The 55,795-nt window shown below is 70.4% G+C and carries 56 protein-coding genes (2 of these 56 only partly in view); 23 read left to right on the forward strand and 33 right to left on the reverse strand.

All coding sequences use genetic code 11. The features are described from left to right. From ABH941_RS08810 to ABH941_RS08860, 11 genes are all read right to left on the reverse strand, one after another. A protein-coding gene (locus tag ABH941_RS08810; protein WP_370128066.1) for an SRPBCC family protein crosses the window boundary here: on the reverse strand, positions 1-618 show its 5' end (the start). 750 nt of this gene lie to the left of the window's left edge; the window shows 618 of its 1,368 coding nt (coding positions 1-618); its start codon is at positions 616-618; its stop codon lies beyond the left edge, outside the window. A gap of 20 nt (positions 619-638) precedes the next feature. Further along, positions 639-1,484 (reverse strand): SDR family NAD(P)-dependent oxidoreductase, encoded by an 846-nt coding sequence (locus ABH941_RS08815; RefSeq protein WP_370128067.1) that lies wholly within the window; start codon positions 1,482-1,484, stop codon positions 639-641. Positions 1,485-1,492: 8 nt separating this feature from the next. Beyond that, the gene (locus ABH941_RS08820; protein WP_370128068.1) at positions 1,493-3,106 is read right to left on the reverse strand and encodes an SMP-30/gluconolactonase/LRE family protein; all 1,614 of its coding nucleotides are present in this window, start codon (positions 3,104-3,106) and stop codon (positions 1,493-1,495) included. Between the two features lie 993 nt (positions 3,107-4,099). Then, a complete protein-coding gene (locus ABH941_RS08825; RefSeq protein ID WP_370128069.1) occupies positions 4,100-4,945 on the reverse strand; it encodes an alpha/beta hydrolase in 846 nt (281 codons plus the stop codon). A 62-nt stretch (positions 4,946-5,007) separates the two neighbouring features. Beyond that, positions 5,008-6,678 (reverse strand): OB-fold domain-containing protein, encoded by a 1,671-nt coding sequence (locus ABH941_RS08830; RefSeq protein ID WP_370128070.1) that lies wholly within the window; start codon positions 6,676-6,678, stop codon positions 5,008-5,010. 20 nt (positions 6,679-6,698) lie between these two features. Then, on the reverse strand, positions 6,699-8,051 hold the full coding sequence (locus tag ABH941_RS08835; protein ID WP_370128071.1) for a cytochrome P450: 1,353 nt from the start codon (positions 8,049-8,051) through the stop codon (positions 6,699-6,701). Next, positions 8,048-8,260, reverse strand: coding sequence for a ferredoxin (locus ABH941_RS08840; protein ID WP_370128072.1), 213 nt, complete (start codon positions 8,258-8,260; stop codon positions 8,048-8,050). The genes ABH941_RS08835 and ABH941_RS08840 overlap by 4 nt, the downstream gene beginning before the upstream one ends. A 35-nt stretch (positions 8,261-8,295) precedes the next feature. Next, entirely contained in the window at positions 8,296-9,699 is a 1,404-nt protein-coding gene (locus ABH941_RS08845; RefSeq protein ID WP_370128073.1) for an ABC transporter substrate-binding protein, read from the reverse strand. Positions 9,700-9,740: 41 nt separating this feature from the next. Further along, positions 9,741-10,946 carry a CaiB/BaiF CoA transferase family protein gene (locus tag ABH941_RS08850; protein WP_370128074.1) on the reverse strand — a complete coding sequence of 402 codons (1,206 nt, stop codon included), beginning with the start codon at positions 10,944-10,946 and terminating at the stop codon, positions 9,741-9,743. Continuing rightward, complete coding sequence (locus ABH941_RS08855) at positions 10,943-12,400, reverse strand: aldehyde dehydrogenase family protein (RefSeq protein WP_370128075.1); 1,458 nt, start codon at positions 12,398-12,400, stop codon at positions 10,943-10,945. The genes ABH941_RS08850 and ABH941_RS08855 overlap by 4 nt, the downstream gene beginning before the upstream one ends. After that, positions 12,397-13,128 (reverse strand): SDR family oxidoreductase, encoded by a 732-nt coding sequence (locus tag ABH941_RS08860; protein ID WP_370128076.1) that lies wholly within the window; start codon positions 13,126-13,128, stop codon positions 12,397-12,399. Before ABH941_RS08860 ends, ABH941_RS08855 begins: the two co-directional genes overlap by 4 nt. 205 nt (positions 13,129-13,333) lie before the next feature. Here ABH941_RS08860 and ABH941_RS08865 point away from each other — a divergent pair, with 205 nt between their 5' ends. From ABH941_RS08865 to ABH941_RS08895, 7 genes are all read left to right on the forward strand, one after another. Then, the gene (locus ABH941_RS08865; protein WP_370128077.1) at positions 13,334-14,041 is read left to right on the forward strand and encodes an SDR family NAD(P)-dependent oxidoreductase; all 708 of its coding nucleotides are present in this window, start codon (positions 13,334-13,336) and stop codon (positions 14,039-14,041) included. Next, complete coding sequence (locus tag ABH941_RS08870) at positions 14,038-14,571, forward strand: carboxymuconolactone decarboxylase family protein (protein ID WP_370128078.1); 534 nt, start codon at positions 14,038-14,040, stop codon at positions 14,569-14,571. The genes ABH941_RS08865 and ABH941_RS08870 overlap by 4 nt, the downstream gene beginning before the upstream one ends. Before the next feature lie 26 nt (positions 14,572-14,597). Then, entirely contained in the window at positions 14,598-15,863 is a 1,266-nt protein-coding gene (locus ABH941_RS08875) for an SRPBCC family protein (RefSeq protein WP_370128079.1), read from the forward strand. Next, on the forward strand, positions 15,850-16,170 hold the full coding sequence (locus ABH941_RS08880; RefSeq protein ID WP_370128080.1) for a hypothetical protein: 321 nt from the start codon (positions 15,850-15,852) through the stop codon (positions 16,168-16,170). The genes ABH941_RS08875 and ABH941_RS08880 overlap by 14 nt, the downstream gene beginning before the upstream one ends. Positions 16,171-16,173: 3 nt before the next feature. Further along, a complete protein-coding gene (locus tag ABH941_RS08885; protein ID WP_370128081.1) occupies positions 16,174-17,391 on the forward strand; it encodes an amidohydrolase family protein in 1,218 nt (405 codons plus the stop codon). Positions 17,392-17,589: 198 nt separating this feature from the next. Then, positions 17,590-18,846 (forward strand): sensor histidine kinase, encoded by a 1,257-nt coding sequence (locus ABH941_RS08890; RefSeq protein ID WP_370128082.1) that lies wholly within the window; start codon positions 17,590-17,592, stop codon positions 18,844-18,846. Next, the gene (locus tag ABH941_RS08895; RefSeq protein ID WP_370128083.1) at positions 18,843-19,523 is read left to right on the forward strand and encodes a response regulator; all 681 of its coding nucleotides are present in this window, start codon (positions 18,843-18,845) and stop codon (positions 19,521-19,523) included. The genes ABH941_RS08890 and ABH941_RS08895 overlap by 4 nt, the downstream gene beginning before the upstream one ends. On the opposite strand, the gene ABH941_RS08900 is transcribed toward ABH941_RS08895, so the two are convergent. From ABH941_RS08900 to ABH941_RS08935, 8 genes are all read right to left on the reverse strand, one after another. After that, a complete protein-coding gene (locus ABH941_RS08900) occupies positions 19,484-20,179 on the reverse strand; it encodes a response regulator (protein ID WP_370128084.1) in 696 nt (231 codons plus the stop codon). The genes ABH941_RS08895 and ABH941_RS08900 overlap by 40 nt on opposite strands. Further along, on the reverse strand, positions 20,176-21,363 hold the full coding sequence (locus ABH941_RS08905; protein WP_370128154.1) for a sensor histidine kinase: 1,188 nt from the start codon (positions 21,361-21,363) through the stop codon (positions 20,176-20,178). Before ABH941_RS08905 ends, ABH941_RS08900 begins: the two co-directional genes overlap by 4 nt. A 165-nt stretch (positions 21,364-21,528) precedes the next feature. Further along, a complete protein-coding gene (locus ABH941_RS08910) occupies positions 21,529-22,320 on the reverse strand; it encodes an enoyl-CoA hydratase (protein WP_370128085.1) in 792 nt (263 codons plus the stop codon). A 26-nt stretch (positions 22,321-22,346) separates the two neighbouring features. Next, positions 22,347-23,501, reverse strand: coding sequence for an acyl-CoA dehydrogenase family protein (locus tag ABH941_RS08915; protein ID WP_370128086.1), 1,155 nt, complete (start codon positions 23,499-23,501; stop codon positions 22,347-22,349). Further along, positions 23,498-24,349 (reverse strand): acyl-CoA dehydrogenase family protein, encoded by an 852-nt coding sequence (locus ABH941_RS08920; RefSeq protein WP_370128087.1) that lies wholly within the window; start codon positions 24,347-24,349, stop codon positions 23,498-23,500. The genes ABH941_RS08915 and ABH941_RS08920 overlap by 4 nt, the downstream gene beginning before the upstream one ends. Continuing rightward, complete coding sequence (locus ABH941_RS08925; RefSeq protein WP_370128088.1) at positions 24,339-25,280, reverse strand: NADPH:quinone oxidoreductase family protein; 942 nt, start codon at positions 25,278-25,280, stop codon at positions 24,339-24,341. The genes ABH941_RS08920 and ABH941_RS08925 overlap by 11 nt, the downstream gene beginning before the upstream one ends. Next, complete coding sequence (locus tag ABH941_RS08930) at positions 25,277-26,308, reverse strand: phosphotransferase family protein (RefSeq protein WP_370128089.1); 1,032 nt, start codon at positions 26,306-26,308, stop codon at positions 25,277-25,279. Before ABH941_RS08930 ends, ABH941_RS08925 begins: the two co-directional genes overlap by 4 nt. Then, positions 26,305-27,582 (reverse strand): acyl-CoA dehydrogenase family protein, encoded by a 1,278-nt coding sequence (locus ABH941_RS08935; RefSeq protein WP_370128090.1) that lies wholly within the window; start codon positions 27,580-27,582, stop codon positions 26,305-26,307. The genes ABH941_RS08930 and ABH941_RS08935 overlap by 4 nt, the downstream gene beginning before the upstream one ends. A gap of 145 nt (positions 27,583-27,727) precedes the next feature. Here ABH941_RS08935 and ABH941_RS08940 point away from each other — a divergent pair, with 145 nt between their 5' ends. Next, positions 27,728-28,432, forward strand: a complete 705-nt coding sequence (locus tag ABH941_RS08940; protein ID WP_370128091.1) for a TetR/AcrR family transcriptional regulator — start codon at positions 27,728-27,730, stop codon at positions 28,430-28,432. A gap of 63 nt (positions 28,433-28,495) precedes the next feature. Next, a complete protein-coding gene (locus ABH941_RS08945; RefSeq protein ID WP_370128092.1) occupies positions 28,496-29,536 on the forward strand; it encodes a dihydrodipicolinate reductase in 1,041 nt (346 codons plus the stop codon). Between the two features lie 17 nt (positions 29,537-29,553). Here the strand turns inward: ABH941_RS08945 and ABH941_RS08950 are convergent, their stop codons facing one another. The 3 genes from ABH941_RS08950 to ABH941_RS08960 are packed head-to-tail and all read right to left on the reverse strand — an operon-like array spanning position 29,554 to position 32,219. Further along, on the reverse strand, positions 29,554-30,738 hold the full coding sequence (locus tag ABH941_RS08950) for an NAD(P)/FAD-dependent oxidoreductase (protein WP_370128093.1): 1,185 nt from the start codon (positions 30,736-30,738) through the stop codon (positions 29,554-29,556). After that, positions 30,735-30,941, reverse strand: coding sequence for a ferredoxin (locus tag ABH941_RS08955; protein ID WP_134009506.1), 207 nt, complete (start codon positions 30,939-30,941; stop codon positions 30,735-30,737). The genes ABH941_RS08950 and ABH941_RS08955 overlap by 4 nt, the downstream gene beginning before the upstream one ends. Before the next feature lie 36 nt (positions 30,942-30,977). Next, entirely contained in the window at positions 30,978-32,219 is a 1,242-nt protein-coding gene (locus ABH941_RS08960) for a cytochrome P450 (protein ID WP_370128094.1), read from the reverse strand. A gap of 232 nt (positions 32,220-32,451) precedes the next feature. Between ABH941_RS08960 and ABH941_RS08965 the strand changes: the two genes are divergently transcribed. From ABH941_RS08965 to ABH941_RS08975, 3 genes are all read left to right on the forward strand, one after another. Continuing rightward, the gene (locus tag ABH941_RS08965; RefSeq protein ID WP_370128095.1) at positions 32,452-33,618 is read left to right on the forward strand and encodes an acyl-CoA dehydrogenase family protein; all 1,167 of its coding nucleotides are present in this window, start codon (positions 32,452-32,454) and stop codon (positions 33,616-33,618) included. Then, positions 33,618-34,385 carry an SDR family NAD(P)-dependent oxidoreductase gene (locus ABH941_RS08970; RefSeq protein WP_370128096.1) on the forward strand — a complete coding sequence of 256 codons (768 nt, stop codon included), beginning with the start codon at positions 33,618-33,620 and terminating at the stop codon, positions 34,383-34,385. Before ABH941_RS08965 ends, ABH941_RS08970 begins: the two co-directional genes overlap by 1 nt. A gap of 72 nt (positions 34,386-34,457) precedes the next feature. Further along, positions 34,458-35,207, forward strand: a complete 750-nt coding sequence (locus ABH941_RS08975) for a FadR/GntR family transcriptional regulator (RefSeq protein ID WP_370128097.1) — start codon at positions 34,458-34,460, stop codon at positions 35,205-35,207. Between the two features lie 15 nt (positions 35,208-35,222). Here ABH941_RS08975 and ABH941_RS08980 read toward each other — a convergent pair whose 3' ends face one another. Both ABH941_RS08980 and ABH941_RS08985 read right to left on the reverse strand, forming a co-directional pair. Next, entirely contained in the window at positions 35,223-35,684 is a 462-nt protein-coding gene (locus ABH941_RS08980; RefSeq protein ID WP_370128098.1) for a DUF5990 family protein, read from the reverse strand. 13 nt (positions 35,685-35,697) lie between these two features. Continuing rightward, entirely contained in the window at positions 35,698-36,576 is an 879-nt protein-coding gene (locus tag ABH941_RS08985) for an MBL fold metallo-hydrolase (RefSeq protein WP_370128099.1), read from the reverse strand. A 176-nt stretch (positions 36,577-36,752) separates the two neighbouring features. Between ABH941_RS08985 and ABH941_RS08990 the strand changes: the two genes are divergently transcribed. From ABH941_RS08990 to ABH941_RS09030, 9 genes are read left to right on the forward strand one after another with little or no spacing between them, the layout of a single operon-like run. Continuing rightward, complete coding sequence (locus ABH941_RS08990) at positions 36,753-37,571, forward strand: enoyl-CoA hydratase/isomerase family protein (protein WP_370128100.1); 819 nt, start codon at positions 36,753-36,755, stop codon at positions 37,569-37,571. Further along, the gene (locus ABH941_RS08995) at positions 37,561-38,538 is read left to right on the forward strand and encodes an acyl-CoA dehydrogenase family protein (RefSeq protein ID WP_370128101.1); all 978 of its coding nucleotides are present in this window, start codon (positions 37,561-37,563) and stop codon (positions 38,536-38,538) included. Before ABH941_RS08990 ends, ABH941_RS08995 begins: the two co-directional genes overlap by 11 nt. Next, positions 38,535-39,692: an acyl-CoA dehydrogenase family protein gene (locus ABH941_RS09000; RefSeq protein WP_370128102.1), complete on the forward strand. Its 1,158-nt coding sequence runs from the start codon at positions 38,535-38,537 to the stop codon at positions 39,690-39,692. Before ABH941_RS08995 ends, ABH941_RS09000 begins: the two co-directional genes overlap by 4 nt. A gap of 24 nt (positions 39,693-39,716) precedes the next feature. Continuing rightward, positions 39,717-41,312, forward strand: a complete 1,596-nt coding sequence (locus tag ABH941_RS09005) for a FadD3 family acyl-CoA ligase (RefSeq protein ID WP_370128103.1) — start codon at positions 39,717-39,719, stop codon at positions 41,310-41,312. Continuing rightward, positions 41,299-42,507, forward strand: coding sequence for a CaiB/BaiF CoA transferase family protein (locus ABH941_RS09010; RefSeq protein ID WP_370128104.1), 1,209 nt, complete (start codon positions 41,299-41,301; stop codon positions 42,505-42,507). Before ABH941_RS09005 ends, ABH941_RS09010 begins: the two co-directional genes overlap by 14 nt. After that, on the forward strand, positions 42,504-43,322 hold the full coding sequence (locus ABH941_RS09015) for an enoyl-CoA hydratase/isomerase family protein (protein WP_370128105.1): 819 nt from the start codon (positions 42,504-42,506) through the stop codon (positions 43,320-43,322). Before ABH941_RS09010 ends, ABH941_RS09015 begins: the two co-directional genes overlap by 4 nt. Continuing rightward, positions 43,315-44,466, forward strand: a complete 1,152-nt coding sequence (locus tag ABH941_RS09020) for an acetyl-CoA C-acyltransferase (protein WP_370128106.1) — start codon at positions 43,315-43,317, stop codon at positions 44,464-44,466. Before ABH941_RS09015 ends, ABH941_RS09020 begins: the two co-directional genes overlap by 8 nt. A 13-nt stretch (positions 44,467-44,479) precedes the next feature. Beyond that, positions 44,480-45,628: an acyl-CoA dehydrogenase family protein gene (locus tag ABH941_RS09025; RefSeq protein WP_370128107.1), complete on the forward strand. Its 1,149-nt coding sequence runs from the start codon at positions 44,480-44,482 to the stop codon at positions 45,626-45,628. Positions 45,629-45,644: 16 nt separating this feature from the next. Beyond that, positions 45,645-46,415, forward strand: a complete 771-nt coding sequence (locus ABH941_RS09030) for an SDR family NAD(P)-dependent oxidoreductase (protein ID WP_370128108.1) — start codon at positions 45,645-45,647, stop codon at positions 46,413-46,415. A gap of 22 nt (positions 46,416-46,437) precedes the next feature. On the opposite strand, the gene ABH941_RS09035 is transcribed toward ABH941_RS09030, so the two are convergent. Both ABH941_RS09035 and ABH941_RS09040 read right to left on the reverse strand, forming a co-directional pair. Beyond that, positions 46,438-47,130, reverse strand: a complete 693-nt coding sequence (locus tag ABH941_RS09035) for a YbhB/YbcL family Raf kinase inhibitor-like protein (protein ID WP_370128109.1) — start codon at positions 47,128-47,130, stop codon at positions 46,438-46,440. A 132-nt stretch (positions 47,131-47,262) separates the two neighbouring features. Further along, complete coding sequence (locus ABH941_RS09040; protein ID WP_370128110.1) at positions 47,263-48,183, reverse strand: LysR family transcriptional regulator; 921 nt, start codon at positions 48,181-48,183, stop codon at positions 47,263-47,265. A gap of 195 nt (positions 48,184-48,378) precedes the next feature. Here ABH941_RS09040 and ABH941_RS09045 point away from each other — a divergent pair, with 195 nt between their 5' ends. Both ABH941_RS09045 and ABH941_RS09050 read left to right on the forward strand, forming a co-directional pair. Next, complete coding sequence (locus tag ABH941_RS09045; protein ID WP_370128111.1) at positions 48,379-48,966, forward strand: hypothetical protein; 588 nt, start codon at positions 48,379-48,381, stop codon at positions 48,964-48,966. Then, positions 48,959-49,621: an alpha/beta family hydrolase gene (locus ABH941_RS09050; RefSeq protein ID WP_370128112.1), complete on the forward strand. Its 663-nt coding sequence runs from the start codon at positions 48,959-48,961 to the stop codon at positions 49,619-49,621. The genes ABH941_RS09045 and ABH941_RS09050 overlap by 8 nt, the downstream gene beginning before the upstream one ends. An 11-nt stretch (positions 49,622-49,632) precedes the next feature. On the opposite strand, the gene ABH941_RS09055 is transcribed toward ABH941_RS09050, so the two are convergent. The 7 genes in view from ABH941_RS09055 to ABH941_RS09085 are tightly spaced (at most 15 nt apart) and all read right to left on the reverse strand, a layout consistent with a single transcriptional unit that may run on beyond the window. Continuing rightward, positions 49,633-50,358: an enoyl-CoA hydratase-related protein gene (locus ABH941_RS09055; protein ID WP_370128113.1), complete on the reverse strand. Its 726-nt coding sequence runs from the start codon at positions 50,356-50,358 to the stop codon at positions 49,633-49,635. Next, positions 50,355-51,653 carry an amidohydrolase family protein gene (locus ABH941_RS09060; protein WP_370128114.1) on the reverse strand — a complete coding sequence of 433 codons (1,299 nt, stop codon included), beginning with the start codon at positions 51,651-51,653 and terminating at the stop codon, positions 50,355-50,357. Before ABH941_RS09060 ends, ABH941_RS09055 begins: the two co-directional genes overlap by 4 nt. A 15-nt stretch (positions 51,654-51,668) precedes the next feature. After that, a complete protein-coding gene (locus ABH941_RS09065) occupies positions 51,669-51,992 on the reverse strand; it encodes a hypothetical protein (protein ID WP_370128115.1) in 324 nt (107 codons plus the stop codon). After that, positions 51,958-52,398 carry a hypothetical protein gene (locus ABH941_RS09070; RefSeq protein WP_370128116.1) on the reverse strand — a complete coding sequence of 147 codons (441 nt, stop codon included), beginning with the start codon at positions 52,396-52,398 and terminating at the stop codon, positions 51,958-51,960. The genes ABH941_RS09065 and ABH941_RS09070 overlap by 35 nt, the downstream gene beginning before the upstream one ends. Beyond that, a complete protein-coding gene (locus ABH941_RS09075) occupies positions 52,395-53,102 on the reverse strand; it encodes an ABC transporter ATP-binding protein (RefSeq protein WP_370128117.1) in 708 nt (235 codons plus the stop codon). The genes ABH941_RS09070 and ABH941_RS09075 overlap by 4 nt, the downstream gene beginning before the upstream one ends. Then, complete coding sequence (locus ABH941_RS09080) at positions 53,099-53,809, reverse strand: ABC transporter ATP-binding protein (RefSeq protein WP_370128118.1); 711 nt, start codon at positions 53,807-53,809, stop codon at positions 53,099-53,101. Before ABH941_RS09080 ends, ABH941_RS09075 begins: the two co-directional genes overlap by 4 nt. After that, positions 53,790-55,795: the 3' portion of an ABC transporter permease gene (locus ABH941_RS09085; RefSeq protein WP_370128119.1), read on the reverse strand. Its footprint extends 142 nt past the window's final position; the window shows 2,006 of its 2,148 coding nt (coding positions 143-2,148); the start codon falls outside the window, past its right edge — the gene reads right to left on this strand; it ends in the stop codon at positions 53,790-53,792. Before ABH941_RS09085 ends, ABH941_RS09080 begins: the two co-directional genes overlap by 20 nt.

Consider the following 55,795-nt stretch of genomic DNA (forward strand, 5'->3'; position numbering starts at 1 on the left):
CGCTTCCAGGGCGGTCTTCCAGTTGCAGTCGAAGACCAGCCAACGGCGCCACCGGAAGCGCATGTTCTGCAGCTGGAACGGGTCGAGCAGGGTGGCCGCGGGTTCGAGGTAGTCCCGCAGCGGTTCGCACTCCGGGTCCAGGTTGATCCAGATCCAGCCGCCCCAGGTGTCCAGCTTCACCTCGGCCAGCCGGGTGTTCTGCTCGGTCAGCCCGCACGGCCAGTCCTCCCCCAGGGCCACCCGGGTGCACTCGCCCTCCAGGTTGTACCGCCACCCGTGGAACCCGCAGACGAACATCCTGCGGCGGCCCCGGGCGTCCCTCGCCCCCGGCGGGGTGTCGACCAGCGGACGCCCCCGGTGCGAGCAGACGTTGTAGTAGGCGCGGATGGTGTCCGCCGACGTACGCACCACGATGACCGAGTCGTCGAGGATGTCGTAGGTGAGGTAGTCACCGACCCTGGGGAGCTCCTCCACCCGGCCGACCTGCTGCCACACCTTGGCCCACAGCTTGTCCCGCTCGGCCCGGGCGTACTCCTCGGAGATGTACGCCTCGACGCCGATCGTGAGCGGCTCGGACAGCGGTTCCGACAGTGGCTCTGTTGATTCCTGAGTACTCATCACATTCTCCAACCCGCGCGTCAGTGCGTTATGGCGGCGCGGAACGACTCGTCCTTGAGGAACAGGGAGGTGTTGTCGGCGGCCAGGTGGGTCCATTTGAGGTTGAGACCGCCGTCGACCAGGACGGTCTGCCCGGTGATGTAGCTCGACAGGTCGGACAGCAGGAAGAGCACCGCACCCGCCTGCTCCTCGGGGCGGCCACGCCGCCCCATGGCGATGGCGCGGCGGTCGCGTTCGGCGTCCTGGTCGACGTAGGTGCCCGAGGCCGGGGTCTCGGTCACGCCGGGCGCGACGGCGTTCACCCGGATGTTGTCCCCGGCCAGTTCGACGGCCATGGTGCGCGTCGTCGCCACCAGCGCGGCCTTCGCCGTGCCGTAACCGATGTGCAGCGGCGCCGAGTTCATGCCGCTGATCGACGAGATCGAGACGATCGACCCTGGCCGGCCCTGCGACTTCAGCTCCGTGGCGACCGCCTGGCTCATGAAGAACATCGTCTCCAGGTTCTGGGCGAACAGGGCGCGCCAGTCCTCCCTGGTCACCCGAATCGACGGCATCCAGGTCGCGGGCGCGGCGCCGCCAGCCACGTTGACCAGCCCGTACAGCTCGCCGTCGGTCCGTCCGACCTGTTCCATCACCGCCGCGATGCCCTCGTCGGTGGAGGCGTCGGCGGCGACCGGGACGACGGAGAGGCCCTCCGCCGCCAGCGGCCCGATGTGCTGGTCTAGGTTCTCCTTGGAGCGGCTCACCGCGATCACGGTCGCCCCGGCGCGGGCGGCCATACTCGTCACCGTGGTGCCGATACCACCGCCGCCGGCGCCGGAGACGATGACGATGCGTCCGTCGAGACGGAGCAGGTCCTTACTCATTCCCGGCCTCAACTCTCCTGCAGGCGAAGGGCCATGACGCTGCCTTCGGCGTCGGCGGAGAGGTAGAGCGTGCCGTCGGGTCCGGCGGCGATGCCGGAGAAGGGTCCCTGCGGCCCGGAGAACGGCGGCAGTCCTCGGAGCGGCTTGGGGGTCACCCCGGGCGGTGCGCCCACCGGCAGCTCGCGGGCGATGGTCTGCCGGACCTTGGTCGCGAGATCGACGGCGACCAGGGTCTTGGCGCCGGCGTCGACGATGTACAACTGCCCGTCCCGAACCAGGATGCCCTGGGGCTTGTCCAGTCCGTCCACCACCGTGTCGACGCCGACGCCGACGCCGGTGAGCGCGACGATCCTTCCGGCACCGGATTCCGAGACCAGGCATGCGCCGTCCGGGGCGAAGGCCACACCGAGCGGCTGGTTCAGTCCGGAGGCCAGCACCTCGACCCGGCCGGAGCCGACGGAGAGAACCCGTCCGGTGCCGAACTCCGCCGCCACCACGGCCCCGCCCGGGGCGACCGCCACGCCGTAAAGCTGGTCGAGACCGTCGACGAGCACCTCGCTCTCGCAGCTCGCCGGCCGGTAGCGCGAGACCTGACCGCCCGAGGTGGTGACGATGAACTCGCCCCCGCCGACGGCGGTGACCCCGCGTAGGAAGCCCGGGTAGCCGGGGGTGAAGAGCATCCCCAGGGTCTGCAGGCCGCCCTCGCCCCCGGGGCGGATCCGGTAGAAGTAGGTCCCGTCGGCGACATAGAGGTTCCCGTCGTCGCCCACGGTCATGTCCAGCGGCCAGTTGAAGCCGCCCGGCAGGGTGGTCCGGGTCTCTCCCCCGCCCAGGATCTCGGTGATCTCACCGGTGAAGTTGGAGACGAACAGCCGGTCGCCGACGAAGGTGCAGTTGTCGAGACCGGGAGTCAGCGCGGCCAGCACGGTCCGGTCGCCGTTGCGGGGATTGATGCGCAGCACCTCGCCGCTGGCCACCTGGGTGGAGACGATGAAGCCCTCGGAGTCGAACTTCACCGAGTCGGGGACGCCGAGATCCCCCGCGACCCGCTCCGGCTCGCCGCCGTCCGGATGGATCCGCCAGATGTCGTTGGTGCCCATCACCGGGTAGTACAGCATCCCGTCGGGACCGACCTCCATGGCGTTGGGCATCGCCATGTTCTCCAGCAGGATGCGCGGCGCGCCGCCGTTCGGGTCGAGCTCCATCAGCCGGCCGCCGACCCGGCATTCGTTGATGAACAGCCGGTCCTGATGCACGGTGATGCCGTTGGCGCTGGGGAGGTCGTCGCGCAGCAGCCGGGTGCGGCCGTCGGCGCCGCGCATGCTCACGCGTCCGTCCATGACCTCGGTGGCGTAGAGGTTGCCCCGGGAGTCGAAGGCCACGTCGTCGGGCGCGATGATCTCGCCACCCTTGGCGCTGATGGTCTCCAGCCGACCAGTCACCACGTCGAGTGCGCTGATCTGACTGCCGGTCACCTGCGCGACGTAGATGCGGCCGTCGGGCCCGGTGCGCAGACCGTTCGCGCCGAAGAGCCGGCTCGGCGGGGTGAGCCGTTCCAGGCTCCAGCCTTCGGCGAGGGTGATCGAGGTGCCACTGATGTATCGCGCGCCCTGCATCAACATGGCGACGCACTTCCCGCCAGGCCCAGAGGATTCATCGGTATGCGTGTTCCTCTCAACTCATGCGCCTGCGGCCGGCGCTGGAGCGGCTCGGGCCGGACGGTGGCGAAGCATCACACCGCACGGCGAGCGCCGAAGCAGGCCCAGTCCCGACCGGGCCTGCTCGGAGAATACTGTTCTGATCTTTCAGAACACAATACTCATGCTCGAAAACCTAATTCTCGCAGGATTCGTTCCCCGATGAACGAAAGGATCATCAGGTGGTACGCCAGACAGGTCACCCCGGCGCGGCCAACCTCCGCATCAGCGACGTGCCCACCCGCCTCCACGGGCCGCAGGCCAAGGCGGTGGCCGCAGGGACGCTCCACGCTTGCAACGGCAGCGTTGGGTGCAGCGCGTGACCCGCCGTCTCCCGGGCTCCGCCCGGAAAGAAGCGGCTCCGCCGCGCGACAACGGCCGGGGACGGCCCGGTCCGGCGCGGAACGTGCGGCGGGGGCGCGGGGCAGGGGCGCGGGGCAGGGCGAGTTCACCGTTTTTGGGTCACTCGACCTACTTTGGGTCACTCTTTCGACGCCATATCGGACATAGCGGGCAGAATCCGTGGGACGAGTGACCCCAAAGTAGGTCGAGTGACCCAAAAACCGGATGACCCCGGTTCAGCCGAAGCTGCCGAAGCCGCCCCGCAGGAACGTTTCGCCAACCTCACCCGTCTGAAAGGGCGCCGACCCGCCGCCCGGCAACGCACGCCCCACCGACCGCCCCCGCTCCTCGTGGTTGCCGCGAGGCGGAGCCGAGCCACCCCAGCCCCGCACGGACCGGCGTGCCCCACGGAGGCGACGGACGGTCAGCGGGAGCGAGCGCGCACCGGTCAGCCGGCCGCTGGAAGGGGGCTCGGTCGCAAGAGGGTGGCCGGGCCCGCGTCGGCGTCCGCGTCCGGGCCGCGCCCGCGTCGGCGCTGCCATGCCCCAGTACTCGCCTGTAGCGATCGACTGCCGGTCAGCCCTGCCTCCTGAAGAGCGTCTCGCTGTGCAGGATGCACTCCTCCACGAACGAAAGGATCTTCAGGTGGTACGCCAGGGAGGTCAGCCCGATGCTCAGGTTGTGGCCGCCCTCGGCCTGTTCCTCGACCACCACCCGGGGAGAGGAGGTGAACAGGGCGGCGATGTCCGCCAGCGCCGCGGGGCCGGAACGCCAGACCCGCTCGTACTCGCCGAGGGTGAAGTGCACCGGGATGCGCACCCGGGCCGCGACGTCGGGGAACTGCTGCGCCCAGTGCTCCGCCACATAGCCCTCGTACGGTGGACCTGCGGAGATGATGCGGGCGGCGCCGACGACCTCGTCCGGATAGAGGCGGGTGGGCTCCCAGATCAGGTCGCGTACGCCCCGGCCGGACCGCCTCGGCCACGACCTGTCCTGCTTCCACCCTTCCATGATCTCCACCGCGCCCTCGTGGTGGCGCGTCCCGGTGCCGGAGAGCTCCACGCCCAGCAGCTCCTTGCCGCGGTCGTCGGCCGCGACCCGGGCCGCCAGCTCGCAGCCGATCGAGTGCGCCAGCACGAACACGCCGGCCCCGCGCGGACGCGAGTCCAGCAGCCGGTCCAGCGCCGCGTAGACGAGGTCGACTCTGCGCGCGGGGTCGTCCATCTCGTCCCCGCGCTCGTAGGAACTGCCGTAGCCCGGACGGTCGAGGGCGATGACGGTGTAGCCAAGGGCGGCACCGGTCCGTAGCAGCGACTGCCGTGGCCGGTCCGGGTAGTCGAAGTAGCGCGAGGTCACCGCACCGCCGTGCAGGGCGAGGATCACCGCCTGTGGCTGCTCCACCTCCAGCTGCAGGGCTGACATGGGAATGCCGTCGACATCGACGACACGGTGCACCGGATCGGACGGCGATGAACTACTGTCGGTCAACTGTCCGCCCTGAGTAGGACCACGCCGCTGGTGGCGAGGCCGCCGGTGCTGACGACGGCGACCCGCGCGCCGTCCACCTGCCTCGGCCCGCCCTCCCCGCGCAGCTGGACCACTGCTTCCTCGAACAGCCCCAGACCATGGGTGCGGCCGTGCGAGAGCTGGCCGCCATGGGTGTTCAGCGGGAGCACGCCGTCCCTCGCGATGTTCTTGCCGCCGTCGAGGAAGTCCTTGCCCTCGCCGATCCCGCAGAAGCCCAACGCCTCGATCCAGGAAAGGCAGTTGAAGGTGAATCCGTCGTACAGCTCCGCCACGTCCACATCGGACGGGCGCAGCGAGGTGCGCGACCAGAGGTGCGCGGCCTGGCCGAGCACCTGCGGTTCATGGGTCAGCGTGCTCTGGTCCCATTCGAGCCGCTCCAGGATCTGGGTGCCGACGGCCTCCACCAGCACCGGCGGCCTGGCCAGGTCACGGGCCAGGTCCCGGGCCGCGTCCACAGCCGAGACGATCACGGCGACGGCCCCGTCGCAGGGCACGTCGCAGTCGTAGAGCCCGAACGGGGTGGTGACCGTCCTGGCCTGCAGGTAGTCGTCCATGGTCAGCGGGTCGCGGTAGACCGCCGTGGGGTTGAGCGCGGCGTTCGCCCGCTGGTTCAGCGCGATCCAGCCCAGCGTCTCGCGGGTGGTCCCGTACTGGTGGAAGTGCCGCTGGGCGTTCTGGGCCAGGGTGTGCGCGGCCGATACCGCGCCGAACGGCTTCAGCCAGCCCGCGTCCCCCGAGCCGACAGCACCCCCCTCGCCGCGGCGCAGCAGCTCGCTGTAGGTGGCCTCCCAGACGGTCCGGAAGCACAGCACATGCCGGGCCAGGCCGCCGGCGACGGCCAGCATCGCCGCGATCAACGAGCCGCCCGGACCAAAGGTCTCACCGCCGCCGTTGTACCAGCTCGGCTGGATGCCCAGGGCGGACTCCAGCGCCGTCACGCCCCCTTCGGCGAAGCCGCCGAAGGCCCCGGCGCCCGGATAGGTGGCCAGACCGTCGATGTCGTCGATGGTGAGGCCGGCGTCCGCGATCGCGCGCTCGCAGGCTGTCACCGTCAGCGACAGCGGGGGGACCATCAGTCGGCGTCCGATCTCGGAGCTGCCGATGCCGCTGATGGCGACCTTGTCCTCGAACTTCTCGGTGGTGGCCATCGGCCGTACCCGGCTGCCGAACTGATCCGGCGCCACCTCGTCTGAGGGCAACGGCGCCAACTCCCCCTCCCCGGCCGCCGGACGGAACAGCGGCAGCCACACCTCGCCGTCCTGCTGGAAGACGACCTCCATCCGCATGCCCAGTTCGAGCTGCTCGGGGTCGCACTCTACGGCGTTGGTGGTCAGCCTGACCCGGGTGTCCTCCTCGATCGCGACCTGGGCCACGACATAGGGGGCCGGCATCCCCGGCAGGCTGAACCGGTGGTTGACGGTGAACCCGATCAGCGTCGCGAAGCCGGAGACGACCCGTACCCCGCTGTCACGCCCCCGGCAGTACCGGCAGACCGGTTGCGGTGGATGGATCAGGGCCGCGCACGACCCGCACTCCTGGAACCGCAACCGGCCGTCCGCCCCGGACGTCCAGTAGAACCTGTTCGCCTCCGTCAGTTGAGGCAGTGGGCGTCCTGAGGCTTCCGACACATCGTCTCCCAGCTCAGTGCTCAGTTGTCGATCTTCGCCACGGCCCTACGGACCGTGACCGGCTCGGCGAGCCGCTGTTCGTCGCAGACCTTCTGGAGGGCGTCCAGGGTCTCGTCGAGCCCGGCCCCGAGCCTGCGGCCGGGTGTGAAGGTCGCCGGAAGGTGTCGCATGCCCTGGATCACGCCGATGGTCTCGTAGTGCTCGGCACCCTCCGGGTCGCAGGCGAAGTCCGGCATCCGGTCGAGCACCTGGGTGACCATCCGCTTGAACACCATCCGCGCCACGTTGGAGCCGATGCAGCGGTGGATGCCGAGACCGAAGCTGCTGTGCCGGTTGCCCTTGCGCTCCAGGTCGACCTGGTTGGGCTCCGGGAACACCGAGGGGTCCCGGTTGGCCATGGCCCAGGACAGCCAGAGCCGTTCGCCCTCCTTGAACCGCGTGCCGACGATCTCGCAGTCGGCGGAGAAGGTGCGTCCGTCGCCGGGCGCGGGGGCGAAGTAGCGCAGGAACTCCTCCGTGGCGGAATCCAGCAGGACGTCCCGCCCCCGGCTGAGGCGCTCCCGCTCCTGCGGGTTCTCCGAGAGCCACTCCAGCGCGTGCGCGGTGAGCGCCGTGGTGGTGTCGAAGCCGCCGCCGATGAGCAATGCCAGCACCCCGAGCAACTCGTCGTCGGGCGGGGTCTTGCCGTTGATGTCGGCCCGGACCAGCGCGTCGACCAGACCCGGGCGCGGATTCTCCCGGATCTCCACGATCGAGGCGTACAGGTCGCGTCCCATCGCCCGCTGCATCTCGGTGATCCGGGCCTGGTCGGGCGAGTTCGGCGGGGTGTAGACCGAGGCGTGGGCCGGCTCGTTGTAGACGGTCCACTTCCTGAGCGGGATGCCCATCATGGCCATCGTCAGGACGGCTGGCACCACGTTGGCGAGATCGTCGACGAAGTCGATCCGACCTTCCTCGATCCTCTCGTCGATGCTGGCCCGCACCACCTCGTCGACCAGCGGGATCCAGCGGCTGACCGCGGCCGGCGAGAGGTACGGGTTGAGCGTCTGGCGGTAGTAGCGCTGCTCGGGCGGGTCCATCTCCAGGAACCCGCCCCGGGACGACTTCGCCCGGGGCGGCGCCGGGATGCTGATGCCCTCGTACCCGCGCCGCTCGCCCTTGACGTCGTGGTCGTTCGACAGCACGTCGGCGGACCGGGCGATCTCGAAGACCTCATGGTGGCCGCTGGCCACCCAGTGGCCGTCGTAGGTCTCCGACCAGGCGATCGGACACTTGCCCTGCAGTTCCTGGGTGACCGCTTCGAACTGCTTGCGGTACTCGGGAGTGTGCCGGTCGAACCGGATCCGGTCCTTCTTGCGGTCGTCCTCGGTCATGATGGCGTCCCCGCTTTGGCCACGATGGAGATGGCCCGTTCCGGGCAGGACATGACCGCTTCGTTGACCTGGTCCTCCTGATCGGCCGGAACGTCCTCGTCGATGACCGAGGCATGGCCGTCGATCTCGCTGAGCTCGAAGATCTCCGGAGCCCGCATGGCACACAGGGTGTGCCCCTGGCAGCGATCCGGGTCGACCCGCACCTTCACGATGATTCCTCCTGCTTCACTTCAGATCGATCGGCCTACTTGACGTCTGCCATCGTCTTGCCGACGTCCGCCAGGGTGAGCGGCTTGCCGTAGGTGCCGGTGAACTTGTACGCGACGCTGTCGCAGCGGTACGCGCCGGTGTTGGGCTTGAAGTCGGCGGGGACCCAGCCCGTCGCCGTCGCCTTCTCCGCGTTGAAGCACGCCGGGGCCTTGGCGGTGGTGGTCAGGTCGACCGGTGCCTGCAGGCCTCCGCCGGTCCACGCGGTCTGCTTCATCGCGTTCTGGTACACGCAGGTACGGGTCAGCGTGGTGCAGTCCGACGCCGCGGTGGCGAAGAGCAGCCAGGTGGAGAAGGCACGCAGCGCGGGCAGGGTGAGCTGGGCTCCGGGGTCGTACTTGCTGTAGAGGTCGACGACCTGCTGGGTGGCCGGGTTGGACGCGGCCTTCTCCGGCGGGTAGACGCCGCTGATGTCGGCGAAGTTGTTCTGGGCGGAGAGTGCCGCGGAGCCGGCCAGCTTGATGAAGGCGGGGCCGTAGGCGTTGTTGTTGGTGTCGATCCAGTCGAGCTTGTAGCCGATGTTGGTGAGCACCTGCTCCAGCTTGGCCAGGCTGGCGAAGTCGCCGTTGAAGACCAGGCCCTTGACCTTCTTGCTCTTCAGGGACTGTGCGTAGGGGGTCCAGTCGGACACCCCGGTCGCCGGGTACAGGTCCGAGTAGCTGAGCTTGCCGCCCAGCGCGGGGATCTGCTCCGCCAGCTGCGCGGCGATGACCTTGGTGATCGGTGAGTCGCCGGAGATCACGCCGACCGCGTCGGCCGAGTCCGGGTATGCCTCCTTGATCAGCCAGGAGTAGAAGTCCGCGTAGGGCGCGTAGCCGACGGAGGCGCCGCCGGCGATCACCTGGAGGTCCGCTCCGGTGGACAGGATCTGGCCGGGCTGGGCCGGGAACTCGGGGAGCAGGCAGCTCAGCCGGTTCTTGACGCCCAGGTCGTCCAGGGCCGCGCTGCCGCCGACGTCGGCGAAGTCCGACTGGCAGGAGGCCAGCACCTGCTGCGCGTCCGCGAAGTACGCGGCGTCCCGGGTGACCGGCACGATCTTGCGTCCGTCGATGCCGCCGGCCGCGTTGCACCAGGCGGCGAACACCTTGGCCGCGTCCACGAGTTCGGGGTTCTTGGTGAAGCCCATGTCGGTGAAGACGCCGAGCTTGATCTCGGTCGCGGTAACGCCCTGCGAGGTCGAACTCGTGGGCGTACCGGGCTTGCAGACGTTCTTCAGAGTGCCGAAGTCCGCCTGGGAGGCGGCAGCGGACGAAGCGCCGGCGGCGGTCGCGGTGGCACTGTTGCTTGCTGTGGTGTTGGAGCGGGAGGCACAGCCGGCCATCGCCAGCGTGGTGACAAGCACCCCGACGGACAGACATCTCAGGCGTCTCATACGGCTCATGCGGACTCTCCTAGATAATTTGCTCTCGGAATTCACGGTGATCACGTGACTGCGCCCGCCGCCTTGAGCGCGATGATGCGGTCCCAGTCCAGGCCGAGCTCCTGGAGGATCTCCTCGGTCTGGGCGGCGAATTCGGGGGCCGGGCCCAGTTGCGGGGCGCTGACGTCGAACTGCACCGGGCTGGCGGCCAGTTCGAGCTCTCCGGCCTGCAGCACGTACTCGTTGGCCCGTACCTGCGCGTCACCGGCCACCTGCAGCGAGTCCTGGACCGGGGCCCAGGGCCCGGACAGGGTGGCGAAGCGCTCGCTCCACTGCGCCAGGGTGCGGGTGGCGATGACCTCCCGAAGGATCTTGACGGCCTCTTCGGTGTTGGCGCCGATCAGTTCGACGGTCGCGAAGCGCGGGTCCTCGGCCAGCTCGGGACGGTCGATGTGGCGGCAGAACTCGGCCCAGAACTTGCCCGGTTGGAGCAGGGCCAGGGTGAGGTGGTAGCCGTCGGAGGTGGTGTAGATGCCGGACAGCGGATTGGTCGGCGAACCGTGGCCGCCCAGCACCGCGGCGACGAACGGCTTGTCGAGGTGGAGCGAGAGGGCGATCCCGTGGCCCATGGCCCACACCCCGCTGCCGAGCAGGGAGACGTCCACGATCGACGGCTCCCCGGTGCGCTCGCGCTTGAGCAGCGCGGCGGCGATCCCGCCGGCGAGGTTGGTGCCGGAGATGGTGTCCCCGAACGCGGGCACCGGCGGATTGACCACACCGTCCGTGCCCTTGGGAGTGAGGCTGGCGGCGATGCCGGCGCGGGCCCAGAAGGCGGTGCTGTCGTAGCCGCCCTTCTCCGACTCCGCTCCGCGCGGACCGAGCGCGCTTCCCCTGGCGTAGATGATCCGGGGGTTCACCGCACGGACGTCGTCGACGTCGAAGCCCAGCTTGCGCCGGCCCTGGGGCAGGAAGCTGGTCAGGAACACGTCCGCCTGGCGGATCAGGTCGTGCAGCACCTCCCTGCCCTCGGGCTTGGACATGTCCAGGCCGATGCTGCGCTTGCCGCGGTTGGCGTGCTCGACATTGGGGTTGGGGTCACCCTCGACCTTGAAGGTGCCGGTCTGCCGCAGCCCGCGCTGCGGGTCGCCGGTGACGGCGTGCTCGACCTTGATGACGTCCGCGCCCCAGTCGGCGAGCACCGCGCCCGCCGACGGGACGAAGCCGTACATCGCGACCTCCAGGACGCGGATGCCTTCCAGCGGCCTCATGACGAGGCCGCCTCTGCGGCCGGGAGCACCGTCGCGAAGGACTTGTACTCCAGGAACTCCTCCAGCCCGGCCACGCCGCTCTCGCGGCCGATGCCCGACTGCTTGTAGCCGCCGAAGGGCACGTCGGCCGCGAAGTAGTTGCCGCCGTTGATGCTGAAGGTGCCGGTGCGGATCCGGCGGGCCAGCCCGACGGCCCGCTCCTCGTCGCGGCTCTGGATCCCGCCGGACAGGCCGAAGATCGAGTTGTTGGCGATGCGCACGGCATCGTCGTCGTCGTCGAAGGGGATCACCGCGAGCACCGGTCCGAAGACCTCGTCCTGCGCGATCTCGCTGTCCGGGTCCACGTTGCCGAGCAGGGTCGGGGTGTAGAAGAAACCGGGGTCGACCTTCTCGCCTCCGGTGACCAGTGTGGCGCCGGCCTCGACGGCCCGCTTGACCATGCTGTCGACCCTGTCCCGCTGCCGCTCGCTGATCAGCGGGCCGGCGAAGGTCTTGATGTCGGTGGGGTCGCCGAGGGTGACCCGGCCGAGGTTGGCCGCCACCTTCGCCACGATCTCGTCGTGGTGTTGCCTGGGCACCAGCAGCCGGGAGGTGAGCGCGCAGCCCTGCCCCGAGTGGGAGCAGATGGTGAAGGCCGAGAACATGGTGGCGGTGTCGAAGTCGGCGTCATCGAGGATGATCATGGCGGACTTGCCGCCGAGCTCCAGGAAGAGCTTCTTGATGGTGGTGCTGGCCGCGGCCATGATCCGGCGGCCGGTGGCGGTGGAGCCGGTGAAGCTCACCATGTCGACGTCGGGGTGGGTGGTGAGCAGCTCGCCGACCTCGACCGCGGAGGAGGTCAGCACGTTCACCACGCCGGGCGGGATGTCGGTGTGCTCGGCGATCAGCTCGCCGAGGAACAGCGTGGTCAACGGGGTGTCAGGGGCGCCCTTGAGGACCACCGTGCAGCCGGCCGCCAGCGAGGGGGCGAGCTTGGCGAGAGCGAGCTGGTTGGGGTAGTTGTACGCGGTGATCCCCGCGACGACCCCGACCGCCTCCTTCTCCACCCAGCGGCGGTGGCGCTGGCCGCGGATCTCCCGCTCGCCGAGCTCCTCGGTCAGCGGGTACTTGCGCAGCAGGTCGGCGTAGTAGCGAACCAGCTTGACCGGGTCCTCCAGCTGGGGGCCGTAGGTGAGCATCCGCGGCGCTCCGACCTCGGCGATGGTCAGCTCGCGCAGCTCCTCCAGATGGTCCGTCAGCGCCTGGTGCAGCTGGTCCAGGCAGCGGATGCGCAGCTGTACGTCGGTGGCCCAGGCGGTGGTGTCGAAGGCCCGGCGGGCGGCCTCGACGGCGGCCTCGGCGTGGGCGAGCGTGGCGTCCGGGGCCTGGTCGAGCACCTCGCCGGTGGCGGGGTTGAGCGAGGGGAAGGACTTCTCGGTCGCGACGAGCCTGCCGTCGATGAGCAGACGCTTCACAGCCGCACCAACTGTCCGCCGTCCACGCTCACGACCTGCCCGGTCAGCCAGCTCGCGGCGTCCGAGAGCAGGAACAGCACGGTGTTCGCCATGTCCTCCGGCGTGCCCATCCGCTTCAGGGCCAGGCCCTGGACCATCTGGGTCCGGTACGCCTCCGGCACGATGCTGCGGGTGGCGTCGGTGTCGGTGGGGCCCGGCGCGATCCCGTTCACCCGGATGTTGCGGCCGCCCAGCTCCATGGCGAGCGAGGCGGTCAGGTGGTTGATCCCGGCCTTGGCCAGCCCGTAGTAGCCGCTCGCCATCCAGGCGGCGGTGGACGACTGGTTGACGATCGCCCCGCCGTCGGTCATGTGCGGGGCGACGGCGCGGGTGACGTACAGCGCGCCCATCAGGTTCACCTGGAGGAACCGGGTGAGGTAGTCGAGCGGGACCGTCAGGAGCCCGTCCCGCCGCATGCTGTGGAAGATCGCCGCGTTGTTCACCAGGTAGTCGATGCGGCCGAACTCCGCGGTCACCGCGGCGGCCAGTGCCTCGGCGGATTCGGGGTCGGCCACGTCCACCTTGACGTAGAGCGCCCCGTCGATCTCCTTGGCCACGCGCTGGCCCTGCTCCTCGTTCAGCTCGGCCACCACCACCCGGGCGCCCTCGGCGGCCAGCGCCCGGGCGTAGCCCTCGCCGATCCCCTGCCCAGCGCCGGTGACGATGGCTACCTTGTCCTGGAACCGCATCCTGCCTCCTTGCTCGGATATTGCGGAAACTACATTCTCTCCACGCGCAAAGCAACCGTCTGGCAACGAGAATGTAATCTACGCTGGTAGCGCCGCCGGACGCGCCCAAGCAGCCGGACGCGGCCACCCGAGGAACCGTCACCAAAGGGCTTTCGGAAGTTATCAACGGGAGAATAATGTTCTCTGATATGGAAGGGAGCTTTTCATGATCAAGACTGCAGTGGTAACCGGAGGCGGCTCGGGCATCGGTCGCGCCATCGCGGAGCGCCTGCGGGCCGACGGCTACCAGGTCGCCGCGCTCGACCTGAACCCGCTGGACGGCACCGACGACCTGGCCGCCGACGTCACCGACCGGGACCAGGTGGACGCCGCGCTGGCCGACGTCAGGAAGCGTCTGGGCCCGGTCACCATCCTGGTCAACGCCGCCGGCATGGACGGCTTCAAGCGCTTCGCCGACCTCTCCTTCGCCAACTGGCAGCGGCTGATCGACGTCAACCTCAACGGCGTCTTCCACTGCATCCAGGCCGCGCTCCCGGACATGGTGGAGGCCGGCTGGGGACGCATCGTCAACATCTCCTCCTCCAGCGCCCAGTCGGGCCAGCCGTTCATGACGCACTATGTGGCGTCCAAGGCGGCGGTCAACGGGCTGACCAAGGCGCTGGCCCTGGAGCTGGGCCCGGCCGGCATCACCGTCAACGCGGTGCCGCCCGGCTTCATCGACACCCCGATGCTGCGCCGGGCCGAGTCGCGCGAGCTGATCGGCGGAACGGTGGAGGACCACATCCAGCGGACGCCGGTGCGCCGGGTCGGCCGCCCCGAGGACATCGCCGCCGCCTGCTCGTTCCTAGTCTCGGAGGAGGCCGGGTACATCACCGGGCAGATCCTCGGCGTGAACGGCGGGCGCAACACATGAGCCGGCTGCCCCCGGTCCCGCACGACGAGTGGGACGACGACGCCTTCGCGGCCATGTCGAGGGGGCAGAAACTCCCGCCGTCCAACGCGCTCGGGCTGCTGGCCCACCACCCCGATCTGGCCAAGGCGTTCCTCACTTTCAACATGCACCTGCTGGGCACGTCGACGCTGCCGAAGCGCACCCGCGAGCTGGCCATCCTGCGGGTGGCCTGGCGGCGGCGCTGCCAGTACGAGTGGGCGCAGCACCTGCTGATCGCCAAGCGGGCCGGCGTCACCGACGAGGAGATCACTCAGGTCCGGACCGGAGCCGACACCCCGCTCAACCGCGCGGTGGCCGAGCTGGAGACCGACTCCACCCTCTCGGACGCCACCTACCAGGCGCTCGCCGCCGATCTGAGCGACCGTCAGCTGATGGACCTGGTGTTCACCGTCGGCGCCTACGGCCTGCTGGCGATGGCCTTCAACACCTTCGAGGTGGAACTCGACCCCGGTTTCTCCGCCGAGAACTTCACTGACGCTATCGGAGAATGATATTCTCACTTCAGAGAGGGGTGACCATGCCACACTTCACCAAGCCTGAGACGGGTAGCTGGACCGAGCAGTACCCGGAACTGGGCACAGGTCCTGTCAACTACGAGGACTCCGTCGATCCCGCCTACTACGCGTCCGAGCAGGCGGCCATCTTCAAGCGGACCTGGCTGAACGTCGGCCGGGTCGAGCTGGTGCCGAGGACCGGCAGCTACTTCACCAAGGAGCTGGCTGCCGCCGACACCTCGCTGATCATCGTGCGGGGCAAGGACAAGGAGATCCGCGCCTTCCACAACGTCTGCCGGCACCGCGGCAACAAGCTGGTCTGGAACGACTTCCCGCGCGAGGAGGTCAAGGGCACCTGCCGCCAGTTCACCTGCAAGTACCACGCCTGGCGCTACGGCCTGGACGGCGAACTGACCTTCATCCAGCAGGAGGAAGAGTTCTTCGGCGTCGAGAAGAGCGAGTACGGCCTCAAGGCGGTGCGCTGCGAGATCTGGGAAGGGTTCATCTTCGTCAACCTGGACCAGGACGCACAGCCGCTCGCGGAGTACCTCGGCGAGATGGCCAAGGGCCTGGAGGGCTACCCCTTCCACGAGATGACCGAGGTCTTCACCTACAAAGCGGACATCGGCAGCAACTGGAAGCTGTTCATCGACGCGTTCGCGGAGTTCTACCACGCGCCGGTGCTGCACCAGAAGCAGGCCACCAAGGACGAGTCCGAGAAGCTGCTCAGCTACGGCTTCGAGGCGCTGCACTACGAGCTCCGCAGCCCGCACTCGATGATCTCGTCCTGGGGCGGGATGGCCCCGCCGAAGGACCCCTCGATGGTCAAGCCCATCGAACGGGCGCTGCGCAGCGGCCTGTTCGGCCCCTGGGACAAGCCCGCCATCGACGGCCTGGACAAGCTGCCGCCCGGCCTCAACCCGGCCCGGCACCGCTCCTGGGGCACCGACTCCTTCGAGTTCTTCCCCAACTTCACCCTGCTGTTCTGGGCGCCCGGGTGGTACCTCACCTACCACTACTGGCCGACCGCGGTCGACCGGCACACCTTCGAGGCCAACCTGTACTTCGTGCCCGCGAAGACGGCGAGCCAGCGGCTGGCCCAGGAGCTCGCGGCGGTGACCTTCAAGGAGTACGCCCTCCAGGACGCCAACACCCTGGAGGCCACCCAGTCGATGCTCAAGGGCCGGATCGTCACCGACTTCCCGCTCAACGACCAGGAGATCCTGCTCCGCCACCTGCACAAGGTGGTCGGGGACTATGTGAAGGAGCACGCCGATGCTGCCGGCTGAGTTCGCGGTGTTGGAGCCGTACAGCGAGTGGGTCCTCGCCAAGGAGCCGGAGCGCTACGCCAAGCGCCTGGCCAGCTCCATGGAACAGATGCAGGCCTTCTACGACGCGGCCTTCCCGCTCCTGGAGCGGGCCATGGCGTACCTGGACACCTTCCCGCTGGACGACCTGCCCGAGCCTGAGCACAACCTGCTGCTGCTCAGCTACTCCCTGGTGATGGTGTCGTTCCCGGTGGAGGTCTGGAAGCAGGCCCGGGTGCCGGACAGCGGCGCCGCCTATCTCGACCTCCTCGTCGAGCCCAGGGTCTGACGCATGGTCACCCTCAGAGCCGCCCGCGTCCTGCACGTGGAGACGGGGGAGATCGCGGAACCGGGACTGGTCACCGTGGAGGGTGACCGGATCACCGGCGTCGGGAGCGGCGGCGGAAGCGGGGGGGACGTCATCGACCTGGGCGACGTCACCCTGCTCCCCGGGCTGATGGACATGGAGGTCAACCTGCTGATGGGCGGACGCGGGGAGACCGGCGTCCTCTCCCACGTCCAGGACGACCCGCCGCTGCGCATGCTCCGCGCCGTGGGCAACGCCCGCCGGACGCTCCGCTCCGGGTTCACCACCGTCAGGAACCTCGGCCTGTTCGTCAAGACCGGCGGCTACCTGCTGGACGTCGCCCTGGCCAAGGCCATCGACGCGGGGTGGATCGACGGACCCCGGATCGTCCCGGCCGGACACGCGATCAGCCCGACCGGCGGCCATCTGGACCCCACCATGTTCACCGCCTACGCACCCGGGATCATGCCCCTTTCGCTGGAGGAGGGGATAGCGAACGGGGTCGACGAGGTGCGCAAGGCGGTGCGGTACCAGATCAAGCACGGCGCGCAGCTGATCAAGGTGTGCGCGTCGGGAGGGGTGATGTCGCACACCGGCACCCCGGGTGCGCAGCACTACTCCGACGAGGAGCTCCGGGCCATCGTGGACGAGGCCCACCGGCGCGGGCTCAAGGTGGCGGCGCACACCCATGGCGCCGCCGCCGTCCGGGCCGCCGTGGAGGCCGGGATCGACTGCATCGAGCACGGCTTCCTGCTGGACGACGAGACCATCGCGCTGATGGCCGAACGCGGCACCTTCCTGGTGCCGACCACGGCGCTGACCGAGGGCATGGACCTCTCCGGGGCCGCCCCCGAGCTCAAGGCGAAGGCGGCGGAGGTGTTCCCATTGGCACAGACGGTGGTCGCCAGGGCGCTCAAGGCCGGGGTGCGGATCGCGGTCGGCACCGACGCGCCGGCCATTCCGCACGGCCGCGGCGCCCATGAGCTGATCGCCCTGGTCAAACGCGGGATGACGCCGCTGGAGGTGCTCCGGGCCGCGACCGTCAACTCCGCCGAGCTCATCGGCGCGGACGACCGCGGGCGGATCGCCGAGGGACTGCTGGCCGACCTGGTCGCGGTCCCCGGCAACCCGCTGGACGACATCTCGGTGACGGCCGACGTCCGCTTCGTCATGAAGGGCGGCAAGGTCTTCCGGAACGACTGAGCACCGGAACGACTGAGCTCGGCCGGCACGAGCGAGGATTCAGGGGCCGTCCGCCTGCCGCGGGCGGCCTCTGCCATGCCATCCGGGCAGCGCATACTGCAATCTCAGTAGGCCGGAATGTCCGCAGGAGGACGACGACCGGACGCGGCGGAGCTGGCAGCCTGGTTCTCGCGACACCGCCGTCGGCCGTCGGCGGCCATGGTCGCAGCAGCCCGACAGGAAGCCACCACGCCGATGCTCACCACCTGGCAGAACCTCCAGCGCGACCACGCCCGCAGCCTCGACGCCGCACTGGTCCTGCTGCTGTTCGGCCTCTCCTTCTCCGGCAGCACGATCACCTTCCAGGGCGGCTCCACCAGCGTCCCCTGGTGGCCCGCCGTGCTGCTGACGGGAGTCTCCTGCGCCGCCCTGCTGTGGCGCCGCAGCCACCCGCGCGCGGTCATAGCGGTCACCACCGGCTGCGCCGTCGGGGTGGCCGCGCTGGGCTATCTGCTCACGGTCCTGCTGCTGGGGCCGCTCATGGTCGCCCTGTTCGCACTCGCCTTCCGCACCGAACGGAGGACCGCGAACACCTTCGCCCTCACCACGATCGGGCTGCTGGTGGTCACCGCCATGGCGGCCGGCCCAGCGGCTGAACCGCTCGTGCTCAAGACCATCGCACCCGCCGCCTGGCTGCTGCTCCCCACGTCTCTAGGAACGGTGGCCAGAATGCGCTCGGAGTACCTCGAAGCAGCCCAGACCCGCGCCGAACAGGCCGAGAGGACCAGGGAGGAGGTGGCCCGGCACCGGGTGGCCGAGGAGCGCATGCGGATCGCCCGCGAGCTGCACGACGTCGTCGCCCACCACCTCGCCCTGGCCAACGCCCAGGCCGGCACCGCCGCGCATGTCGTGCGCAACCGTCCGGACCAGGCCCAGAAGATGCTCGCCGAGCTCACCGCCACCACCTCGTCGGCGCTGCGCGAGCTCAAGGCCGCCGTCGGCCTGCTGCGCCAGGCCGGCGACCAGGACGCGCCGCTGGAGCCGGCCCCCGGCCTGGCCCGGCTGCCCGATCTGGTCGCGGTCCTCTCCGCCGCCGGGCTCGACGTCACCGTCTCCGTCGCCGACGAAGGCACACCGCGACCCCTCTCCCCGGGGGCCGACCTCACGGCCTACCGGATCGTGCAGGAGGCGCTCACCAATGTCACCAAGCACGCGGACACCAAGGAAGCACGGGTGGAGCTGGCCTACTCCCATGAATGGCTGACCATCACGGTCAGCGACCGGGGTGGCCCGGCCGCCCCCAAGCCGTCCGCCCCCTCCGCGGACAGCAGTGGCTACGGCCTCATCGGCATGCGCGAACGCGCCCACTCGGTCGGCGGCCACCTCCGCACCGGCCCCCGCCCCGGCGGCGGGTTCCAGGTCACCGCCGAGCTGCCGCTGCCCTCCCACTTCCCGAAAGAAGACCCCAGCACATGACCATCCGCGTCCTGCTCGCCGACGACCAGGCCCTCCTGCGCGCGACCTTCCGGATCCTGATCGACTCCTGCGACGACCTGGAGGTGGTCGCCGAGGCCGCCGACGGCGCGGAGGCCGTCGAGCTGACCCGCGTCCACCAGCCCGACGTCGTCGTGATGGACATCCGCATGCCCGGCATGGACGGACTCACCGCCACCGCCGCCATCTGCGGGGACCCGGAACTCGCCGCCACTCATGTGCTGATCCTGACCACCTTCGAGATCGACGAGTACGTCGCCAAGGCGGTCCGGGCCGGCGCCGGAGGCTTCCTGGGCAAGGACGTCAGCACCGACGAACTCCTGGCCGGCATCCGCATCGTGGCCGCCGGGGACGCCCTGCTCTCCCCCGTCGCCACCCGCGCGCTGATCTCCCGCTTCCTGGTCTCCCCCGACCCCGACGCGCACCTCGCGCCGCCCGAGCAGCTCGCCGCCCTGACCACCCGCGAGCGGGAGGTGATGGCGCTGGCCGCGCACGGCAAGTCCAACCAGGAGATCGCCGAGGAGCTCTTCGTCAGCCACCTCACCATCCGCACCCACATCCAGCGGGCCATGATGAAGCTGGCCGCCCGCGACCGCGCCCAACTCGTGGTGATCGCCTATCAGTCCGGCCTGGTGAAGCCCGCGCCGCCGCCGGCCTGAACCAGGCCGGTCTCGTACGCGATCACCACCAGCTGGGCGCGGTCCCTGGCGCCCAGCTTCATCATCGACCGGTTGGCGTGGGTCTTCGCGGTGACCGCGGTGATGAAGAGGCGTTCGGCGATCTCGTCGTTGGACAGCCCCAGCGCGACCAGCCCCACCACCTCGCGCTCACGGGGCGTCAGCACGTCCAGCCGGCCGGGGTCGGCCTGCGGCCCGCCCATCGCGGGCTGGGCCAGGAAGCGGGAGATCAGCCCCCTGGTGGCGGCCGGGGACAGCAGCGCCTCCCCGGCGGCCACCACCCTGATGGCGTCCAGCAGCTGGGCCGGCTCGATCCCCTTGCCGAGGAAGCCGCTGGCGCCGGCCCGCAGCGCCTCCACCACGAACTCGTCCACCTCGAAGGTGGTCAGCACCAGCACCTTCACCCCGGCCAGGTCCTCGTCCGCGCCGATCAGCCGGGTGGCGGCGATGCCGTCGACCTCGGGCATCCGGATGTCCATGAGCACCACGTCAGCGCGTCGGCTGCGGGCCAGCTCCACCGCCTCGCGACCGTTGGCCGCCTCGCCGACGACCTCCATGTCCGCCTGGGCGTTGATGAGCAGTTTGAAGGTGCCGCGCAGCAGCGCCTGGTCGTCCGCGAGCAGGACACGGATGGTCATGAGCTGGGGTCTTCTTTCGGAGGCGGGGGCAGGGGCAGTTCGGCGCGGACGAGGAAGCCGCCGTGCGGCTGGGGGCCCGCGGTGAGGGTACCGCCGACGGTGGCGGCGCGCTCACGCATGCCGATCAGGCCGTGACCGGTCCCTGGGGCGTCCACCGGGGTCCCGGCCCCCTCATTGGCGACGGTGATGGACAGCGCGTTGGTCCCGTAGTCGAGGGTCAGCCGGACCGGCCCGCCCGGGGCGTGCTTGTGGGCGTTGGTCAGCGCCTCCTGGACGATCCGATACGCCGTCAGGTCCACGGCGGGGGCGAGCCGGTGCTGCTCCTTGTCGCAGCCGACCTCGACCGGGAGTCCGGACTGCCGGAAGGACGTGACCAGCCGGTCCAGGTCGGCCAGCCCGGGCAGGGGCTCCCGCGAGGCGGGCTGGTCGTCGTCGGTCTGGCGCAGCAGCCCGACGGTGGCCCGCAGTTCGTCCAGCGCGGCGCGACTGGTCTCCTTGATGTGGGCCAACGCCTCATAGGCCGCGTCCGGGTCGGTGCGCAGCAGGTGGTGGGCCACCCCCGCCTGGGCGTTGACCAGGGTGATGTGGTGGGCCACCACGTCGTGCAGCTCCCGGGCGATGCGGACCCGCTCGTCGGCGACCCGGCGCCGGGCCTCCTCCTCCCGGGTGCGCTCGGCCCGGGCCGCGCGTTCCTCCACCGCAGCGAGGTGCAACTGACGGCTGCGGACGGTGACGCCGACGGCGGTCGCCGCGACCAGCAGATCCAGAGCGATCAGACCGCTCCAGGGGGTCTTCGAGGGCGGGGTGGTGAGCGCGGCGACCACCGTGACGGCCAGGGCCGCGATGCCGCCCGCGGTCCAGGCGGTGCGCCGGGACGTCCTGACGGCCATCGAGTACGCCGCGACCATGCTCGCCGCCGGCACCAGCGGGGTGCTGTGGTCGACGACCAGGTGCACCATGTCCACCGCGACGGCCGCCGCCAGCACCGCGACCGGCCGGCGACTGCGGTACAGCAGCGGCGCGCAGGCCAGCGCCGTCAGCAGGACGCCGCTCCACTCCGGGGCGTGCCAGTGTCCGCCGACCACCATGGAGACGCACAGCGCGACCACGATCACGACCAGCCCCGGGGCGATGTCCCCGGCCCGCTCGTGCCGGGCGAACCACGCCCGTGCCGCGTTCAGCATCTCTTCCACTCCCTCACCGTACGTGCCACGCGCCGGGTGGAGGGGCCAGCGGACCCCTCCACCCGGCGCGCGTCGGGGTGGAACCAACTCTGCCGATCCGGCGATCTCTCGTCGTTCGCCGCGCGGCGACACTTCGGCGTACTGCGGACGCAGTACATCCGGGTCTCACTGATTCTTGATGTGCTCCTTCATCCCGTCCAGCCGGGTCAGCACCGGGTAGCCGCTGACGCTGAGGGCGTTGCCGTGCCCGGTCTCGTGGATGTCGAACACCGACTGGACGGCCGCGTAGAACCCCTGCACGTCCAGGGTCTGGTTGACCGCCCGCTTGGCCTGGCGCAGCCCGAACGACGGCATCTGCGCGATCTGCCCGGCCAGCTCCATGGTCGCCGAGTCCAGCTCCTCCAGCGGAACCACCCGGTTGACCATGCCGACCCGCTCCGCCTCGGCGGCGGTGACGGCCCGGCCGGTGAACAGGATCTCCTTGGCCTTGCGCGCGCCCAGCTCCCAGGTGTGGCCGTGGTACTCCACCCCGCCGATGCCCATGTACACCACCGGGTCGGAGAACTCGGCGTTCTCCGCCGCAATGATCAGGTCGCAGGGCCAGCACAGCATCAGCCCGCCGGCGATGCACTTGCCCTGCACCGCGGCGATCGACGGCTTGGGGATGTTGCGCCAGCGCAGGGTGTACTCCAGGTACCTGCGGGTCTCGGCGTTGTAGATCCACTCCAGGGTGATCTCCTTCGGGGCCGGCCAGCGGTCCTTCAGGTCGTGGCCGGCCGAGAAGTGCCGGCCGTTGCCCCGGAGCACGATGACCTTGACCTCCTCGTCGGACGCGGCCCGGGTCCAGGCCGCGTCCAGGTCGTCGAGCAGTGCCATGGTCTGGGCGTTGGCCACCTCGGGACGGTTCAGGGTGATGACCGCCACCCCGTCCTTGGCCTCGTACAGGATCTGGTCCATCCGGGTGGCTCCTTCGCTGGAGGGGTTCATCGGGGCAGGCCGAGGATGCGCTCGGCGATGATGTTGCGCTGGATCTCGGAGGTGCCGCCGGCGATCGTGCCGCCGAAGGACCGGGCGTAGCGCTCGAACCAGCTGGCGGTGAACGAGGCCATGCCCATGTGGTTGGGCGGGCCCGTCAGTTCGGGGTGGAGCAGGCCCTCGGTGCCGCGTGCCTCCAATGCGCAGAGGGACGCGGAACGCACGGCCTCCGAGCCGAACAGCTTGAGCACGGACAGCTCCGCCTCGTTCCGGTCCTCGCCGAGCTGCCGGTAGCCGAGCAGCTTGAGCGCCTGGAAGTCCATCAGCAGCGTGGCGTACCACTCCTCGGCGCAGGGCGCGTCCTGGATCAGGTCCTCCAGACGTTCGGCGTAGTGCAGCCACAGCAGCGTCCGCTCGTGCCCGAGCGAGCCGTGCGCCACGCCCCAGCCGCCGTGCAGCGGGCCGACCAGGTTCTCCTTGGGGACCCGGACGTCGGTGAAGAACACCTCGTTGAAGTCCAGGTCGTCGGGGTCGGTGAGGCAGCCGAACGGCTTGCGGACCACTCCCTCGGTGTCGGTGGGGATCAGCAGCACGCTGATGCCCTTGTGCTTGGGCGCGTCCGGATCGGTTCGCACAAAGGTCAGCAGCACATCGGCGTCGTGCGCCCCGGAGGTCCACACCTTCTGCCCGTTGACGGTGAAATGGTCGCCCTCCAGCACCGCCCGGGTGCGCAGGCTGGCCAGGTCGGAGCCGGCCTCCGGCTCGCTCATGCCGAGCGCGGCGGTCTTCTCGGCCCGGAGGATCGGGACGGCCCAGCGGCGCTTCTGCTCCTCGGTCCCGAAGGTGAGGATCGAGGCCGCGATGATGCCGAGCCCCTGCGGGTTGAAGCTGTGGTTGATCCGCCGCCGGGACAGCTCCTCCAGGTGGGCGAGCTGCTGCGGCAGCGTCGCGTTGCGGCCGCCGAACTCCGGGGGGTTGCCCGGCAGCAGCCAGCCCGCGTCGAAGAGCTTCCGCTGCCAGTTGGCCGCCCATGGCGGCACGTCGGCGGTCGACTGCGAAGCCGGCACCGCCTCCTCGACGGTGGGCAGGTTGGCGTCGATGAACGCGGAGAACTCGGCCCGGAACTCCTCGACCTCGGTGTCGTACTCGGAGGTCAGCCTCATCGCAGCAGCGCCTTTCGGTGTTCGGCCGCCGTCCCCAGCAGCAGGTCGCCGGCCTTGGCCCGCTTGAGATGGATCTGCAGCTCGTTCTCCCAGGTGTAGCCCATGGCGCCGAACAGCTGGTAGCCGTCCTGGAAGCAGACCCGCTGGCACTCGCCGGCGGCGGCCTTGGCCATCGAGGCCGCCCTGGCCCGCCGGGGGTCGTCCTCGGCGATGGTCAGCGCGGAGAAGTAGGCCAGCGCCCTGGCCCGCTCGATCGCCACGTACATGTCCGCGGCCTTGTGCTTGACCGCCTGGAAGGAGCCGATCGGTTTGCCGAACTGGACCCGCTGCCGGACGTGCCCGACGACCAGGTCCAGGATGCGGCGGCAGCTGCCGACCGTGGTGATCGCCAGACCCATCAGGGCCAGGTCGGGGACGTCGCGGACCAGGTCCGGCGCCCGCACATGCGCCACGTGCAGGGTCGGGTCGAAGATGTCGACCCGCTGCGCCTCCAGGTCCGTGCCGTTCACCACGATCACGCCGTCACCGGTGACCAACGCGATCTCGTCGGCCCGGTCGGCGTCCAGCACGTACCGTCCGGTCCCGTCGAAGACGCCGGTGCCCGAGCCGTGCGGCAGCCGTCCGGCCAGCGGCGCGAACCAGGTGGCCGTGGCCAGGAACGGGGTGGGGTCGGCGACGTAGCCCAGCTCTTCCAGCACGATCGCCAGCTCCACCGGAGGGGCCTCCAGCCAGCCCAGCTCCAGGTAGGTCGCCCAGAGCTGCTCCTCGGGCAGGGAACGGGACTTGGTCACCGTCTCGCGGACCAGGCGTTGCAGCAGTCGCTGGTCCTCGTCGAACTCAAACTCCATCGTTGACCTCCAGAAGGACCTTGCCGAGGGCCTGCCGGCCCAGGCCCGCGGCCTGGGCCACCGCGTCGAGCGGGTACACGGCGTGGATCCGGGGGTGGATCGTGCCCTCGGCGAACATCCGGTGCAGCTCGGCCCGGGCGGCGACCAGCTTCTCCCGGTCGTGCCGCCCCCAGCCGCCGAAGTCGAAGCCGTGGATGGTGACGCCCTTGAGCATCGCCAGGTTGAGCGGGATGCGCGGGATCTCGCCGCTGGCGAAGCCGACGCTGACGAACCGTCCGCCCCAGTTCATGCCCCGCAGCGCCTGCTCGGAGTGCGGACCGCCGACCGGGTCGACCACCACGTCGGCGCCGCCGGACTGCTGCAGCCGCCGTTTGAGGTCCTCGTACGGCAGCAGCTCATGGGCTCCCTGCTTGGCGCAGACGGCCCGCTTCTCCTCGGTGGAGGCGACCGCGACCACCTCCGCGCCCAGCAGCGCGGCCAGTTCGACTGTCGCCAGGCCCACTCCCCCGGCCGCGCCGAGCACCGCCACCCGCTCCCCCGGCCGCACGTCGGCGACCAGGCGCAGCGCGTTGAACGCGGTGGCGTGGGAGACCCCGAACGCGGCGGCACGCTCGGTCGGCACGGCGTCGTGGATCCGGGACAGGCTGGTCGCCGCGACGGCGACCCGTTCGGCCCAGGCGCCGACGAAGACCGAGCCGAAGACCCGCTCGCCCTTCTCGAAGCCGTGCCCGGACTCCGCCACCACCCCGGCGAACTCGCTCCCCGGGGTGAACGGCGGCTCCTCCTTGACCTGATAGGTCCCCTGGACCACCAGCAGGTCGGCGAAGTTCACCGCCGCGTAGCGCACGTCGACGGGCACCTCCCCCTGCGGCTCGGGGACCTCCTCGACGACCAGCGGGCCGCCGATGGCGTTGCAGCGGGCCGCCCTCATAGCGTGGTCGTCGCGGCGAGTTTGGTGGTGGCGGCGAGTTCGGCCGCTCCTGCGGCCATCTGCAGCACCGCGTCGCCGTAGTAGGCCATCTTCGGGTTGCCGCCGTCGCCCCTCACATGCCGGGCGTATCCGCCCTCCAGTACCACCGCCATCTTGAACCTGGCCAGGATCACGTAGTAGTCGATCTCGCTGACGTCGCGGCCGCTGACCTTGGCGTAGTGCTCGATCAGGTCGGCCCGGTCCGGCATGCCGTTGTAGTCGGCATAGCCCTGCTGCGACCGGTCCTCGTCGGCGTCGGGCCAGCCCATGAGCACCCAGCCCAGGTCCAGCAGCGGGTCGCCGACCGTGGACATCTCGAAGTCCACCAGCGCGGCCAGTTGGGCCGGCGCCTCGTGACGGAACATCACATTGGCGAACTGGTAGTCGCCGTGGATGATCCCCGGCTCCCAGTGGCTCGGCCGGTGCACCCGCAGCCAGGCGGCGGCCTGGTCCAGGCCGGGCAGCTCACGGAACTGGAACTTCGCCAGATGCGCCAGCCAGCGGTCCACCTGTCGGTCGTGGAAGCCCTCGGGCGTCCCGAACCCCTCCAGGCCCTGCGCCCGCCAGTCCACGTTGCCCAGCCTGGCGATCCCCTCGACCAACTGGTAGGCGAGGCCGGGACGCAGCGACAGGTCGCTCAGATAGGGCTCCGGCCAGCCATTGGTGTTCATCGGCGACCAGCCGTCCACCTGTTCCATCAGGTAGAAGCAGGAGCCGACCACACTGGTGTCGTCGCAGACCGCGATCGCCTCCGGATGCGGGACGTCGGTGCCGTTGAGCGCCTTCAGCACCCGGTACTCGCGCAGCATGGTCTTGTCGCGCCCCGGCGGGACCTTCTCCGGCGGCTTGCGCAGGACCATCCGCAGGTCGCCGCGGCGGATCTCGTGGATGTCGTTGGAGGTGCCCCCGGAGATGAGGGAGGTCTCCAGCGGTTCGCCCGGGGCGATGCCCTGACCGTCCAGCCAGCGGGCCAACGATTCGGTGTTCACATGTTCTCCAGCTGCTTGCGGGCCCACTCCCGACGAGCGGGCAGGTGCTCGGTGGGCCACAGGCCGGGCGCGGGCTCGCGGCCGCGCAGCACCTCCTTGGCCACCGTGATCTTGTGGACCTCGGTCGGTCCGTCGACGACCGCCATGACGGCGGCCCCGGTCCACATGTCGGCGAAGGGCATCTCGTTGGAGACCCCCAGCGCCCCGTGCAGGTGCATCGAGCGGTAGACGATGTCGTGCAGGACCTTCGGGGTCAGGAACTTGATGGCGGCGATGTCCTTCCGGACCCGCCGGTAGTCGTTGTACTGGTCGATCTGCCAGGCCGTGTAGAGGACGAACAGCCGGAACTGGGCGAGCTGGGCGTAGGAGTCGGCCAGGTCGGCCTGGACCAGCTGCTTGTCCGCCAGCCTGCTGCCCTGGGTCTGCCGCGAGACGGCCCGCTCGGCCATCATGTCCAGCGCCTTCTGGGCCTGCCCTACGACCCGCATGGCGTGGTGCACCCGACCGCCGCCGAGCCGGGTCTGCGCGATCACGAACGCCTGGCCCTCGCCGCCGAGCAGCGCGTCGCCCGGCACCCGCACATCGTCGTACGAGATCAGCGCGTGCATGCCCTCGTCCGCCGCCTCGCCCAGCGTCCCCATGTGCCGCTCCACCCTGACGCCAGGGGTGTCGCTGGGCACCAGGAACATCGACATCCCCTTGTACGGGCTGACGTCGGGGTCGGTCACCGCCATCACGATGACGAACCGGGCGGTGCGCCCGTTGGAGGAGAAGAACTTGCGCCCGGAGATCACCCATTGATCGCCATCGCGCACCGCGCGGGTGGTGAACAGCGTGGGATCCGCGCCGGCCTGCGGCTCGGTCATGGAGAAACAGGAGAAGCACTCGCCCTCCAGCAGCGGCTGGAGGTAGCGCTCCTTCTGCTCCTCGGTCCCGTAGCGGGCGATGATCTCGGCGTTGCCGGTGTCCGGCGCGGCCGTGCCGAAGATGACGGGGGCCCAGCTGGAGGTGCCCAGGATCTCGTTGATGAGCGCCAGCTTGACCTGCCCGAACCCGCGTCCGCCGAGCTCAGGACCCAGATGCGGCGCCCACAGGCCCTGGTCGCGCACCTGCTGCTTGAGCGATCGGACGATCGGACCGAGCTCGTCGTCGAGAGGATGGTAGGCCCGGCCCGGATAGAGCAGGTCCAGCGGCTCGATCCGTTCGGAGCGGAACTCCCGGATCCACTCCAGCTTCTCCTCGAACTCCGGCTCGGTGGAAAAGTCCCATGCCATATCAGCCGACCCTTGTCTCGTGGCGGTACGCTTGGGATGAGAATAGCCTTCTCTTCAGGCGGAAGTAAGGGTCTCGAAACGTGCGGTGCGCGGTTCGGTAGGGAGATGCGTTCTATTGCCAGCTGAGTGGAGTATCGTTTCGCAGGTGACTGCTGCCCCTGCCGAGCCCCCCGTCGAGCCCGCCTGGCGCCAACGCGCCGTCGAGCGATCCACCCGCGCCGCGAAACTGCGCGCCGAACAGCGGGTCCAACGCTTCCTGGAGTCGGCACAGGAGCTGATCGCGGAGAAGGGCACGACCGACTTCACGGTCCAGGAGATCGTGGACCGTTCGAAGCAGTCACTGCGCAGCTTCTACCAGCACTTCGACGGCAAGCACGAGTTGCTGCTGGCCCTGTTCGAGGACGCGCTGGCGACCTCGGCCGCCGAGATCCGGGAGGCGTCCGCCGCCGAGTCGGATCCGGTGGAGGCGCTGCGCGTCGCCGTGGAGCTGCTCTTCAACCAGTCGCACCCCGACCCCGGCGTCCAGCGCCCGCTGTTCAGCGACTTCGCGCTGCAACTGCTGGTCAAGCACCCGGCCCAGGTGGCGACCGCACACCTGCCCATCCTCATGATCTTCACCGACCTGATCGAGCAGGCCACCGAGGCCGGCGCCGTCGTGCCCGGGAAGCCGCGCCGCCAGGCCACCCTGGTCATGCAGACCATCATGTTCGCCGCGCAGGCCAACGGAGTTCCCGCCGACAGCCACGCCAGCCCGGTCACCGCCGAAGAGGTCTGGCAGTTCTGCCTCAACGGCATCTCCAGTGCGGCGACGACCGCTCCCGCGAAGGCGAGTGCGTCGAAGAAGCGCTGATATTGCCCCTCTCTTACATGGAGAGTACCGTTCTCGCGACTGATCGAGGACGGGAGCGTGGCCATGGCACTCTCACGGCACTACCGGGTCGCCCAGTGGGCCACCGGAAACATCGGCACCCGCTCACTGCGCGCCGTCGTCGAACACCCCGACCTGGACCTGGCCGGGGTGTTCGTGCATTCCCCGGACAAGGCGGGACGTGACGCCGGCGAGCTGTGCGGGCTGGGCAAGACCGGGGTCATGACGACCCATGACATCGACGAGATCCTGGCGCTCGACGCCGACTGCGTCCTCTACATGCCGCGCGCCTGCGACTTCGACCAGGTCTGCCGGCTGCTCGCCTCGGGGGCGAACATCGTCACCACCCGCGGCGAGTTCCACCGCGCCGCCAGCCTCGAACCCGGGGTCCGCGCACGGGTGGAGGCCGCCTGCGCCGAGGGCGGGACCTCGATCCACAGCACCGGCAGCAGCCCCGGGTTCATCACCGAGGCCGTCCCGCTGGCACTGACCTCGATCCAGCGGCGGCTGGACGGACTGACCATCGACGAGTTCGCCGACCTCTCCCAACGCGACTCGCCGGGACTGCTCTTCGATGTCATGGGCTTCGGAAAGCCGCCCGCGGAGTTCGACGAGCGCCGGCTGGCCCATCCGCGCGACAGCTTCGGTCCGTCGCTGCACGTCCTCGCCGACGCGCTGTCGCTGCCGCTCGACTCGGTGCAGGCGGAAGGCGAGGTCGCCACCGCGAGCCGTCCGTTCCGGATCGCCGCAGGCACCCTGGAGCCCGGCACCGTGGCGGCGCAGCGGATCACGGTCTCGGGCATCCGGGACGGGCAGCCGCTGCTGCGCTTCCGGGCCACCTGGTACTGCACCACGGAGATCGACCACCCCTGGAACCTGCGGGCCACCGGCTGGCGCATCCGGGTCGAGGGCGACGCACCGCTCGACATCGACATCCACTTCGCCGTGCCGCTCGACCGGATGGCCGAGGTCTCGCCCTCGTACACGGCCAACCGCGCCGTCAACGCCGTCCCCTTCGTCTGCGAGGCAGCCCCGGGGATCCGCTCGACGACCGATCTCCCACAGATCGTCGCCGCTCTCAACTGATCCCCGGGGCTGGGCTGTCAGGCCACCACGGACGCCGTGCTCGACACGGCCTCGCTCCAGGCGGCGCGGGCCGCGACAGCGCGCCGCCAGGACATCAGCACCTTGGGCGGCATGCCGACCGCCAGCGCCCCGGCCAGGTGGTCGCCGGTGCGGTAGGCGGCCACGAACCGACCGGCGCTCAGATCCCCGTCCACGACCGCGATCTCGTCATGGCCGCGCAGGTAGCCGTATGCCTGGATCTTCATGTCGTACTGGTCGGACCAGAAGTACGGCACCGGCGCGAACGGCTTGCGCGCCTCCTCCGCACGCAGCAGGTTGCGGGCGGCGGCCATGCCCTGCTCGGCGGCGTTGGTGCGGTGCTCGATCCGCATCTCCACACCGAACAGCGGGTTGTGCCAGCGGGCGACGTCCCCGGCTCCGTACACCCCCGGCGCGGCGGCGCTGTACTCGTCGCAGACCAGGCCGTCGGCCACGGTCAGGCCGCTGCCCTGCAGCCATTCGGTGTTGGGCACGGAGCCGACCGCGACCAGGACCTCGTCGGCGTCGATCAGTTCACCGTCGGCGAGCCGCACGCCCCCCGCGCCCGCCTCGACCACGGCGACCCCGGTGCGCAGGTCGACCCCGTGGTCCAGGTGGGCCTGCGTCAGTACCCGGCCGACCTCCGCGCCGACCGCGTGGGCCAGCGGCACCGGCGCCGGTTCGACCAGGACGACCTCGGCCCCCAGCCCGCGGGCGACCGCGGCGGCCTCCGATCCGAGGAATCCGGCGCCGACCACGGCCAGCCGGCTCCCCCGTCCCAGCCGGTCCCGCAGGACCAGGGCATCGCTGAGGGTCCGCAGCACATGCGCGCCCTCGCCGGGCAGCCGGCGCGGACGGACGCCGGTGGCCACGATCAGCCCCTCGTAGGGCAGTTCGGTGCCGTCGGCCAGGTGGACGGTGCGTCCGGCGAGGTCGAGACCGGTGGCGGCGGCGCCCAGGCGCAGGTCCAGGCCGAGCGCCTCCAGGTCGGCCGGCGAGCGCAGGGCCAGCTTGCCCGGCTCCCACTGCGAGGCCAGGATCTGCTTGGACAGCGGCGGGCGGTCGTAGAAGGCGTGCGACTCGTCGCCGACCAGGGTCAGCGTTCCGTCGTAGCCCTCCCGGCGCAGGGTCTCGACGGCCGCGAGCCCGGCGGCCGAGGCGCCGACGACCAGGATGCGGCTCACCCTTCGACCAGTTCGGCCAGCCGGATCGCCGCGGCTGGGCACAGGCCCGCCGCCTCGCGCACCACGTCGTGGAGTTCAGCGCCGGGCCGCTCCGCCAGCAGCACCACGATGCCGTCCTCGTCCCGCTGGTCGAACACCTCCGGGGCGCTCAGAACGCACTGGCCGGCCGCGATGCACTTCGACTCGTCCACTTCCACCTGCATGGTCATACGTGTTCCGTTCGTCGGTGTCTCGGGTCGCTACCAGGTGACCGGGAGTTCGTAGACCCCGTAGGCGAGCCGGTCGTGCTTGAACTCGATCTGCTCGACCTCCGTGGCCAACTGCAGGGTGGGGACACGACGGTACAGGGTGCCGTAGACGATCTGCAGCTCCACCCGGGCCAGCAGCTGGCCCACGCACTGGTGGATGCCGAAGCCGAAGGCGTGGTGGTGGCGGGCGGACCGGGTGAGGTCGAGCTGCTGGGGCTCGGGGAACGCTTCCGGATCCCGGTTGGCGGAGGGCAGGTCGAGAATGATGCCGTCCCCTGCGCGGATCACCTCACCGCCGACCTCTATGTCTTCCAGCGCGATCCGGCGCTGGCCGGTGTGCGCGATGGTCAGGTACCGGAGCAGCTCCTCCACCGCGGCCGCGACGACCTTCGGGTCGTCGGTGTCGCGCAGCAGGGCGAGCTGCTCGGGCTGCTGCAGCAGCGCCAGCGTGCCCAGGGCGATCATGTTCGCGCTGGTCTCGTGACCGGCGATGAGCAGCACCACCGCCATCAGCGCAGCGTCGGGCACGGTGACCTCGCCCGCCTTGACCCGCGCCGCCAGGTCGGACAGCACGTCCTCGGCGGGGTCGGCCATCTTGGCGACGATGGCCTCGGCGAGATAGGTGACCAGCGCGGTGCTCGACTCCCGGCTCTGCTCGGGCGTCGCGTCCCGGTCGACCGCGGTGACGCCGTGGCGCTGGAAGAACTCATGGTCCTTGTACGGCACGCCCAGCAGCTCGGTGATCATCACTGTCGGAACCGGCAGCGCGAGCGCGGTGACCAGGTCGGCCGGCTTGGGACCGGCCAGCATCGCGTCGATGCGGTCGTCGGTGATCTTTTGGATGGCCGGCCGCAGCGCCTCGACCCGCTTCAGGGTGAACGGCCCGGTGAGCATCCGGCGGAACCTGGTGTGCTCGGGGGCGTCCGCGTTGAAGATGGTCAGCGGGCGGTGGTCCAGGGTCTCCGCCATGGCGTGGCTCTGGTGCGGGAATCCGGGCTGGTGCTCGTCGACGCTGACCCGGGGGTCGGCGAAGAGGATCCGCTGCTCGGCGTGGCCGGTGATCAGCCAGGGCGTGCTGCCGTCCCAGATCCGGGCCCTGCTGATCGGACGCTCGGCGGGCAGCGCCCGCATGGCCGCGGGCGGGTCGAACGGGCAGCCGCTCTGCCTGGTCATCGGGTACTCGGGAAGCGGCGCGGCCGCTTCGTTCGCGGTGTCGGCCAGTGTGTCGGCCATCTCTCTCCTCATTGATGGGGGGAGCTCCGGTCGGAGCGGAGAGCGTTGCAGGGCAAGGCAGTTGAAGCCTCGACGGGGGGCGGCTCGTCGGCCCGGCAGGACCGTCCGAACCTTCCGGAGGCATGCGGTCCACGCTACGGCCACTGGTTGCCCGGCTCAAGCAATCTGGCTGCTTTTTTGGTCTGACCTTTGATATGTTTCGCCGAAACGAGCCCTTGGGGGTGTCCGTACGGTGGACTTCGAGCTGACCGACGATCAAGAGGCCATCCGGGAGGGCGTCGCCGGACTGCTGCGCCGCTTCGACGACCACTACTGGATGGAGAAGGACCGGGACCACGAGTTCCCGACCGAGTTCTACAAGGCCGTCGCGGACGGCGGCTGGCTGGGCATCACCGTCCCGGAGGAGTACGGCGGCCACGGCCTCGGCATCACCGAGGCGTCACTGCTGCTGGAGGAGGTCGCCAGATCCGGCGGCGGTATGAACGCCGCCAGCTCGATCCATATGTCGATCTTCGGAATGCACCCCGTCGCCGTCCACGGCTCCGAGGAGCTCAAGCAGCGCACCCTGCCTCGGATCGCCACCGGCGACCTCCATGTCTGCTTCGGGGTGACCGAGCCGGGCGCCGGCCTGGACACCACCAGCATCACCACCTTCGCCGAACGGGTCGGCGACGAGTACCTGGTGAACGGCCGCAAGGTGTGGATCTCCAAGGCCCTGGAGTCCGAGAAGATCCTGCTGCTGACCCGCACCACCAAGGCCGACCAGGTCGCCAGGAAGACCGACGGGATGACGCTCTTCCTGACCGACCTGGACCGCAAACGGGTCGACATCCGGCCGATCCCCAAGATGGGCCGCAACGCCGTCAGCTCCAACGAGCTGTTCATCGACGACCTCCGGATCCCGGTCGAGGACCGCGTCGGCGAGGAGGGCGAAGGGTTCCGCTACCTCCTCGACGGCCTGAACCCGGAACGGATGCTGATCGCCTCCGAGGCGCTCGGGATCGGCCGGGTGGCACTGGACAAGGCCGTGGCGTACGCCAAGGAGCGGGTGGTGTTCGACCGGCCGATCGGCATGAACCAGGGCGTGCAGTTCCCACTCGCCGACTCACTGGCCCGCCTGGACGCGGCCGAGCTGATGCTGCGCAAGGCGACCTGGCTCTACGACCGGGGCAAGCCCTGCGGACGCGAGGCGAACACCGCCAAGTACCTGTGCGCGGACGCCGGATTCACCGCCGCCGACCGGGCGCTGCAGACCCACGGGGGGATGGGCTACTCCGAGGAGTACCACGTCGCCCGCTACTTCCGTGAGTCCCGACTGATGAAGATCGCACCGATCAGCCAGGAAATGATCCTCAACTACCTGGGATCGCACACGTTGGGAATGCCGAGGAGTTACTGATGGTCAACAACAACGCACTGTTCGATCTCACCGGGCGATCCGCGCTGGTCACCGGGGCCGCCGGCGGCATCGGCTCGGCCGTCGCCGAGGCGCTGGCCCAGGCCGGGGCAGCCGTACTGGTGACGGACGTCGACGGACCGGCCGCCGCGGCGGTCGCCGAGAAGCTCACCGCCGCCGGCCTGAAGGCGGACAGCTACGCGCTGGACGTCACCGACCGCGTCGGCGCCGACGCCGCAGCGGCCCTGGCCGCGTCACGCACCGGCGGGAAGCTGCACATCCTGGTTAACAACGCCGGAGTCACCGCACCGGCCATGTTCGAGAACCTCAAGGAGGAGTCCTTCCGCCGGATCATGGACATCCACCTGATGGGCGCCTTCCACTGCGCCCAGGCCGCACTGCCGTTCCTCCCCGACGACGGCACCGGACGCATCATCAACGTCACCTCCTCGGCCGGCATCACCGGCACCCTCGGCCAGGTCAACTACTCCGCGGGCAAGGCCGCCATCATCGGCCTGACCAAGTCCCTGGCAAGGGAGTTGGCCCGCCGCCAGATCACCGTCAACGCCCTGGCGCCGCTGGCCGCCACCCCGATGACGGCCACCATCCGCACCGACGAGAAGTTCGCCGCCAGGATGCTGTCCCGCATCCCGCTCGGCCGCTGGGCCGACCCCGACGAGGTCGCCGGCGCCTTCGTCTTCCTCGCCTCGGACGCCGCCTCGTTCATCACCGGGCAGGTGCTGCCGGTGGACGGGGGATTCGTCATGTGACATTTGGAGCACGTCGTGTGTTCAATGGTTCAGCCAAAAAGAACCCGCCGACGAGCACGAGAGGCCTGAGCCATGCAGAGCGCAGAACCCCTGCCACGCTTCAGCGCTCTCACCGTGCCCAAGGCGTCGGACGTGCTGGCCGCCGAGGTGCGCGAGCGGATCCTCACCGGCGAGCTCGCCGAGGGCACGTCGCTGCCACCGGAACGTCAACTGGTCGAGCAGACCGGGCTGAGCCGGGCCACAGTGCGGGAGGCCCTGCGCATCCTCGAAGTCGAGAAGCTGCTCCGGATCAGACCCGGCCGCGGCGGCGGGGCCTTCGTGCACCGGCCCAACCGTGAATCGCTGGCGAACACGGTGCAGTTGGTCATCCGCGGCCAGCAGATCCGGCTGGAGGCCCTGCACGAGACCCGCGAGGCGATCGAGCCGACGTGCGCCGCGCTCGCCGCCAAGCGCCGCACCGAACAGGACCTCGCCGACCTGGACGCCGCCCACGCCGACCTGGTCGACGCCGGCAACGACCTCCCCCGCTTCCTCCGTGCCAACATCCGCTGGCACAACGCCGTGGCGAAGGCCGGCGACAACGAACTCCTGATCGGCTTCATGAGCGCGCTCTCGCAGGCGATCTACTCCGCCACAGACCTGGAGCAGTTCCTCAACGCGGACATCCGCGGCGTCACCGCCCGCGCCCACGCCAAGGTCACTGAGGCCATCCGCAAACAGGACGGCCCAGCGGCGATGCGCCGCATGACCCGCCACGTCTGCGGCTTCGCCACCGTGGCCGCCACCCTCGACCAGCGCGACCGCATCGACCTCTCCGGCTGAGTCCAGCCCTGCGCGTCACGCGTCCGACGGCTCGTCCGCTGTCCACTCGACCTCTGGGGGCACCACCCGCCCGCACACCGGATTGCCCTTGGCGTCGGTGAGGGCGAGCCGGGCCACCAGCACACCGCGACGCCGTGCCTCGGCCAGCACCTCGGACGGAACGTCGGCCAGCATCAGCTTGGCGCGCCGGAACCTTCGAGGCGCCTCCTCCCCGGGTTGCCTGCCTGTCCACGAGAGGTAGACGAAGCGTCCGCCGAGGCGGTTCTGCACGTACGGGCCGAGCAGCTCGCCGTCGGCGGTGAACGTGCAGGGCAGGGTCCACGTTGCGGTCGGGGCGTCGCCGGGCTGTGGGTTCAGCAGCTCGGCGGGCCGGTCCTTGCGCTGGACCGCGACCTCGATCCCGTCGGCCCCGGGGAAACCGGGCCCGGGCCCGCAGTGGCGGCCGGGCAGGGTATGGCCTTCGATCCGCAGTCGCATGAACATATCCCCTTTACTGGTCAGGGCAGATGATGAAGTCCCGGTAGGCATGGCGGCCAGACCGGCCGTTCAGCTCCCTGGTCGCCGCTCGCAACTCCCACAGGTGATCGGTCGTCAGTGGCAGCGGGGCTTCGTCCGGCTGGAAGGTGGTGCGTACGGGGTAGTCGACTCCTGGTTCACGGGTCATCTCGATGTGGCAGCCCAGCACATGGGTCACCCGCCGAGCGGCTGCGAAGTCGACGAGTAGTTCCGCCGTTCGCGCGAAGGCCGACCAGTCGTCGACGTAGAGCCGCCCCGGGTACAGCGTGTCGCCGGTGAGGAGCCAGCCGGTGTAGGCGTCATGGTAGGTGACAGCGCTCTCGTGATGCCCAGGGGTCGCCAGGCACTCGACGGCCCGCCCTCCCAGGTCGATCCGCGCGACGCCCTCCGGGTCGCCGTCGAACCCGAAGAACGGCCAGGCGCCGGCGCGGTCGGCGGGCACCACCACCGTCCCCGGCCGTCCCGCGAACTGGGCGTCGCCGGCGACGTGGTCGCCGTGGGCGTGCGAGTGGAGCACGAGCAGCGCGTAGTCCTGCCGGGGGTTGCGGGCGAGCCAGTCGTCGACCAGTGCGTCGACGACCTGACGCAGCGGAAACCACTCGGGCGACTCGGTGGCGCCGGTGTCGAGGAGCATCGCCCGCTCGTTGCCGAACAGCAGGAACAGGAACGGCGCTTCGTAGTGAACGGACTTGTTCTGGCGCAGGACGTAGCTGTGCTCGTCGTAGGCGTGCACCTGGATGTCCGGGTCACTGTTGTGCTTCGCGGACGGCGAGCCATGGATCCAGCGGAGGTCGAGTGGGCGCGACTCGACCACACCGGACGTGAAGTCGATCGGTTGGCTGCCCGTGCTCACTGGTGGTGCTCCTGTTCATGGGACCCCGGACGGTAGTGCCCCAAGCAGTATCAGATCCACCCGCTGATCCGCCGCGGCCCCGGCCGGTGATCCCCATTGACGCCGCTTCGGCCCAGCCTTAGCATCTTGCGAGAATGAGATTATCAAAAAGTAGAGATGGGGTTCTCGTGGGCGACATGAACTCTGTCCTGACCGTGACCGCCGACGGTGGTGTCCGCATCGTCACGCTGAACCGGCCGGAGCGGCTGAACAGCGTTTCCGAGGAGCTGCACCGGCGGCTCTCGGAGGTCTGGCACGAGATCGCGGACGATCCGCAGGCGCGGGCCGTGGTACTCACCGGGGCGGGCCGGGCGTTCAGTGCCGGGGGCGACTTCGACCATCTGCTCCGGCACCACACCGATCCGGAGCTGCGGGAGTGGTCGATCAACACCGACCGCAGCATCCAGACCCAGCTGATGCACTTTCCGCTCCCCGTCGTCGCGGCGGTGAACGGCCCGGCGGTCGGGCTGGGGTGCAGTCTGGCGCTGGGGTGCGATCTGGTGCTGATGGCCGAGGACGCCTATCTGGCGGACCCGCATATCTCGGTCGGACTGGTGGCGGGCGACGGCGGAGTGACCCTCTGGCCGATGCTCACCAGCATGCTCCGGGTGAAGGAGTACCTGTTCACCGGCGACCGGATACCCGCGGCCACCGCGGTCGAGCTGGGCCTGGCGAACCGCACCGTCCCCGCCGCCGACCTCCAGCACGAGGCGCTGGCGCTGGCCCGCCGGCTGGCGGCTCAGCCCGCTGAGGCACTCCGGGCCACCAAGCAGGCCCTCGCCGTGGTGATGGAACAGGTGTCGCGGGGCGGCATGGAGGCGGCGCTGATGGCCGAGCAGCTGACCATGACCAGCCCGGACCACATCCGGATCGTCAACGAGCTGGCCGCAGCCGCGGCGCGGCGGGCGGGCGCGGGCGTACCGACCACGAGCAAGGAGTCCGGCAGTGCAGGCTGAGGAGTTCCTGCTGGTGCAGGACCTGGTCCGGACGTTCGCCGGCCGCCACCGGGTGGAGTCGGCCGACCTGGAGCCGTCCGCCCGGGCCGCGGCGCAGAAGGCGCTGGGCGAGCTGGGGCTCGCCGATCTGCGCGGCTCCTCGCCGCCGGCCGCGACCGTGCAGGAGTGCGCGCTGCTCGCCGAGGAGCACGGCAGCCAGCCGCTGACCACGTCGATGCTGGGCACCGTGCTGCTCGCACCCGAGCTGCTCCGGTTGCTCGGTGACGAGGCGTCACCGGACATCGGCACGACGCCGACCATCGCGCTCGCCCGCGACCTGCGGTTCCCGGGGCCGCCCGGGGACGGCCTCGTCGCCTGGGACTGCGCGGGCGCAGACCGCGCCCTCTGCGTCGCCCCCGACGGTACGGTCAGCAGCGCGGAGCTGGGTCCGGTCATCCCGGCCGCAGATCTGCTGCGCAGCATCCGATCAGTACTGCCCGACTCCCCCGCTGTGACCGTGGGCCGGCTCGGTCCCGAGCAGCTGACGCACTGGCAGGCGTACGCGCTGGTATTGCTGAGCAGTGAACTGGTCGGCGCGGCACGTTCGTTCGTCCGGCAGAGCGTCGAGTACGCCCGCGAGCGACGGCAGTACGGGCGGGCCATCGGGTCGTTCCAGGCCGTCCAGCATCTGCTCGCCGACGCGAACGTCCTGGTCGAGGCCAGTACCAGTGCCACCAGGTACGCCGCCTGGTGCCTCGACAACCAGTCGCCCGCGCGCGCTCTGACCGCGGCGCGGGTCGCCAAGGCGGAGGTCAACGCCTCGGCCCTGGACGCCGTCTCCATCGGGATGCAGGTGTTCGGCGGGATCGCGCAGACCTGGGAGCACGTCGCGCACCTGTATCTGCGCAAGGTCCTGCTGGGCACCACCACGCTGGCGACCACCGCCGACCTGCTGACGACCTTGGCCGAACCGGAGGCAGCACGATGAACGACATCCCGCTGGACTTCGGCGATCCGGCCGACCTCGACGACCTCCGCCGCCGCTTCCGGGCCTGGCTGGCCGAGCACCCGCTGCCCGAACGCGGCGCGGACGAACCGCTGCCGACGTTCCTGCACCGCTGGCACCGTCAGCTGTACTCCGGCGGCTGGGTCGGACTCGACGTCCCGCAGGCCTACGGCGGGCAGGGCCTCAGCGCCCTGCACCAGGTGGCGATCAGCGACGAGTTGGGGGCCGGCGATGCCCCGGGCATCCCGCGGATCGGCTATCTTGCGCACGCCCTGATGGAGTTCGCCTCCGAGGAGCAGCGGCAGCGGTGGCTGCCCCGGATGCTGGCCGGCGACGACGTCTGGTGCCAGGGATTCAGCGAGCCGGGGGCGGGATCGGACCTGGCCGGGATGAGCACCACGGCGACCCGACGCAACGACCACTACATCGTCAACGGTCAGAAGCTCTGGACCAGTTACGCCCAGTACTCGAGCCTCTGCCTGTTGCTGGCCAGGACCGACCGGTCGGCCCCGGCCCACACCTCGATCTCGGCCTTCGCTCTGCCGTTGGACCGCGCGGGCGTGACGGTGCGGCCGCTGCGGGCGGCCAACGGCGACGACGAGTTCTGCGAGCTCTTCCTCGACGACGTCCGGATCGAGGAGTCCGAACGCATCGGCGCCGAGGGCAACGGCTGGCCCCTCGCCATGACCACCGTGTCCTATGAGCGCAACGCGCTCGACACCGGCCACATCTCCAAGTACGGACTGCTGGTCGAGCGGCTCCGACGGGCCGCCCGCGACCGCCGGGACGAACTGCCGGACGGGCTGCGCTCGGAGATCGGGCGCTGCTTCGTCGACTACGAGGTGCTGGTCGCCCACGCCGCCCGCCGCACCGCCGAACGGCTGGCCGGGCACACCGCGGGGCCGGAGTCGTCCTACGACAAGCTGCTGATGACCAGGACCGAGCAGCGCCTCTACGAGACCGCGCTGAGGGTGTTCCCCGAGGAGCTCTTCGGCAACGAGGGCAACGGCAACGAGGGCGGCGAGCTCTTCGGGGAGTACCTCTACTCCAGGGCCGCATCGGTCTACGGCGGGACATCACAGATCCAGCGCAACATCATCGCGAAGCGGGTCCTGGGCCTGCCCTCGGCCCGCTAGGACCAATCGGAAGGGAGCCAGCGCATGCGGTACGACCAGTCATTCCTGAGCATTCCGAACACCGTCCGGCTTGCCGCCGAGCGGTTCGGAGACGAGCCGGCCATCGTCGACGGAGCCCTGCGCTGGAGCTTCCGCGAGCTGGAACAGCGGATGGTCGAGGCGGTCAAGGCCGCCATCGCCCTGGGCATAGAGCCGGGCGACCGGGTGGGACTGTGCGCGCCGAACTCGGCCGAGTGGATCGTCGCCGCGCTGGGCATCCACGGCGCCGGCGGCGTCATCGTTCCGCTCAACACCAGATTCAAGGCGCAGGAACTCTCCTACATCCTGCGCAAATCCGGGGCGAAAGCCCTCTTCGCCTCACCCTTCCTGGGCAACGACTACATCGCCGAACTGTACACAGCGGACCCAGAACTTCCGGCGCTGCAGCGGACGGTGACGATCCACGGCCCGCAGGGTTCCGCCGGGCTGAGCTGGCGCGACTTCCTCCGAGCGGGCGAGGCGGTCCCTTCGTCCCAGGTCACGGCCTCGATCGACCGGCTGACCCCGGACGACATCTCCGATGTGATGTTCACCTCCGGAACCACCGGACACCCCAAGGGAGTCGTACTGACCCACGGCCAGTCCCTGCGAGCCTACGGCTGGATGGCCGAGGAGTACACCTTCCGCCCGTCCGACACCTTTCTCATCATTCCGCCCTTCTTCCACTGCTTCGGCTACAAGGCGGGCTGGCTCGCCTCCTTCATCCACGGTGTGACGGTGATTCCGATGCCCGCCTTCGACGCCGGCCGGGCGCTGGACCTGATCAGCAGGGAACGGGTCAGCGTCCTGCTCGGACCGCCCACCATCTTCCGGGACCTGATCAACCATCCGGAGCGCTCCGACTTCGACCTCTCCTCACTGCGGGTCTCCATGACCGGCGGCACCACCATCCCGGAGTCGCTGATCCACGCCATGAAGGCGGACCTCTCCTTCGACATCGTGCTGAGCGCCTACGGCCTGACGGAGTCCACGGCCCTGGTGACGACCACCCGGATCGGGGACTCCGCGGACCTGGTCGCCCGCACCACCGGGCGGACCATCCCCGACGTCGAGGTCAGGATCGTCGACGAGCAGGGCGCGGAGGTCCCGGCGGAGGAGGCCGGGGAGATCCTGGTCCGCGGCTACAACGTCACCCGCGGCTACTGGGAGGACCCGGTGGCCACCGCGGCGGCGATCGACCCCGAGGGCTGGCTGCACACCGGCGACATCGGACAGCTCGACAAGGACGGGAACCTGTCCATCGTCGACCGCAAGAAGGAGATGTACATCGTCGGGGGCTTCAACGCCTATCCGGCCGAGATCGAGAAGCTGCTGCTGGACTACGGACCGATCTCGGAGGCCGCGGTCATCGGCGTCCCGGACGAACGACTCGACGAAGTCGGCTGCGCCTTCCTCGTCCTGAAGCCGGGTCAGCAGACCACCGAGGCCGAGGTCATCGCCTGGGCGCGCGGCGCCATGGCCAACTTCAAGGCCCCGCGCCATGTCCGCTTCGTCGACCAGCTGCCGAAGAACGCCAGCCAGAAGGTACTCAAGGACGCCCTGCGCGCCCGGTTCGACGGGGACGCGCATGGCGGGGAGTGAGGCAGCGGCAGCCGGGCCCCTGGCGGGAGTCACCGTGGTGGCGCTGGAGCAGGCGGTGTCGGCCCCGATCTGCACCCGCACGCTGGGCGACCTGGGGGCCAGGGTGATCAAAATCGAGAACCCCGTGGGCGGCGACTTCACCCGCTACTTCGACGACGTGGTCAACGGCCTTGCGGCGCACTTCGTCTGGGTCAACCGGGGCAAGGAGTCGGTGACCCTGGACCTGAAGGACCCGGCCGGGAGAGCGGTGCTGCACCGGCTGCTGGACAGCGCCGACGTGCTGGTCTCCAATCTCACCCCGGGGAGCACGGCCCGGCTCGGCCTCTCCCCCGCCGACCTGGCCGTCAGCCACCCGGACCTGATCGCGGTGGAGATCGACGGCTACGGTCCCGGCGGCCCGCTCTCCCACAAGCGCGCCTACGACCTGCTGATCCAGGCGGAGTCGGGAGCCTGCGCGACCACCGGCTCCCCCGGCGCACCGGCCAAGCCCGGACCGCCGATGGCCGACGTCAGCACCGGCCTCTACGCCGCCCTGTCGATCGTGGCACTGCTCTACGGAAGGGAGCGCCACGGCAGCAGCGGACCCGCCTCGGTCGCGGTGAGCCTGTTCGACACCATGACCGAGCTGATGGGCTACTCGCTCAACTACACCCGGCACACCGGGGTTGACCAGCAGCCGCGCGGCATGGGCTCCCCCGCGGTGGCGCCCTACGGCGCCTACGCCACGGCCGACGGCCAGACCGTGGTACTCGGCACCACCAACGACCGCGAATGGCAGCGCCTCGCCCGGGAACTGCTCGACCGTCCCGACTTGGCCGACGACAAGCGGTTCGCGAGCAACGCCGACCGCGTCGAGCACCGCGAGCTCCTGGACACGGAGATCGGAGCCTGGTGCGCCCGCCACGATCTGACGCGCATTCAGAACGGCGCGGACTCCGCCGGGATCGGCAACTCCCGGTTCAACACCCCGAGCGACGTCATCGCCCACCCGCACCTCGTCGCACGGGACCGCTGGCGCGAGATCGACACGCCCGGCGGCCCAGTGCCCGCCCTGCTCCCGCCCCCGGTCATCTCCGGCTACGAGGCGCCGATGGGCGCGATCCCCGCGCTCGGCCAGCACACCGACGCGGTGCTCGCGGGTCTCGGGATCGACGGCGACGAGATCGCCTCGCTGCGCGCCGCGGGTGTCCTGTGAGCGAGGAGCCGGCGCTGCTCTCCGCCGACACCGGCGGTGTGCGCACGCTGACGCTGAACCGGCCGCACCGCAAGAACGCGATCAACCAGGAGCTGTGGGACGCCCTCCGCGAGGCCCTGCTCGCGGCCGGCAACGACCGCTCGGTGCGTGCGGTCGTGCTCACCGGGGCCGGTGGCGCGTTCTGCTCGGGCGCCGACATCTCCGGGGGCCCCAGCAGTGTCCATCCGCTGTACCGGATGCGCACCCTCACCGAAGTCGCCCTGCTGCTGCACGATTTGCCGATCCCCACGATCGCGAAGGTGACCGGCGTGGCCGTCGGCGCCGGCTGGAACCTGGCCCTCGGCTGCGACTTCGTGGTGGCCACGCCGGAGTCCACGTTCTCGCAGATCTTCGCCCGGCGCGGACTGTCTCTGGACCTCGGCGGCTCCTGGCTGTTGCCCAAGCTGGTCGGACTGCAGCAGGCCAAACGGCTCGCCCTGCTGGCCGAGACGATCGACGCCGCGGAGGCCCGGTCGCTGAACCTGGTCACCTGGGTGGTACCGGCGGCGGAGATCGACGGCTTTGTCGCCGACCTCGGCACCCGGCTGGCGGCCGGAGCCCCGGTCGCGCTGGCCCAGAACAAGGCACTGCTGAACGAGGGCGCCGACCGCACCCTGCGCGACGCCCTGGCGGGCGAGGCGCGCGCACAGGCCGTCAACTTCGCCACCGGGGACGTGGCGAAGGCGTACGCCGCCTTCGCAGAGAAGCGCGAGCCGCGTTTCACCGGTCACTGGGCCGTACCCAGTCGGGACGAGAGTGGGAGTAACCATGCGTGAGGTCGTGATCGTGGAGGCGGTACGCACCGCCGTGGGAAGGCGGAACGGCGGCCTGTCCGGGATGCACGCGGCCGATCTGTCCGCGGTGGTCCTCAACGCGCTGGTCGAGCGGACGGGTATCGATCCGGCCGTGGTCGACGACGTGGTCTGGGGGTGCGTGGGTCAGGTCGGGGACCAGTCCAGCAACATCGGACGCTACGCGGTGCTCGCGGCCGGCTGGCCCGAGAGCGTCCCCGGGACGACGGTCAACCGGGCCTGCGGGTCGAGCCAGCAGGCGCTGGACTTCGCCGCGCAGGCGGTCATGTCCGGCCAGCAGGACGTGGTGGTCGCGGGCGGCGTGGAGGTCATGAGCCGGGTCCCGCTGGGCGCCGCGAAGGCCGGTGGCACGCCGTACGGGCCCAGGGCCCTGGAGCGGTACCAGAACTTCGCCTTCAACCAGGGCGTCTCGGCCGAGCTGATCGCCCAGAAGTGGGGCTTCGACCGCACCCGGCTCGACGAGTTCTCCGCGCTCTCGCACCAGCGGGCGGCGGCCGCACAGGACCGCGGCGCCTTCGAGGCCCAGATCGTCCCGGTCCCGGTGGACGATGCGACCGTGACCGTGACCCTCGACGAGACCATCCGGCGCGGGACCACGGTCGAGGGGCTGGCCGGGCTCAAGCCCTCCTTCCTGGAGGACGGCCTGATCCACGCGGGAAGCTCCTCCCCGATCTCCGACGGGGCAGCCGCGCTGCTGGTGACCACCCGGGAGAAGGCGCGCGAGCTGGGGCTGACGCCGATCGTGACCTACCGCTTCGGCACGGTCGTCGGGGCCGATCCGGTGCTGATGCTCACCGGGCCGATCCCGGCCACCGAACAGGTGCTGCGGAAGGCCGGAGTCGGCCTGGCGGAGGTAGGCGCCTTCGAGGTCAACGAGGCCTTCGCGCCGGTACCACTCGCCTGGCTCGCCGAGACCGGCGCCGATCCGGAACTGCTCAACCCGCTGGGCGGCGCCATCGCGCTCGGTCACCCGCTCGGAGCCTCGGGCGCGGTGCTGATGACCCGGCTGGTGCACCACATGCGCGACCAGGGCATCCGCTACGGCCTGCAGACCATGTGCGAAGGCGGCGGCACCGCCAACGCCACCCTTGTCGAGCTGGCTTCCTGACGGAGGATCACCTGTGCGCCGAGATGTATTCACCGCCGACCACGAGGCGTTCCGGCAACTGGTGCGGAACTTCGTCGCCAAGGAGGTGGTCCCGCACTACAGCGACTGGGAGCACACCGGCCGGCTGCCCCGCACCGTCTTCGAACAGCTGGGCTCACTCGGGGTGTTGGGCATCCCCATCCCCGAGGAGTACGGCGGGGCGGGGCTGAACGACTACCGCTACAACGTCGTGCTCCAGGAGGAGGCCGCCCGCGCCGTGGTCACCCTGGGCACCGTACGCACCCAACTCGACGTGGTGCTGCCGTACTTCCTCACCTACGCCGACGCGAGCCAGCGGCAGCGCTGGTTCCCCGGCCTGGCCGCTGGGGAGTTGCTGACCGCCATCGCCATGACCGAACCCGGAACCGGCTCCGACCTCGCCGGCATCCGCACCAACGCCGTGCGCGACGGGGACCACTACGTCCTCAACGGCGCCAAGACGTTCATCACCGGCGGGCTGCTGGCCGACCTGGTCGTCGTGGTGGCGCGCACCTCGCACGACCCCGGCAACCGCCGGTCCGGGCTCACCCTGCTGGTCGTCGAGGACGGCATGCCCGGGTTCACCCGCGGCCGCGTCCTGGAGAAGATGGGCATCAAGGTGCAGGACACCGTGGAGCTCGCCTTCCACGATGTCCGGGTCCCGGTCGCCAACCGGCTCGGCGAGGAGGGGGCGGCCTTCGGCTACCTGGGCCACAATCTGCCGCAGGAGCGGATGACCGTGGCGGTCGGCTCGGTCGCCCAGGCACGGGCCGCGCTGGACACCACCATCGAATACGTCAAGCAGCGGAAGGTGTTCGGATCAGCTGTCTCCTCCTTCCAGAACACCAAGTTCGAGCTCGCCGCGGTGGCCGCCGAGGTCGAGGCGGCGCAGGCGATGCTGGACCGCGCGGTGCTGGAGCTGGTCGACGGCTCGCTCTCCGGCGCCGACGCGGCCAAGGTCAAGCTGTTCTGCACCGAGGTTCAGGCCCGGGCCGTCGACCGCTGCCTGCAACTCTTCGGCGGCTACGGCTACATGCTGGAGTACCCGATCTCCCGGCTGTACGCGGACGCACGGGTCGCCAGGATCTACGCCGGCACCAGCGAGGTCATGAAGGTCATCATCGCCAAATCCCTGGGACTCTGACTGTGAGGCACACCGTATGAAGGACTTCTCCGACCGCCCGGGCGCCGCGTTCGTCGCGGGCGGCAGCGGCGGGCTCGGCGCCGCGATCGTCAGGATCCTGGCCCGGCGCGGCAGCGATGTGGCGTTCACCTACCGCGCCAACCGGGCCGCGGCCGACGGCCTCGCCGGCGAGGTCAAGGAGTACGGTCGCCAGGCCCTGACACTCCAGCTCGACCTGAGCGACGAGACGGCCACCGCCGAGGCCGTGACCCAGGCGGCCGCGGCCTTCGGCGGCCTGCACACCGTGGTCTACGCGGCGGGCCCGCATGTGCCGATGACGCACCTCAGCAAGGTGACGCCAGGTCAGTACCGGGCGCAGCTGGTGGCGGACGCGGCGGCCTTCTTCAACCTGGTGCACCCCGCGCTGCCGTTGCTGCGGGAGAGCCGGGGCAGCATCGTCGCGGTCACCACCGTGGCCACCCGCCGCTTCCCGGTCCGTGACGGTCTGTCATCGGGCACCAAGGGGGCGGTCGAGGCCGTCGCCCGCGCGCTGGCCGCCGAGGAGGGGAGGTTCGGCGTGCGGGTGAACTGCGTGGCTCCCGGCATGCTGACCGACGGCATCGCCGCCCGTCTGATCGACTCCGGCGAACTCGACGCGGCCGCGCTGGAGATCACCAAGCGCAACATCCCGATGCGCCGCTTCGGCGATGCGGTGGACATCGCCGAAGCGGTCGCGTTTCTCGCCTCGGACGCGGCCGGCTTCATCACCGGCCAGGCCCTGGGGGTCGACGGCGGCTACAGCGTCTGAGGACGGACGGCGAAGGACCGCCTCACTTGATCGAGGTCGGGAGGACCATCGTCGCCCGGGCGATCGTGTGGCTGTCGATCTCGAAGCCCAGCAGGGCGCCGCTGGTGGTCGCGGGGAGCCCGGTGACGGCCTCGTCCAGCGCGGTCACCGTAACGGTGTAGTCGTGCACGCCGGAGCCGGCGGGCGGAGCCCCGCCGATGTAGCGGGCGGTACCCGCATCCCCGTCGAGCTGGATCGCCCCGGCGGGAAGGATGGTGGATCCCAGCGCACCCGCGTTCTCCGGAAGGGAGGTCGTGGCGGCCGGGATGTCCTCCACGATCCAGTGCCAGAATCCGCTTCCCGTCGGCGCCTCCGGGTCGTACATCGACACCACGAAGCTCTTGGTCTTCTTGGGGAAGCCGGACCAGTACAGCTGCGGTGAGATGTCCTTGCCGCCGGGCACACCGAAGATCCCAGACAGCTGCGCGGTCGACAGCGGGTGCCCGTTGCACACGGTCCTGCTGGACAGCCTGAAGGAGGGCACCTTCGGTAGGAACTCGTACGGGTCCGGGGAGCCCAGGTGATGCGACAAGCCGGCGGAGACCACGGCTGATCCGGGAGCTGAGCCGGGCACGCTGCTCGCCACGGCGCTCCCGCCGCCGAAGGCGTAGGCAGCGCCCACAGCGAGACCGAGCGCTGCGGTGGCGGTGGCTGCCCTCAGCTTGTTGACCTTCATGTCACGCGTTCCTTCCCCACGATTCCGATTGCCCGTCAACTGACGGGCGGCTTGGGAAGGATCGTGACGGAGGGCGATTCCATATGTCCAACAAGTGGATTGAATCGTGTCGATAACCTGAGTGCATGACTCCTAGTCAGGCGGCGGTCCCAGGCGTTCGGTGATGTGTACCGGCGTGACCAGGGTTTCAACCGATATCGCCGATACGAAGGCCGCGGTGATGGGGTCGGGGCGCACCCGGGTGTAGACCGCGAGGGGGCGTCGCACGGGCGGGTCCGGGCGCAACAGCACGCCGTCGAAGTGAGGCGGAACAACGTTGCCGGGCAGCAGGGCGAGGCCGACCCCGGCCCGAGCCATGCCCAGCGCGGACGAGCTCTGTTCGGTGCGCACGGACAGCTTCGGCTCGAAGCCCGCCTGCGCGCAGGCCAGGTTGAGGATGTCGGACAGGCCGCTGCGCTGGGTGTAGTGCACCCACTCCCGCTCCGCCAGGTCGGCCAGTCGAACTGATGCGCCGTCGCCGTGCGGCAGCGCGTCCGGCGCGGCGGCGATGACGAACTCCTCGACGCCGATCACCCGGCAGGGCCCGTCCCATCCGGCCGGGACGGGACCGACCGCGACGTCGGCCTGGCCTGCCTCCATCGCCGCGACCAGCTCGTTGGTGTGCGGGAACTCGACGAGATGCACCTGGAGTTCGGGGTAGCTGCGGCGCCAGGTGCGCAAGGCACCGGGCAGAACGCCGGTGCTGATCGAGTAGAGGGTGCCCACGTGCAGTTCACCCGTCTCCACGCCCGAGGCGCGGCGCGCGGCGCTGCCTGCGCGTTGGGCGTGCGCCAGGCTCGCCCGGGCGTGCGGCAGGGCGGTGCGGCCGGCCGGGGTGAGCCGGACCTTGCGCGGCAGGCGTTCGAGCAGCGGCCCGCCGAGTTCGCGTTCCAGGGCCCGAATTTGATGGCTCAGGCCCGGCTGGCTCACACAGAGCAGTTCGGCCGCGCGGGTGAAGGAACCCTCGTCGACGACGGTGATGAAGTACTCGAGCTGGCGCAGGGAGATTGCCATGCAAAAAATCTATCACTCCTAGACATTCTATCTGTTGGACACATGGCAAGCGCTCGCCGCAGCATGGAAGCCCGGTCACCACAGTGGTGTGGCGACCGCGAATCAGGAGGCAGACAGCCATGTCCGGCAGCATTTCCCTGAGCAGTTTCGAGAAGGTGGCCGACGCGGCAGCCACGGTGCTGGGACGGTGACCTCATGTCTCACCTGCGCATCCTTTGCCTGCACGGCTACCACGGCAGCGGTGCGATTCTGCGCGACCAGGCGGAGTCGCTGGCCGCCACACTGCGGCCGGACGTCGAGTTCGTCTACCCGGACGCTCCCTCACTGTCCATCGGCGACTTCGGCTGGTGGCACGAGGGGTTCGACGGCTGGGAGCGCACCCGCGACTGGGCCGTCGAGCTGGTGTGCGCCGGGCCCCGGTTCGACGGGATCTTCGGCTTCAGCCAGGGCGCGGCGCTGGCCGGCCTCCTCACCGCGGTCATGGAGAGCGCGGGCGCGCCGCCCGAGTTCCAGTTCGACTTCGCCGTCATGGTCGGCGGCTTCACCAGCGAACTGCCCAAGCACGCGGGGCTGTTCCGACACAGGCTCGCCACCCCCTCCGTGCATGTCATCGGGCGCAGCGATGTGATCGTCCCCGCCAGGGACTCACTACGCCTCGCCGACCGGTTCGCGGACCCGCTGATCCTCGAACACCCCGGCGGCCACACCATCCCGTCCCAGAACGCGGTGGCCCGGCCCATCGCCGATTTCCTCGCCGGTCGGAAAGGCAGCGACGATGAGTAGCAACGCGAACGCGAGGACCGGCGCACCCCCGACCATGGAACGCGTCCCCACCCCCGTGGGCACGGCGGGTATCACCTGGTACCCCGCGCACGGCACGGCACGTGCCGCGGCGCTGCTCGGGCACGGTTCGGCCACCGGGGTCGAGTCGCCCGACCTCCAGTCGCTCGCCGCCTCCCTGCCCCGGCGGGGAGTGACGGTCGCCCTGGTCACCCAGCCGTACCGGCTGAGCCGGACGCGTACCGGCGCCGACGAAGCCTCACTCGACGCGGCGTGGACGGCGCTGTGGCCGCGCGCCGCCGACCTCGGCGTCCCGGTGATCTCCGGTGGCCGCAGCGCGGGATCCCAGGTCGCCTGCCGCACCGCCCAGCGCCTCGGCGCCCATGCCGTGCTGGCACTGGCCTATCCGCTGCTCGGGCCCGGCAGTCCCGCAGAACTGCTCGCCACCGGCCGTCCGACCCTCGTCGTGCAGGGCACCGCCGACCCCTTCGGCCGGGCCGACCAGTTCCCGGCACTGCCGGCCGGCATCGAGCTCGTCGAGGTCCCGGCCGCGAACCACACCTATGGCACGCCGAACGCCATTCCCCGTTCGGTGACGATGGATCTGATCACCGATGCGACAGCCGAGTGGATCGAGCGCCGGCTCGAACAGGCGTGACTGATTCCTCGTCAGGCGCCCGTCCACACCGGTGGCCGCCGCTCCGCGAAGGCTCGCGCGCCCTCGGTCGCGTCCGCGCTGCGGAAGACCGCCGTCACCTCCTCGGGTTCGCCCCAACGGCGTTCCCGGATCAGCTTCTTGGTCATGGCGACGCCCAGCGGGCCGTTCTCGGCGATCCGGCTCGCCAGGGCCAGGGCCTCGGGGCGCACCTGGTCGGCCTGGACGACCCGGTTCACCAGGCCGAAGCCGTGGGCCTGCGCGGCCGTGACGGGGTCGCCGGTCAGCCCCATCTCCAGGGCGACGGAGAGCGGCGCCCGCGCGGCCAGCGTGGTGCCGCCGCCCGCCGCGAACAGACCGCGCTTGACCTCGCTCATCCCGAGCTTGGCCTCCTCCGCCGCCACCACCAGATCGCAGGCCAGCATCAGTTCGAACCCGCCGCCCATCGCGGAGCCGTTCAGCGCCGCGATGACCGGGGTGGCGATGCCCTCGCGGAAGAACCAGACCAGCCCGTCGAACTTGCCGCCCTTGGCGAACGCCTTGAGGTCCATCCCGGCGCAGAAGACCGTTCCCGCCCCGGTCACCACGACCGCCCGGACCTCCGGATCAGCGTCCGCCGAGCGCAGCACGTCCGACAGGTCGTCGATCAGCTCAGGGCTGAGGGCATTCCGCGCCTCGGGCCGGTTGAGGGTCGCCACCAGCACATTGCCGATCCGCTCGGTCAGCACGACGTCGCTCACTTGGCCGCCGCCGCAGTCGCCGCGCGGGCCCGGGAGCGGTACGCCTCAAGCTTCTCCTCCGGCTCGATCAGCCGGTGGCTGCGGGACTGGATCGACACGTCATGGCCCTTGGCCAGCGCACGCAGAGCTCCCACCGTGGCCTGCTCGCGCGGGACGTGCGAGAAGGGGGCGAAGGAGTACCAGCGCATGGCGTTCTCGTGGGTCATCTTGTCGATGTCCGAGTCGGGCACGTCGAACCGCTTCATCACGCCCATCAGCTCCTCGGGCGCCTCCGGCCACATCGAGTCGCTGTGCGGGTAGTCGCACTCCCAGGCGATGTTGTCGATGCCGATGTCGTGACGGAGCTTCACCCCCACCGGGTCGCTGATGAAGCAGGTGAGGAAGTGCTCGCGGAAGACCTCCGACGGCAGCTTCCCGCCGAAGTCCTGCAGGGTCCAGGCGGAGTGCATCTCGAAGGTGCGGTCGACCCGCTCCAGGAAGTAGGGGATCCAGCCGGTCCCGCCCTCGGACAGGGCGATCTTCAGGTCGGGGTAGTCCTTGAGCGGCTGGGACCACAGCAGGTCGGCGGCGGCCGAGACGATGTTCATCGGCTGCAGGGTGATCATGACGTCGGGCGGCGAGTCGACCGCCGGGATCGCCAGCCGGCCCGAGGAGCCGATGTGCACCGACATGACGGTGTCGGTGTCCGACAGCGCCTTCCAGAGCGGGTTCCAGTACGGGTCGTGGAAGCTCGGGTAGCCGAGCACGGCCGGGTTCTCGGTGAAGGTCAGCGAGTGGCAGCCCTTGGCGGACACCCGGCGGACCTCGGCCGCGCACAGCTCGGGGTCCCAGATGGCGGGGATCGCCATCGGGATGAACCTGCCGGGGTGGGCCCCGCACCACTCGTCGATGTGCCAGTCGTTGTAGGCGCGCACCAGCGCCAGCGAGAAGTCCGGGTCGTCGGTGGCGAACAGCCGGGCAGCGAACCCGGGGAAGGAGGGGAAGTTCATCTGGGCCAGGATGCCGCCGGCGTTCATGTCGGCGACGCGCTCGTTGACGTCGTAGCAGCCGGGGCGGATCTCGTCCAGGGCCTGCGGTTCCAGGCCGTACTCCTCCTTGGGCCGCCCGGCCACCGCGTTCAGCGCGGCGGTGCGGATCACCGTCTCCCGGAACTTCCAGGTGTCGGTGCCGTCTTCCTGGTGGACCAGCTGCGGCGCGTCGTCCTTGTAGCGCTGCGGCAGGTGGTTCACGAACATGTCGGGCGGCTCGATGATGTGGTCGTCCACGCTGATGAGGATCATGTCGTCGCGGTCCATGGCACTGCCTTTCGCTCAGTCGGAGGCAGGCAGCGGCTTCGCTGCCTTGATGGTCATCGGGACGCCGTCGCAGGTCAGCGCACCGGCACCGGAGACGGTGCAGAGCAGTTCGAGCGTCCCGGCGGCGTCGGTGTAGCGCTTGCCGATCAGCGTGGCGACGTCAGGTCCGCCGGACGGCGCGGGTTTCGCGGGGGTGCCGGCGGCCGCGGCGGCCATCGGGCTGCCGCCGCAGGCGATCAGCGGCTGCCCCTCGGGGGCGCGGATGACCACCACCCTGGTCGTACAGACGGTGCTGGCGAGCTGGTCACCGGGGCGCAGCCTCGTTGCCGGTGAGGTCATGATGGTGGTCCCTTTCGAGCAGGCGGTCGGCGAGGAGGGAGAGGTCGTAGGACTGGCGGGCCAGCCAGAACCGCAGGAACCCGATCAGCGAGTACCGCAGGAACAGGGCCGCGCCCACCACACTCGCGGTGATCCCGGCGAGCGCGACGGTGAGGGCGTCCCCCTGGGTGAGCGCGTCGGTGGTGCCGCGCGACATCAGATAGGCCGTCACCGCGAGCACCGGGCCGACCAGCATCAGAACGACTCCCAGGCGCAGCCAGAGCGTGGCTCTGCCCGCGGCCGGGTCCGGGATCTTCAGCGCCGCCAGGTCGCGGACGAAACGGTCCGCGCGGGTCCCGGCGGATGTCTCCGTCGACGTCTCGGCGGTGGGCGTCCCGGCGGTTGAGGTGGGACTGGTCGATGTCACAGCGGACTCCCCATGTAGAGGGCGGAAAGTTCAGCGCGCAACCCGCTGTCGGGGTGGCCCTGCCGTTGGACCCGGCCGCGCACCAGCACGGCCGCGTGGTCGGCGATGCCGAGGACGGCCGCCGCGAACTGCTCGACCACCAGCACGGCCACGCCCTGCCGGGCGATCTCGGCCACCTGCTCGTACAGCCGGCCGACGACCAGGGGCGCCAGCCCCATGGAGAGTTCGTCCAGCAGCAGCACGGCCGGGTCGGTGGCCAGGCCGCGGGCGAGGGCCAGCATCTGCTGCTCGCCGCCGGACAGGGTGCCGGCCGCCTGCGAGGCGCGCTTGGCGAGGATCGGGAACCGCGCGAACGCGATCTCCTCGATCTCGGCGCGGCTGCGGCCGGTGAACGTCATCATCAGCAGGTTGTCCCGGACCGAGAGGTTGGGGAACACCCCGCGGCCCTCGGGGATCAGGCAGACTCCGGCGCGGGCCAGGTGGCGCGGGTCGGCCCCGGTCACGTCCCGTCCGCCGACCAGCAGCCGGCCCGAGGCGGCGGGGTGGACGCCGGCGGCGACCCGCAGCACCGTGGTCTTGCCGGCGCCGTTGGGGCCGAGCAGGGCGACGACCTGCCCGGCGTCGACCGCGAGGTCCACGCCGTGCAGCACATTGATCCGTTCATGGGCGGCACGGATGCCGCGCAGTTCCAGCAGCGCGCTCACGCGTCCCCCAAGTAGGCAGCCAGGACGGTCTCGTCGTTGCGGACCAGCTCGGGCGGGCCCACCGCGATGACCTTGCCCAGGTCGAGCACGTACACCTGGTCGCAGACGCTCATTACCAGGCCCATGTCGTGCTCCACCAGCACGACCGCGGTCCCGTCGTCGGCCAGGGCGCGCAGCAGGGCCGCGAACCGCTCGGTCTCCTCGCCGTCCTGGCCGGCCGCGGGCTCGTCCAGCAGCAGCACCTTGGGGCGCATCGCCAGCGCCCGGCCCACCTCGACCAGCCGGCCGACGCCGGTGGGGAGCGAGTCGGGGGAGCTGTCGGCGATCGCGGTCAGGCCGAGCCTGGTCAGGAGCTCGTCGACGAGGACCGCCGCCCTGCGCCGCTCGGGCCCCAACTCGGCGGCGACCAGCAGATTGTCACGGACGCTCAGCCGGCCGAAGAGCTCCAGCCGCTGGAACGTCCGGGCCAGGCCGTGCCGGGACCGGCCCGTGGGCCTGGCCCGGGTGACGTCCCGGCCGTCCAGGAACACCCGGCCCGAGGAGGGCCGGCGCAGTCCTGAGACGACGTCGAACAGGGTGCTCTTGCCGGCCCCGTTGGGTCCGATCAGCCCGGTGACCTGACCCGATTCGGCGGTCAGGCCGACGCCGTCCAGTGCCCGGTTGCCGCCGAAGGCCACCGTCACCCCGCTAACCTGCAGCGATGCCACGGGCGAGCACCTCCTCGTCCTCCGGGCGCCAGGCGCGCCGTATGCCCAGCCACTCGACTGGCACGTCCTCCGGCTCGGCCGCTTCGACCCGGTCGGCGGAGGCGGCCAGGAGGGCCCGCTGCCGCGCCGCCGCCCAGCTCCGCAGCGCCAGCGCGAGGACCAGCGCGGCGCCGCAGAAGACCCATCCGTTGATCACATCCGCGAGCCGCAGCACCCAGGCCGCCGCGATCCCGACCACCAGCACCGGCAGCGCGATCCGGTCCCGGGCCACCGGCGCCCAGTCGTTGCGCAGGGTGGGCACGACCCCGTCGGGATTGCGGCCGAGCCCCACCCCGGCCAGGCCGGGCAGCAGTGCCACCGCGTTCTGCGACCAGGGCGCGATGGCGATCAGCGCGTTGATCGGCCCGACGAAGGCCGTCCCGGTGAACAGCCCGCTGCCCACCGCGCCGAGGCCGCCGACCACCGCGACCAGGAAGATCGGCAGCCCGGCCACGAGATTGAACTGGGTGGCCGAGATGGACTGCAGCTGCATCCCGAACAGCGCCCCGCCGAGTCCGGCGATCCCCGAGGCCAGGGCGAACACCAGGGCCTTGGCCAGCAGCAGGTTGCCGCCGAGGGTCGCATAGGCGGCCTCGCTGTCGCGCAGCGCGATCAGCCGCCGTCCGAACCGGCTGCGGCGCAGCAGCGCCACCCCGATGGAGGCGAGGGCGAGGCAGACCGCGGCGAACACCATCAGCTGGGACTCGCTGTCCAGGTGCAGGCCGAACAGGTCGGGTCCGACCGCGGTCACCGAGCCCTGGTCGAACAGTCCGATCTGGACTCCGAACAGTTTGAACGTCGGCAGGGTGAAGATCCACTGGTCGAGGACGACCGCGAACGCGGCGGTCCCCAGCGCCAGGTAGACACCCGAGAGCCGTAGCGCGGGGAGCGCGATCAGCGCTCCGGCCACGGCGGAGACCAGGACCGCGACGACCAGCGCCCACAGCTCCCCGTGCGCGCCGAGGTGCGCCCAGACGACCGCGCCGATCCCGGCCATGCTCAGCTGGCACAGCGAGATCTGCCCCGCGTACCCGGCCAGCGGCACATACGACAGCGCCACCACCCCGAGCGAGAAGATCGGACCGTAGGTGATCAGGTCGGGCGGACTGAGCACGGTGGCCAGCACCACCCCGAACGCGACGACCGCCAGGGCGAACAGGGCCGTCCCGCCCATCGTCGGGACCGGGATCTGCCGCAGCCGCCGGTCGCGTCCGCGCAGCCGCCGGTGCGGGAAGGCCAGCAGCGCCGCGAACAGCAGCAGTGCGGGGGCGGCCAGCCGCAGGCCCGGGAGGTAGGCGTTCTGCGGCAGGTAGCCGGCCAGGTAGCTCTCCATGCAGCCGACCACGATCGCGCCGACGAAGGTCATCGGCAGGCTGCGCAGCCTGCCGAAGACGGCCGCGGTGTAGGCGCTGACGATCAGCAGCGAGAGCTGGGAGGCGTCCAGGGTGACGGTCGGGGCGATGAGGATGCCGCCGATCGCCGCCAGCTGCGTGCCCAGGATCCAGGCGACCTGGTTGGCGCGCACCGGCCTGGCCCCCGCCAGCCCGACCAGCGCCCGGTCGTCCACGGTCGCCCGCATCTCCGCGCCGGTCCGGGTCCGGTACATCAGCACCCGCAGACCGATCGCGACGGCCACCGCCACGGCCATGGTGATGGCCTGATGCCAGGTCACCGTGGCCGGACCGATGTGGAACGGCTTCTTGTCGGCGAAGAAGGTGGGGAGCGGCCGGGCCACATTGGGGTCCCAGATCCACCGGGCGGCGGCGATCAGGCCGCTCAGCATCGCCACCGTCATCACCAGCCGTTCGGCCTCGCCCAGCGCCTGGACCGGGCGCAGCACGGCCCGCTCGACCAGCAGCGCGAAGGCCGGCGCGAGCACCAGCAGCACCAGGACGAGGGCCACCGGTACCGGCCAGCCCCAGCCGACGGTGAACTGCCAGTAGGAGA

Origin of the sequence: Streptacidiphilus sp. EB103A (assembly GCF_041261405.1) — a bacterium.
Taxonomy (GTDB): domain Bacteria; phylum Actinomycetota; class Actinomycetes; order Streptomycetales; family Streptomycetaceae; genus Streptacidiphilus.

What these genes read in the sequence shown, in the direction of transcription:
- ABH941_RS08960 (WP_370128094.1), bottom strand. Translation starts at nt 32,219, where the DNA reads ATGGCCGACACACTGGCCGACACCGCGAACGAAGCGGCCGCGCCGCTT.
- ABH941_RS09065 (WP_370128115.1), bottom strand. Translation starts at nt 51,992, where the DNA reads ATGACCTCACCGGCAACGAGGCTGCGCCCCGGTGACCAGCTCGCCAGC.
- ABH941_RS08935 (WP_370128090.1), bottom strand. Translation starts at nt 27,582, where the DNA reads ATGGCATGGGACTTTTCCACCGAGCCGGAGTTCGAGGAGAAGCTGGAG.
- ABH941_RS08850 (WP_370128074.1), bottom strand. Translation starts at nt 10,946, where the DNA reads ATGAGGCCGCTGGAAGGCATCCGCGTCCTGGAGGTCGCGATGTACGGC.
- ABH941_RS09020 (WP_370128106.1), top strand. Translation starts at nt 43,315, where the DNA reads ATGCGTGAGGTCGTGATCGTGGAGGCGGTACGCACCGCCGTGGGAAGG.
- ABH941_RS09040 (WP_370128110.1), bottom strand. Translation starts at nt 48,183, where the DNA reads ATGGCAATCTCCCTGCGCCAGCTCGAGTACTTCATCACCGTCGTCGAC.
- ABH941_RS08970 (WP_370128096.1), top strand. Translation starts at nt 33,618, where the DNA reads ATGGTCAACAACAACGCACTGTTCGATCTCACCGGGCGATCCGCGCTG.
- ABH941_RS08945 (WP_370128092.1), top strand. Translation starts at nt 28,496, where the DNA reads ATGGCACTCTCACGGCACTACCGGGTCGCCCAGTGGGCCACCGGAAAC.
- ABH941_RS08955 (WP_134009506.1), bottom strand. Translation starts at nt 30,941, where the DNA reads ATGCAGGTGGAAGTGGACGAGTCGAAGTGCATCGCGGCCGGCCAGTGC.
- ABH941_RS08990 (WP_370128100.1), top strand. Translation starts at nt 36,753, where the DNA reads ATGAACTCTGTCCTGACCGTGACCGCCGACGGTGGTGTCCGCATCGTC.
- ABH941_RS08915 (WP_370128086.1), bottom strand. Translation starts at nt 23,501, where the DNA reads ATGAGGCTGACCTCCGAGTACGACACCGAGGTCGAGGAGTTCCGGGCC.
- ABH941_RS08910 (WP_370128085.1), bottom strand. Translation starts at nt 22,320, where the DNA reads ATGGACCAGATCCTGTACGAGGCCAAGGACGGGGTGGCGGTCATCACC.
- ABH941_RS08880 (WP_370128080.1), top strand. Translation starts at nt 15,850, where the DNA reads ATGCTGCCGGCTGAGTTCGCGGTGTTGGAGCCGTACAGCGAGTGGGTC.
- ABH941_RS09035 (WP_370128109.1), bottom strand. Translation starts at nt 47,130, where the DNA reads ATGAAGGTCAACAAGCTGAGGGCAGCCACCGCCACCGCAGCGCTCGGT.
- ABH941_RS08865 (WP_370128077.1), top strand. Translation starts at nt 13,334, where the DNA reads ATGATCAAGACTGCAGTGGTAACCGGAGGCGGCTCGGGCATCGGTCGC.
- ABH941_RS08900 (WP_370128084.1), bottom strand. Translation starts at nt 20,179, where the DNA reads ATGACCATCCGTGTCCTGCTCGCGGACGACCAGGCGCTGCTGCGCGGC.
- ABH941_RS08815 (WP_370128067.1), bottom strand. Translation starts at nt 1,484, where the DNA reads ATGAGTAAGGACCTGCTCCGTCTCGACGGACGCATCGTCATCGTCTCC.
- ABH941_RS08895 (WP_370128083.1), top strand. Translation starts at nt 18,843, where the DNA reads ATGACCATCCGCGTCCTGCTCGCCGACGACCAGGCCCTCCTGCGCGCG.
- ABH941_RS09010 (WP_370128104.1), top strand. Translation starts at nt 41,299, where the DNA reads ATGGCGGGGAGTGAGGCAGCGGCAGCCGGGCCCCTGGCGGGAGTCACC.
- ABH941_RS09045 (WP_370128111.1), top strand. Translation starts at nt 48,379, where the DNA reads ATGTCTCACCTGCGCATCCTTTGCCTGCACGGCTACCACGGCAGCGGT.
- ABH941_RS09030 (WP_370128108.1), top strand. Translation starts at nt 45,645, where the DNA reads ATGAAGGACTTCTCCGACCGCCCGGGCGCCGCGTTCGTCGCGGGCGGC.
- ABH941_RS08820 (WP_370128068.1), bottom strand. Translation starts at nt 3,106, where the DNA reads ATGTTGATGCAGGGCGCGCGATACATCAGTGGCACCTCGATCACCCTC.
- ABH941_RS09060 (WP_370128114.1), bottom strand. Translation starts at nt 51,653, where the DNA reads ATGGACCGCGACGACATGATCCTCATCAGCGTGGACGACCACATCATC.
- ABH941_RS08925 (WP_370128088.1), bottom strand. Translation starts at nt 25,280, where the DNA reads ATGAGGGCGGCCCGCTGCAACGCCATCGGCGGCCCGCTGGTCGTCGAG.
- ABH941_RS09000 (WP_370128102.1), top strand. Translation starts at nt 38,535, where the DNA reads ATGAACGACATCCCGCTGGACTTCGGCGATCCGGCCGACCTCGACGAC.
- ABH941_RS09005 (WP_370128103.1), top strand. Translation starts at nt 39,717, where the DNA reads ATGCGGTACGACCAGTCATTCCTGAGCATTCCGAACACCGTCCGGCTT.
- ABH941_RS08980 (WP_370128098.1), bottom strand. Translation starts at nt 35,684, where the DNA reads ATGCGACTGCGGATCGAAGGCCATACCCTGCCCGGCCGCCACTGCGGG.
- ABH941_RS08875 (WP_370128079.1), top strand. Translation starts at nt 14,598, where the DNA reads ATGCCACACTTCACCAAGCCTGAGACGGGTAGCTGGACCGAGCAGTAC.
- ABH941_RS08890 (WP_370128082.1), top strand. Translation starts at nt 17,590, where the DNA reads ATGGTCGCAGCAGCCCGACAGGAAGCCACCACGCCGATGCTCACCACC.
- ABH941_RS08905 (WP_370128154.1), bottom strand. Translation starts at nt 21,363, where the DNA reads ATGCTGAACGCGGCACGGGCGTGGTTCGCCCGGCACGAGCGGGCCGGG.
- ABH941_RS08835 (WP_370128071.1), bottom strand. Translation starts at nt 8,051, where the DNA reads ATGACCGAGGACGACCGCAAGAAGGACCGGATCCGGTTCGACCGGCAC.
- ABH941_RS08845 (WP_370128073.1), bottom strand. Translation starts at nt 9,699, where the DNA reads ATGAGCCGTATGAGACGCCTGAGATGTCTGTCCGTCGGGGTGCTTGTC.
- ABH941_RS08860 (WP_370128076.1), bottom strand. Translation starts at nt 13,128, where the DNA reads ATGCGGTTCCAGGACAAGGTAGCCATCGTCACCGGCGCTGGGCAGGGG.
- ABH941_RS08975 (WP_370128097.1), top strand. Translation starts at nt 34,458, where the DNA reads ATGCAGAGCGCAGAACCCCTGCCACGCTTCAGCGCTCTCACCGTGCCC.
- ABH941_RS08870 (WP_370128078.1), top strand. Translation starts at nt 14,038, where the DNA reads ATGAGCCGGCTGCCCCCGGTCCCGCACGACGAGTGGGACGACGACGCC.
- ABH941_RS08920 (WP_370128087.1), bottom strand. Translation starts at nt 24,349, where the DNA reads ATGGAGTTTGAGTTCGACGAGGACCAGCGACTGCTGCAACGCCTGGTC.
- ABH941_RS08885 (WP_370128081.1), top strand. Translation starts at nt 16,174, where the DNA reads ATGGTCACCCTCAGAGCCGCCCGCGTCCTGCACGTGGAGACGGGGGAG.
- ABH941_RS09050 (WP_370128112.1), top strand. Translation starts at nt 48,959, where the DNA reads ATGAGTAGCAACGCGAACGCGAGGACCGGCGCACCCCCGACCATGGAA.
- ABH941_RS08825 (WP_370128069.1), bottom strand. Translation starts at nt 4,945, where the DNA reads ATGTCAGCCCTGCAGCTGGAGGTGGAGCAGCCACAGGCGGTGATCCTC.